The sequence below is a fragment of the Stenotrophomonas sp. AG209 genome, assembly GCF_003550055.1.
Lineage (GTDB): Bacteria > Pseudomonadota > Gammaproteobacteria > Xanthomonadales > Xanthomonadaceae > Stenotrophomonas.
In genome coordinates this window covers 57363-113407 of record NZ_QXDB01000002.1, presented here as the reverse complement: position 1 = coordinate 113407, position 56045 = coordinate 57363, and the positions used below count along the sequence as shown (strand labels likewise).

Here is a 56045-nt window from a genome sequence, read left to right as displayed (position 1 = left end):
AGGAGCTGGGCTTCCAGCCGCAGGCGCAGACCCTGGAAGTGCACGGCCTCTGCGCGCGCTGCGCAGGCTGAAGGCAGGACGGGATTGGGGTCGGATCCCTTTGCCATTGGCAAAGGGATCCGACCCCGTTTCATGACAAGGCTAGTCCATCGGCTTGCTCGCGGTATCCACGCGCACGATCACCGACATGCCGGGCCGCAGCTGCGCGGCCAGCGTCTGGCCTTCATCGATCGATATCCGCACCGGCAGCCGCTGCACCACCTTGGTGAAGTTGCCGCTGGCATTGTCCGGGCGCAGCACGCTGAACTCTGATCCCGTGGCGGGTGCGATTTCCTGCACGCGGCCGCGCAGCACCTGGCCGTGGAACGCGTCCACCGAGAACGTGGCCGGCTGGCCGATCGCCATCCCCCAGGTCTGGCCTTCCTTGTAGTTGGCCACCACCCACAGCGTGTCAGGCACCAGGAACAGCAGCTGCGAACCGGCGGCGACGTACTGGCCCACGCGCACACTGGCTTCGCTGATCTGGCCGTCGCGCGGCGCATGGATCACCGTGTTGGCCAGGTCGATGCGCGCAAGTTCCAGCTGTGCCTGTGCGCTCTCCACCTGGGCTTCCAGGCTCTTGCGCGCTACCCGGGTCGACACCAGTGTTTCCTCGGCGATGCGGATCTGCGCCTGCGACTGCTGCACGCTGGCCTGCGCCGAGGCCTGGGTAGTGCGGAACTTGTCGCGGTCATTGACCGACACCAGCTGCTGCGCGGCCAGCTCCTCGTAACGCTTGGTCTCGTTGCGCGAGCGCTGCAGTTCGGCTTGCCCGGCCGACAGCGTGGCCCGCGCGGAGGCGATCTGCGCGCGGTTCTGCGCCTGCGACTGGTCCGAGTTCGCCAATGCTGCGTGCGCACTGTCCAGCGTCGCCTGCGCCTGGGCGACACGCTGTGCATAGATGCGGTCATCGATGCGCAGCAGCGGCTCGCCCTGTTTCACATGCTGGAAGTCCTTCACCAGCACCTCGGTCACGTAGCCGTTCACCTGCGGCGCCATCACCGTGATCTGGCCACGCACATAGGCGTTGTCGGTCACCATCACGCTGCTGGTGAACGGCCACAGGTGCCAGGCGCGCAGGATCAGCGCGATGCCCAGCAAGGCCACCACCACCATCACCACCACGCTGCGCGCGCTGGGCTTGAGGTACTTCGGCGCGACCGCGGGTTCTGCCGGGGTGGGCGCGGGCGCCGCGTCGGTCGGCGGCGGTGGGGTCACGTTGTCGGTGTCGTCGGGGCGGGGCGGGACGGGAGGCATGGGGGGACTCAACGGGGCGCGGCCGGCGTGGCCGCAGTGGAAAGGGCGGGGTGGCGCTTGCGCCATTGCTTGAGCACGGCGGTGCGCAGCGTCAGCAGCAGCAACCAGCACAGGAAGCCGATCGCCAGCCAGCCGCTCAGCGTGAACACATCATTGAAGCCGCGCACGTTGGCTTCGCGGCGCGCGGTCTGCGCCAGCTGCGCGCTGCCCTGCGCGCTGCGCAGCACCGGGTCGGTGATCTGTGCGCTGTACAGCTGCTGCTGGAGGCGCAGGCGCTGCGCCACCACCGGGTCGGCGGGGTCGAGCTGGCTGGTCAACGCACTGGAGTACAGCTGCTCGCGATGCAGCTGGAACGTGCCCAGCACCGCCGAACCGGCCAGGCCGCCCAGGGTCTGCGTGATCGACAGCGTCACCAGGAAGGTGATCATGTGGTCCACGCCCTGTTTCAACGCGGCCGAGATGCCGAGCATGATCAGCGGGCCCATGAACATGCCGGCACCGACCGAGGCCAGGAACTGGCTGGCGTAGAAATCGTGCGGCCGGTCCAGGCTGGTGCGGTGCTGGTCGAAGAACGCGGCGGCACCCAGCAGCAGGATCGCCATCAACAGCTGCGCGATCAGCCGTTTCGGGCCGAAGGTCAGCGAGGCGCCGGCGATGCCGACGATCACCCCGGCCAGGATCACCACGAACAGCGGCCGCATCTGGTCCGGCCCCATGCCCAGCGTGCGCATCAGGTTGACCACGCCGTAGGACTGTTCGGTGGTGAGGAAGCGGATCAGGAAGGCGCCGACGATGAAATGCAGCACCGGCAGTGTCGACAGCCAGCGGATCTGCAGCAGCGGATTGCGCCGGTAGTGTTCGATGATCAGTGCGACGGTGGTCAGCGCGATGGAGGCGATCAGCGCCCAGCCCAGCCACGGTGTATTGAGCCACCAGCGCGTATAGCCCTGCGCCAGTACGATCACCAGCAGCGCGACCGCCGGCGCAAGCAGGGCGAAGGTGAGGAAGTCCAATGGCTCGAACGCCTTCACCTGGATGCCCGGCGGCAGCTTCAGCACCACCACTGCCGCGAACGCGCACAGTGCCAGCCCGGCTTCGAATGAGTACAGCTGGTGCCATCGGCCGGTATCGACCAGGCCCGGCGACACGATCCAGGCGATCGGCACCGCCAGCTGCGAAAGGCCGACACCGACCACCAGCAGGTTGCCGGTGAACCGCCGTGGCAGCGCCTGCAGCATGTACAGCGTGCCCAGCGTCGAACAGGCCGCGCCGGCGAAGCCGCTGGCAGCACGGGTCAGCATCGTGGTCTCGAAGCTGCCGACGAACAGGTGCAGCACCGCCAGCGCCGCATACAGGCCCAGGCCGATCTCGGCGAACAGGCGGATGCCGTACTGCTGGCGGAACTTGAAAGCCAGCAGGTTGGCGGTGACATTCACCATCGCATAGGCGGCCACCAGCCAGCTGCCCTGGGTCGGAGTGAGTGCCAGCTGGCCCTGCAGGAAGGGCAGGTTGGCGGTGACCAGCGCATTGCCGAGGCCGCCGGTGATCGCCACCAGCAGCGACACCAGGGCATAGGCCACGCGTCGATAGGGCGGATGCCAGGGCATCGATGCCGAACCGGGCATGGTCGGCTTTTCGTGCTCCTCCCAATCCGGAACCGGCTTCAGATACGGCTGGACCATCAGCGGGCCTCGCTGGTTGCTCCCTGGAGACCCCCGCGCAGCAGCTGCAGGGCGCGCCCGGCCAGGTGGGCGCGCTCGTCGCGGGTCTTGCCGCGCAGGGCCGCGCCCAGCATGCCCGAAATCAGCGAAATATCCGTCTTCTCCAGGTCGGCACGGCACAGGCCGGCGGCCTTGGCGCGGGCGATCGGCGCTTCGAGCAGGTCGCGCACGGTTTCGCGCGCGGTGCGCATGGCAGGAACATCGGAGTCGACCGCGCGCCAGTAGTCGGCCAGCGCCGGCGAATCGATGATGCGCTGGGCCATGCCCTCGAACACCTCGAACAGGGCGTCGTCGCGGTCGCCGAGCTGTTCGACCTGGCGCCGGATGCGGTCGACCGTACGCTGCAGCAGCGCCTGGATCAGCGCGGTGCGGTCGGGGAAGTTGCGGTACAGGGTGGCGCGGCCCACCTGGGCGCGTTCGACCACCAGGTCCAGCGGGGCGGTGACGCCGTGTTGGCCGAAGACATGATCGGCGGCGTCGAGGATGAGGGCACGGCGGGCAGCAGCATCGGCACGTTGAGCGGTCATGGAATTATTTTCGGACAAAAGTGTCCGTTTGGCGAGACTTTGAGTGACGGGATTGTCCGGTTGTTGTCGTACGCACATCTTTGTGACGGATGTGTGATGGCGTGGGGCGAAATGAAAACGGGGGCCCGAAGGCCCCCGCTGCGTACATGTGGAAGGAGTGGCAAGGAGATCCACGCCATGCGTGGTCTCAAGGCGGGGGGCAGAGCCCATTCCTGCGGAATGGGATCCGACCCCCGGCGTGGTGCAGTAGATCCACGCCATGCGTGGATGGAGGAGAGTCAGAAGAACGCGCGGATGCCGAATGCGACGCCGCGGCCCGGCAGCGGCGAGTAGTCGCGCAGCAGCGAGGTGTGCGGGCGCACTTCGCGGTTGGTCAGGTTGCTGCCATCCAGGAACACCTCGTAGCTGTTGCTCGCGTTGCGATCCCAGCGGTAGGCCAGGTGCGCATCGACCAGGGTGTAGCCGTTGCTCGGTTCTTCGTTCTGGGCGACGTCCTTCTGGCGGCTGTAACGCACCGCACCGACCGAGGCGCGCCAGCCGTCCTTCGACCAGCGCAGATCGGCGCCGACGCGGGCCGGAGCGATGCGCGGCAGGTAGCCGGTATTGGCCAGTTCCACCGAGTAGTTGTGGTTGTGGTCGCCATGCGGCACGGCGATGTCCAGGTTGCGGCTGCCGCTGCCATCCAGCTTGGCCTTCACGTAGTCACCGAACAGGCGCAGATCCCAGTCACCAGCGCCGCCCTCGAACAGGTGCACCAGCGCTTCGGCCTCGGCACCGCGGAACACCGCGTCCTGCTGGGTCCACGCACGAACCGGCAGGCCCTCGGTGACGCCGGTGTCTGCCAGGTAGATGAAGTCCTTGAACTTGGTCTGGTAGACCGACGCGGAGAAGTCCAGGCGATCACTGTGGGTATGGATGCCAAGCTCGATGCGCTGGCCGCGCTCGGTCTTCAGGTTGGCGTCGCCGATTTCCAGAGAGCGGGTGGCGATGTGCGCGCCGGCGGCATACAGCTCTTCGTTGGTCGGTGCACGCTCGGAGCTGTCCACGCCGATGCGCAGGTCAACGGCATCGTTGAGCTTCCAGATGCCGGCGGCAGACAGGTTGGTAGCGCCGAAGGTGCGGCGGCGGTAGTCACCGGTCGGGTCCAGCTTGACCTGGTCGTGGCGGCCGCCCAGTTCCAGCTTGAACGGGCCGAACTGCTTTTCCTGCAGCACGAACAGGCCGATGTTCTTCGTGCCGGTATCCGGTACGAACGCCTCTTCACCCTTGGCGCCGAAATCACTGTTGCCGAACTGCAGGCCGAAGGCACCGTCCCAGCCGCCGATCTGCTGCTGCACGGCTTCGAGGCGCGCCTCGATGCCACGGTTGGTGAAGCGGGTGGACGGCGTGCCGGCCTCCAGCTCCACGTGCTCGTAGTCGGTGTAGGCCACGCGTGCGTTGATGTTCTTCAGGAACGAGACCGGGTTGTAGATGCCGGCCTTGGTCTCGAAGCGGTTCTGCACCATGTCGATGCGCACATCATGCTCGTCGCCGCCTTCCTCTTCATCGCCATGGTCGTGGCCGTGATCATGGCCATGATCATCACCATCGGCATGCACGTGCGCGCCATTGGGAATGCCGTAGTTGGTGCGGTAGGTGCTGGCCGATACGCCGAAGTAGCCGCCGTCGCCCAGCCAGGTTGCGCCGACGCCACCGGCGCGGGTGCGGATCGAACTGTTGTCGAGGCGGCCGCGGCGCGGCTCTTCGCCTTCCTCGCCCGCGTGGTCATGGTCGTGGTCGTCGTGATGGTCTTCAAGACTGTCGATCACCGCGTAGCCGGGAATGCGGTAGTCATCGCCATTGCGCACCAGGCCATCCACGTGCAGCACGACATTGCCGCTGACGCCGTCGAGGCGGAACATGCCGCTGCGTTCGTTGTTCACCGAATTGCCGCGCAGCTCGGCGCGGCCGCTGAGCGGGCGCTCCGGCAGCTCGCGCGCGATGCGGCCATCGACCACATTGACCGCACCACCGATGGCGCCGCTGCCGAACAGCAGCGTGGCCGGACCCTTCAGCACTTCGATCTGGTCGGCCAGGAACGGCTCGATGCTGGTGGCATGGTCGGCGCTGACCGTGGAGGCATCCATGTTGCCCATGCCGTTGGACAGCACGGCCACGCGCGGGCCTTCCTGGCCGCGGATGATCGGGCGGCCGACACCGGGGCCGAAGAAGGTGCTCTGCACGCCGGGCAGCTTGGCCACGGTATCGCCGAGGGTGCCGGCCTTCTGCTCGTCCAGGCGCTCACCGGCCAGCACGTCCACCGGGCGCGCCAGGGATTCGGCATCCCCCTGCAGCGGCGATGCGGTGACCTGCACCGACGACAGCTCGGTCAGGTGGCGGTCACGATGGGAGGTGTCCTGGCCGGCTGCAAAGGCGACGGACGGCAGCAGGGCGGCGAGGGCCAGGGCCAGGGAATGCGGCTTGAGCCGAGGGGTGTGGGCGGGCATGGGCAGGTCCTTTGTTACAATGTATCAATCACGGGGCGCACGAATCCCGTCGATGGGACAGGGGGAGGGAAACCGTGCGGGTCGGAGAGGGATGTTATATTATTCCATAACGATTCGCCGACCCTGCTGGAAGTCATGTCCCTGTCCTCACGCCTGCGCCACCTGCTCGACCGTTTCGGTGCCACTGGTTCGATGCTGTGCGCGGTGCACTGCGCGGTGATCCCCGTCCTGCTGGCGGCGGCGCCGTCGCTGGGCCTGTCGTTCTGGCTGAGCGATGGCGTGGAACAGGCGCTGGTGGTGTTCGTGACCCTGCTCGGGCTGTTCAGCCTGGTCTGGGGCTATCGCCGCCACGGTGCGCTGCGCGCGCTCGGCTTCCTGATCCCCGGCCTGGTCGCGCTGTGGGCCGGCGTGCTGTACGACCCGCTGCACCACAATGCGGTGCCACATGCGGTGGTGATGACCATCGGCGGCCTGCTGGTGGGCGTTGCCCACCTGGTCAACCTGCGCCTCAACCATGGCCACGTGCACGACGCAAGCTGCGCGCACTAGGCCCGCCGTGATAGGATTTCTGATCGTGCGCGGGGGCGCCCAGCAAGGCGGCCCCGCCGAACCCGTGTCAGTACGGGGTAACCAGATTTCACACTTGAGGAGTTGAAGACATGGGTAAGGGTGACCGCAAGACCGCCAAGGGCAAGCGCTACAACGCCAGCTACGGCAACGCCCGTTCGCACACCGCGAGCAAGGTCGCCGTAGGCGCCGCCGCCCCGGTTGCCAAGAAGACCGTCGCCAAGGCTCCGGCGAAGAAGGCTGTGGCGAAGAAGGCCGTCGCCAAGGCCTGATCCGGCCGACCGACCGGTCCAAGGAAAACGCGGCGCCTGGCGCCGCGTTTTTTTTGTGCCTGTCCGGCGAGCCGAGCGTGGGCTCGGCCCTGCAAACGGATCAGCGCAGCGTTTTCTTCAGCGTCTCCGCATTGCCGTCGTTCGGCGCGGCCGGAATCTGCAGCAGGTGGGCCAGCAGCGGATAGACGTCGACATTGTCGAAGCCGTCGATCACCAGGCCCTGGCGGAACGATGGGCCACTGGCCACGAACACCGCACGCATCGACGGCAGAGCATTGTCGTAACCGTGCGAGCCCCGGTCCTGGTGGACGCGCTTGGCGAGCTTCTGCTGGTGCAGCGCGTCCCAGCCTTCATCCATGTTGCAGATGATGGCCGGAATGCGCGGGTGGGTACCGTAGTGCCAGCGTGCCGGCAGGTTCTCCTTCTTCCAGCACTCGTAGTGCGCGTGGCGGCCGAGCAGGGCACGTTCGGCCTCCGCCTCACGACCGGCCACTGGCGCGAAGCCCACCGACTGGCCCTGGCTGACATTGCGTGCGATGGCCGGATCGACCATCGATTCGGTGGAAATCACCTGGCTTTCAGGCACCGATGCCATGCCGTGGTCGGATACCACGATCACATTGGTGGTGGCGGCCAGGCCGCGTTGCTGCAGGCCGTCGAGCACCTGGCCGACGATCAGATCGGCGCGTACGATCGCGTCGGCGTACTGCTTCGACCCGGGGCCGTAGTTGTGGCCGGCCTTGTCCACGTGCTCCATGTACAGCGTGGTCAGGCGGGGAGCATCGGCATCGGTCTGTGCCAGCCAGTCGAGCACGATGCCGGCGCGCTGCTCCAGCGGTTCCTTGCCGTCGTAGACGCGCCACTGGCTGGGGCGCACACCCCGGATTTCCGATTCACTGCCCGGCCACGACGTGGTGGCGGTGCGCACGCCGGCATTTTCCGCGCCGACCCAGATCGGTTCACCCCCCCACCAGCGGCTGTCGGTCACCGCTTCACGGTTGCCCAGTTCGAAGCGGCCGAGGGCTGCGTCGTCCATGCTGTTGTTGACGATGCCGTGGTGATCCGGACGCAGGCCGGTGACTATCGTGTAGTGGTTGGGGAAGGTCAGGGAAGGATAGGACGGCGTCATCCAGCGGGCGCGCACGCCGCCGTCGATCATCCGCTGCAGGTTCGGGGTCAGCCCGCGGTCCAGCGCATCGGCGCGCAGGCCGTCGATGGAGATCAGCAGCAGCTTCGGCGGTGCAGTTGCAGCGACGGACGTGGGAACGGAGGCGGTAGGGGCGGGCGCAGTGGTGCAGGCAGCCAATGGCAGCAGCAGCGCCAGCGAACAGGTCAGGCGTACGGAAGTCATCTGCTCATGATAAGCCGGTGCAATGACGTGCCAAAGACACGCCGCGCTATCGCGCGCCGTGTCCGCGCATTTTTCCTTATCCCCGCGCCGTCGGCGCGCCCCCTTGAAAAACAAGGGGGCTTTCCACCAGACAGATTCCAGATGTTTCCATCCACGCATGGCGTGGATCCACCGTGTCGACCAAGGTCGACACCTACCAGCGGCCGCGCAGTACGCCGTCCCGGCAGATCGCAGGAATCTGTCGAAGGCGGGGTGGGTCCGGTTGCGGGGGTGTCCGCGGCATGGATGCCGCGGCCAAGCCCCCAAGGGTGAGGGCGCTTTGCTTGCGAAGCACTGCTTCGCAAGCGCCCGAACGCCCAGCCGCCAGCGGCTGGGCCGGACCGCGGAGCGGGGTTTACGGCGTCCCCCGCAACTGGACCCACCGCGCCATCCCACGGAATGCTGCTGTTGCTTCGGCTGTTGCCGTTGCCTCTGCGGGTGCCGGGCGCAGCCCGGCCAGCCCTCTCAGGCGAACAGCGGGGCCTGGCGTTGTTCCAGCCGCAGCAGCGCGGCTTTGGTTTCCAGGCCGCCACCGAAGCCGGTCAGCGCGCCGTTGCTGCCGATCACGCGGTGGCAGGGCAGGATGATCGGCAACGGATTGCGCCCATTGGCCGCGCCCACCGCGCGTGTCGCGCTGGGTTGTCCCAGATGCTGCGCCAACTGCAGGTAGCTCCAGGTCTGGCCGAATGGAATCAGCGCCAGCGCCTGCCACACGCGCAGCTGGAACGGCGTACCACGTGGCGCCAGCACAAGGTCAAAGCTGTTGCGTTCACCGTGCAGGAACTGCAGCAGCTGCTCCCGCGCTTCCGGCAATGCATCCGGTGCGTAGTGCCAGTCATCGCGCCCGCGTGCGGGGTGGCGGTTCTCCGGGAACAGCACGTGCGAAAGGCCACGCTCGTCGCCGGCGATGGTCAACACGCCGATCGGGCTGTCGAAACGATCGAACAACAGGGTCATGTCGGTTCTCCAACGAAAGTGCCGGACAGGTGCCACAGGTGCAGCACGGCGTAAGCGCGCCACGGGCGCCACGGCTGCGAGCGCGCTTCGGTCGCGCGCTCGCTCAGGCGCTGGCCCTGCGCGTGGCCGAGCACCTGCTGCAGTACAAGATCGCCTGCCGGGAAGGCATCGGGCTGGCCGAGGCCACGCAGGGCGATGTACTGCGCGGTCCATGGGCCGATGCCGGGCAGTGCCACGCAGCGGGCAACAAATTCTTCCAGCGCCTGGCCGGGCCCGAAGTCGAGCTGGCCATTGGCGCAGGCGGTCGCCAATGCGCGTACGGTGGCGGCGCGGCTGCGCGGCAGGCCGATCGATTCCAGCGGCGCCTCGGCCAATACCTCGGGTGCCGGGAACTGGCGATCGAAGTCGGACGGCATGCCCGGCAGGTGCGCACCATGGGCATCGACCAGCCGCCGCGCGAAGGTGGTGGCTGCGGCAACCGTGACCTGCTGGCCGAGTACGGCGCGCACGGCGACCTCGAAGCCGTCCCAGCCGCCGGGCACGCGCAGCCCGGGGCGCTCGGCGATGCCGCGCGCCAGCAGCGGTTCCTCGCCGAGCGCGGCATGCACCTGCTGCAGGTCGGCATCCAGATCGAACACGCGACGCACGCGGCGCACGATGTCCGGGATCAGGCGCGGATCCACCGCACCCAGCTGCAGGCGCAGCTCCGGGCGCTTCGGGTCAGCAGTGACGCGCAGCAGGGTGGGGTGCTCCGGCGTGCCCAGCACGCGCTGGTAGCTGTCTTCGCCGATCAGTTCGATGCCGGGCAGGCTGCGCTTGCGCAGGAACGCGAGCATGCGCGGGAAGTCCAGCGGTGGACGGTAGCCCAGGCGCAGCACCAGGCCGCCATCGTCGGCGGCCAGCGGTTGATGCTGGCGGCGCAGTGCGGTGGGCGCCATGCCGCAACCCTGCAGGAACGCGGTATTGAAACGGCGCAGGCTGTTGTAGCCGGCGGCCAGCGCGACGTCGGTCACCGCCAGCGTGGTTTCGGTCAGCAGCTGCTTGGCCAGCAGCAGGCGATGGGTGGCATGGATCTGCCCGGGCGTCGCGCCCAGGTGTTCGACGAACAGGCGCTGCAGCTGGCGCGCGCTGAGGCCGAGCTTCGTTGCAAGATCGGCCACCGGCTGCTCCTGCAGGAAGCCGCCGTGGATCAGGGCCAGGGCGCGCTGCACGGTCTGCCCGGCCAGTGCCTGCTGGGCCTGTGGTGCCAGCTCCGGGCGGCAGCGCAGGCACGGGCGATAGCCGGCGGCGGCGGCGGCAGCGGCGGTCGGGTAGTAGGTGATGTTGCGGGGCTTCGGGGGCGGTGCCGGGCAGACCGGGCGGCAATAGATGCCGGTGCTGCGCACGGCGGTGAAGAACACGCCGTCGAAGCGTGCGTCGCGGGCCAGGCGGGCGCGGTCGCAGGCGGCGGTGTCGAGGGCGAGGGCGGTGTCCATGGCGCCAGTCTAGGCGGGTGCGAGTGGGGATACTCGCCACATTCGGACATGGATGCTGGAGAGGGTACTGGCAGGGCTTGCAGCCCTGCACCCGCAACGTCACCGTCAACGTCTCAATCAAAAGCTGGCAGTCCGTAGGATGGCGGGGCGGTGTGGGCTGGCAGGACACGCCGTAAACCCGCCCATGGGGGCTCGATGGCGCCATCCATGGCGCCAACGGTCCTGCCAGCCCACATCGCCCCACCTCTGACAGTTGGTCGCTGCAGTTGGTGGGTGCCGACCGTTGGTCGGCACGCTTTGCCGTTGGCAGGTGTCGACCTTGGTCGACACGCTTTTTCCCCAAGGGTCAGAAGGGGTTCAGTGCCGCGCGCTGAATGCGCGGCCTGGACGGGTAGACTGTGGCTCTTGCTCAGATGAAGACCGGTTGCCCGATGTCCGCCAAATTCCGCTGGTTGCCCCTGTTGTGCCTGGCCCTGGCGGGCTGCAGTCAGCTGGAGAATCCGGGCAATGTGACTGCTGCCGACAAGGCGGCGAGGGCACCGGCCAGCGATGGCGAGAACATGGTCTCGATCAACGCCGCCGACGCGCCGCCACCGCCGGCACCGCCGCGTAGTCAGGCGGATCGGCCGTGGCCGCAGGCGCAGCTGGAAAATGGTCGTGCCTGGGTCAGCTGCAGCACGGAATATGCCGGTGATGCCGGCGACGGTGCCGAGCTGGAAGGCCTGCAGCGCGAGCAGATCACCCAGGCCCTGGCGCCGTGTGCCGAGCGTGGCCTGATGCGCGTGCGTTACGCCGGCAAGATCAATCCGGGCTTCGCCGAAATGATGTGGCGGCTGGCGGTGGTCGCTGACGAGCAGAAGATCCACAAGCGTATCCTCGATCTGGACTCCAGCGGCGGCCAGGTGGAGTCGGCGATCGTTGCCGGTGACAGCATCGGTGAATCGGGCTGGACCATCTGGGTGCGCGAAGGCTCGATCTGCCACAGCGCCTGCGTGTTCGTGCTGGCCGCTGGTGACAACCGCCTGCTGTCGGGCAAGGTCGGCATCCACCGCATGATGCGCATCAGCTCCAAGGCCACCTCGCGCGCGGAACTCAACCGCGAGCTGCACGAGGTCTACGACAACGTGAAGGATTACCTGCAGCGCAATGGCGTGGCGGTGGGCGTGGCCGATCTGATGATGACCGTGCCCAACCGCAGCCTGCGCCTGCTGACGCCGGATGAGCTGCGCCAGTACGGCCTGGATGGCACCAACGCGGTGCAGGACGATCTGGAACGGATCAAGCAGATGCGCGCCTGCGGCGATGACTTCGTGCAGCGCAAGGATGCGTTCCTGATCGCCTTCGACCAGCAGTGCAAGCGCGAAGGCGCCGACATGGAATCGATCAACAGCTGCGGCCAGGCCCTGAAGCAGCGCTTCGGCTTCCCGGATGCGGTATGCCCGGAAGAGAGCCCGCTGTCGGAAATCGATGTGGCGACGCTGCCACCGGCGCCGTCCGAGCCGCCGCCGGTGGCCGAACAGGCCCAGGCCGCAACCGGCACGCAGGCCGCGCAGGCCGACGCCGCAGTGGTGGAAGGCAGCGCCCACGCGCGCTGACGAACGGCTCACCGCGCTGGCGTAGACTGCGGTTCTTTCCCGAGAACCGGCGGTGTCCATGAAGCGCGTGCTCCTGCTGCTGTCCCTGCTGCCCCTGACCGTGTTGGCGCAGACGCCTGCGCCGGCCACGCCTGCACCGGCTCCGGCACGCCCGGCCCCTGCCTCGCCAGCGGCCGCGAAGCCCGCTACCGCCGGTACCCCCGCGTTGACCGCCGCGCAGCAGGCGCAGGTGCAGAAACAGGACGCGGAAATGGGCGCCGCCGCAGTGAAGGCAGCGCAGCTGGTCGATGCCAACCGCGCCGGCGAATTGTGGGATGGCGCTTCGGCCGTCGCACGCCGCGCGGTACCGAAGGCCGCCTTCGTCAGCCAGCTGACCACCGAACGCACGCGCCTGGGGGCGTTGGCCGGGCGTGGCCAACCGACCATCACCCGGGTCAAGTACGGCGCCGGTGCCGCGGTGCCGGAAGGGCTGTACATCAACGTCAGCTTCCCGACCCGTTTCGCCAACAGCGCGCAGCCGGTGCGCGAGCTGGTCTCGTTCCGTTTCGACGAGGACCAGGTGTGGCGCCTGGCCGGTTACAGCCTGCGTGCGTCGGCACCCTGAGGAGATGAACGATGGCAACTGAACTGACGATGCTGGCCTGGTCGGTGCTGCTGGGCTTCGTCTACATCTTCGCCACCTCCACCGTGGTCACCCGCGAGCGCGGGATGAAGTGGAATGCCTCGGCACGGGATGGCGACGCAAAGCCGGTCAGCCCGCTGGCCGGTCGCCTGCAGCGTGCCCAGGCCAACTTCCTGGAAACCTTCCCGTTCTTCGCTGCGGCTGCGATCGCGGTGGTGCTGGCCGGGCGCGGCAACTACACCACGGCGCTGGCCGCGCAGGCCTACTTCTGGGCGCGCGTGGTCTACCTGCCACTGTATGCCGCGGGCGTGCCCTACGTGCGCAGCCTGGTGTGGGCGGTGTCGCTGCTGTCGATCCTGGCGCTGGTGTTCGCGTTGTTGTGATCTCGGCCTGATCCAGATCAAGGCCGGTCAGGTGCGCGGCGCTATGCTGGCCCGGACTGAATCAACGGCAGGAGGCGCGCATGCGCAGGATGGACGTGGTGGTGGTCGGCGCCGGACCGGCAGGTCTGTGCTTCGCGCGCGCGCTGGCCGGCAGCGGTCTGCAGGTCGGGCTGGTTGAAGTGCAGCCGCGCCAGGCCCTGGCCGAGGCCGCCTTCGACGGCCGCGAGATCGCGTTGACCCATGCCTCACGACAGAGCATGGAACAGCTGGGGTTGTGGCAGCGCCTGCCGCACGCCGAAGTCGCTGAACTGCGCGATGCCAAGGTGATGAACGGCGGCTCGCCATTCGCGCTGACCTTCGCCAGCAGCCAGGTCGATGGCCAGCCGCTGGGCTGGCTGGTGCCCAACCATCTGATCCGTCGCGCCGCGTGGGATGCCGTACAGGGCCAGGACGGCCTGGAACTGTTCGACGGGCGCAAGGTGCAGGGCGTGCAGGCCGATGCGCAGGGCCACGTGGTCAAACTCGATGACGGCAGCCAACTGCACGCGCGGCTGCTGGTGGCCGCCGACAGCCGCTTCTCCGCCACTCGCCGCATGCTTGGCATCGGTGCGCAGATGCGCGATTTCGGCAAGTCGATGCTGGTGTGCCGCATGCAGGTCGAGCGCGACCATCACCACACCGCGTGGGAGTGGTTCGGCTACGGCCGCACCATGGCGCTGCTGCCGCTCAACGAGGGCCAGGCGTCGGCGGTGATCACGCTGCCACCGCGGCAGATCGAAGAGCTGCTGGCGATGGACGAGGTGGCGTTCGGTGAGGCCATCAGTGCCTGCTTCGAACACCGCCTGGGCCGGATGCAGCCGGTGGCCACGCCGCAGGCGTATCCGCTGGTGGGTGTGTACGCGCACCGTTTTGTCGGCGAGCGTTCGGCGCTGATCGGTGATGCCGCAGTGGGCATGCATCCGGTCACCGCGCATGGCTTCAACCTGGGCCTGGCCAGCGCACAGCGGCTGGCGCAGGGCATCGTCGCGCAGCAGCGCCGTGGTGCCGACATTGCCGCCGCTGGCATGCTGGCCAGCTACCAGCGCGGTCATCGGCTGGCATCGCGTCCGTTGTACGAAGCCACCAATGCGATCGCCAGCCTGTACACCGACGACCGTCGCCCGGCGCGCCTGCTGCGTGCGGCGGGCCTGCGCCTGGCGCAGGGCGTGGCACCGTTCAGGCAGCTGATCGCCTCGCACCTGACCCAGCGCGTGGCCTGAACAGCTTCAGATCAGCCGGCAGCCAGCACCCGGATCTGGCTGTCGGCGAATTCGACCACCTGGCCTGCGCGGATCTTGCAGGCCTTGCGCAGTTCGACTTCGCCGTCGACCCGTACCTGGCCCTCGCTGATGACCATCTTGGCCTCGCCGCCACTGGTGACCAGGTCGGCCAGCTTGAGCAGCTGCTTGAGTTCGACGTAGTCACCGTCGAGGTCGAATTCGAGAATCTGCATGGAGCGGGGTTCCTGGGAAGAGGGCGCAGGCCAGCGGCCGGGCCGGAAAGAGGGCGCGTATTGTGCGCCAGCACGGGGCAGGACGGCACGCGCACGCAAAGCTGTATGCGTTGTTCAGGATCAATGCGGTATCATTCCGCTCTGAGCGAGTGAAATCTCCTCCGACCGAGCAGCGCCAGGGCACGCGATAAGAAGGGCGCCCAAAGCGCGGACCATCCCTTTTTTATCGCACTGCCAGGAAGACGGCAGTGCCTTCGGAGTTCCCCATGTCCCAAGATTCCCAAGCGCCGCTGCAGTTTGCGCAGCTCGGCCTGTCCGAGTCCGTGATGCAGGCGGTCACCGCCATCGGCTACGAAACCCCGTCGCCGATCCAGGCCGCCACCATCCCGGCGATGCTGGAAGGCCGCGACGTGCTGGGCCAGGCCCAGACCGGTACCGGCAAGACCGCTGCCTTTGCACTGCCGGTACTGTCCAACATCGACCTGCAGCAGATCAAGCCCCAGGCCCTGATCCTGGCGCCGACCCGCGAACTGGCCATCCAGGTCGCCGAGGCGTTCCAGTCCTATTCGTCGAAGATCCCGGGCTTCCGCGTGCTGCCGGTGTACGGCGGCCAGCCGTACGGCCAGCAGCTGTCGGCGCTGCGTCGTGGCGTGCATATCGTGGTCGGTACCCCCGGCCGCGTGATCGACCACCTGGACCGCAGCACCCTGGACCTGTCCGAGCTGAAGACCCTGGTGCTGGACGAAGCCGATGAAATGCTGCGCATGGGCTTCATCGACGACGTCGAAGCCGTGCTGAAGAAGCTGCCGGAGCAGCGCCAGGTGGCCCTGTTCTCGGCCACCATGCCGCCGCAGATCCGCCGCATCGCGCAGACCTACCTGCAGGACCCGGTGGAAGTGACCATCGCGGCCAAGACCACCACCTCGGCCAACATCCGCCAGCGCTACTGGTGGGTGAGCGGCATGCACAAGCTGGACGCGCTGACCCGCATCCTGGAAGTCGAGCCGTTCGACGCGATGATCATCTTCGCGCGTACCAAGGCCGGCACCGAAGAACTGGCCAGCAAGCTGCAGGCCCGTGGCCTGGCCGCTGCCGCCATCAACGGTGACATGCAGCAGGCCCAGCGTGAGCGCACCATCGCCATGCTGAAGGAAGGCAAGCTGGACATCCTGGTCGCCACCGATGTGGCTGCCCGCGGCCTGGACGTGGAGCGCATCAGCCACGTGCTGAACTACGACATCCCGTACGACACCGAAAGCTACGTGCACCGCATCGGCCGTACCGGCCGTGCCGGCCGCAGCGGCGAGGCGATCCTGTTCGCCACCCCGCGCGAGAAGGGCATGCTGCGCCAGATCGAGCGCGCCACCCGCCAGCCGATCGAAGAGATGCAGCTGCCGAGCGTGGAAGCGGTCAACGACACCCGCATCAACAAGTTCACCTCGCGCATCAGCGAAACCCTCGGCGCCGGCGGCCTGGACTTCTACCGCCAGCTGCTGGAGCGCTTCGAGAACGAGCAGAACGTGCCGGCCATCGAAGTGGCCGCTGCGCTGGCCAAGATGCTGCAGGGTGACACCCCGTTCCTGCTGCAGCCGCCGGTGCGTGCCCCGCGTGAAGAGCGTGCGCCGCGTGAACGCTTCGACCGTGGCGACCGCCCGGAACGTGGCGATCGCTTCGACCGCAACGAGCGTGGTCCGCGCTTCGAGCGTGGCCCGCGCCGTGATGACGCTGAAGGTGGTTTCGAGCAGCGTCCGCGCCGCGAGGTTCCGCCGCGTGGTGCGCCGGAGCAGGGCATGGAGACCTACCGCATTTCGGTCGGCCACCAGCACGGCGTGAAGCCGGCCAACATCGTCGGCGCCATCGCCAACGAAGCCGGCCTGGAAAGCCGCTTCATCGGCCGCATCGACATCCACGATGACTTCTCGCTGCTGGACCTGCCGGCACAGATGCCGCCGGACGTGCTGTCGCACCTGCAGAAGGTCTGGGTGTCGGGCCAGCAGCTGCAGATGCGTGCGCTGGCTCCGGGTGAAGACACCAACCCGGCCCCGCGTCCGTTCAAGCCGCGCTTCGACAAGCGTGGTCCGGGCGGCCCGGGTGGCCCGCGTCGCGGTGGCCCGGGCGGTCCGGGTGGCCACGGTGGCGAGCGCGGCGGTGACCGCGACAGCCGCCCGCCGCGTCGTGACGGCTTCAAGCCGCGCGGCCCGCGCAGCTACTGAGCGGCAACGTAGCCATGACAACGCCAGCCTTCGGGCTGGCGTTGTCCGTTCCGGGGCCGGAAAAGGGGACGGAGGGGATTAAGTCGTATATGGCAGGCCACGCGCTTATGCCGAAAACGACTTAATCCCCTCCGTCCCCTTTTTCGCATGGTCAACACATTGCCGGCCCTAGGCTGAGCCGGTTCCAAGGGAGGTTGTCACCGCAGCACATTCGGGGGGATCCGGGATGGGTAGGAGTGGCACGGACCAACAGAGCCGGCGGGTACCGATGACCCGCGGCCTGGGACTGCGATTTGCGTTGTTGACGGGCATGGCGATTGGATTGGTCGCACTGTCCGCATTGATCCAGGAACTGCAGGCGGCCTCCACCGCCTGGATCGCCGGCCAGGGCTACTGGTCGCGTGGTCAGCAGGATGCGACCGCCGCACTCAGCCGCTATCTGGCGCGGGGGGATGCCCAGGACCTGGACGACGCACGCCAGGCCCTGCAGGTGCCATTGGGCGATCTGCAGGCGCGGTTGGCGCTGGAACAGGCCGAGCCGGACGAAGCCAAGGCCAGGCAGGGCTTCCTGCAGGGCGGCAACGCGCGCGCCGATATCCCGCGCCTGGTGTTCTCGTTCCGCTATGCGCGCGATATCGGTGCCTTCCGCGAAGCAACCGCGCTGTGGCGGAAGACCGACGGCGACCTGATGGCGGTGCAGCGCCTGATCGATGAGTTGCAGCTGCGGCACGACAGTGGCCCGGTGCCGACCGCCGCGCGTGACCGCTACCTGCAGCAACTGGGTGACCTTGATCGGCGGATGCAGGTGCAGAGCCAGGCGTTCTCGCAGGCGCTGCTGCGGATGGCGACGCTGGTGAGGCTGGCCACGTTGATGGTTGCGGGCCTGTCGGTGCTGGCGATCAGCCTGATGGCGGTCGCGCTGGCGCGTCGCGTCGGCAAGGACCTGACCGAACACGAGAGCCGTTTCCGCGCTGCGTTCTACCAGGCCAACGTCGGCATGCTCAAGCTCGATACCGAAGGCAAGGTGGTCGAGGCCAACCAGGCGATGGCCGATATCCTCGATCACCGTCGTGACATGCTGCTGCAGCTGTCACTGGGCGACCTGCTGATGGACGGTGAACTGGTCATCGATGGGGTGGGGCGCATCGATTGGGACCGCCAGCTGCGGCCGAGCGAACTGCGCTTCCGCCGTCGCGATGGCAGCCTGGTCTGGGGCCGCTGGAGCGGCACCGGCGTGCGCAGCACCGGCGGTGGCCTGTCGGTGTTCGCGATCATCGAGGACGTCAGCCAGAACCATGCACTGGCGCGCGAGATCGAACACCACGCCAGCCATGATCCGCTGACCGGCCTGATCAACCGCCGCGAGATCGAGCGGCTGCTGGAGCGCGCGCTGCTGCAGGTGCGCAGCGAGGGCGGCACGCACGCGCTGTGCTACATCAACCTGGACCATTTCAAGCTGGTCAACGACAGCTTCGGCCACGCCGCCGGCGACCAGATGCTGCGCAGCTTCGCCGACTATCTGGTGGCGGCGGTGCGCGATGGCGACTGGGTGGGACGGCTGGGCGCGGACGAGTTCGCGGTGTTCCTTGCCCATGCCGGGCAGGACGAGGCCAAGCGCGTGCTGCAGCGGGTGATCCGCAACCTGGGCCAGGCGACGTTCCCGGTCAGCGAGGGCAGCCCGCAGCTGAGCTGCAGCATCGGCGTGGTCGAGGTCAGCGCCGAGGCACCGGATGTGAACTGGCTGATGAGCGCCGCTGACAGCGCGTGCTATGCGGCCAAGCAGGCCGGCCGCAACCGCGTGCACTGCTTCAACGAGAACCGCATGGCGCTGGAGGAACGGCGCCTGGAAGCCGAACGCCTGCAGGGCGTCAGCCTGGCCATGGCCGAGAACCGCATGGTGCTGTATGCGCAGCGCATCGCCCGCGTCGGCGATCCCGCGTACCTGCACTATGAGGTGCTGGTGCGCATGCGTGGCAGCGATGGCAGCCTGCACCTGCCGGGCCAGTTCATGCCGGCGGTGGAGCGCTATGGCATGGCCGTGGCGCTGGACCGGCACGTGCTCGGCCTGCTGTTCCGGCATCTGCAGGTGTGCCCGGCACACGTCCGGCAGCTGGGCCTGTGCAACGTCAACGTCTCGGCGCAGTCGATCGCCGAGCCGGGCTTCCTCGCCTTCGTCTGCGACCTGCTGGAGCGCAACCGCGCAGTGGCCTCCAAGCTGTGCTTCGAAATCACCGAGACCGCTGCGATCAGCAACCTCAGCCAGGCGCGTGCCTTCATCGATGCGGTGAAGGCGCGTGGCTGCCGGATGGCGTTGGACGATTTCGGCTCCGGGCTGTCCTCGTTCGGCTACCTGCGCCAGCTGCCGGCCGACATCCTGAAGATCGACGGGGCCTTCGTGCGTGACATGGATACCGATCCGGTCAGCCACGCCACCGTGCGCGCGATCACTGAACTGGGGCGCGAGCTGCAGATGGAGGTGGTGGCCGAATGGGTGGAGACCGCCGACGTCGCCGCCGCGCTGACCCGGCTCGGGGTGCAGGGCCTGCAGGGCTACGCGGTCGAGCGGCCGCAACCGCTGGAGCGGATGACCCTGGCCGATCTGCGGCCGGTGCGCCTGGTGGCGGTGAAAGGTCCGCCCGCCGCTGGCTGAATGCCCGTCGGCGACTTTGGTCTACACGTGCGCTGCCGCCGCGGCTGCGATAATGCCGGCAGGGGCGACGCGCAGTGGGCGCGGGCGTAAGCAGGAACAGGGCGTGGCGTGGGCGGCAGGCAGTGGCAGTACGGAACAGGGGTGGTGCTGGTCGTGCTGCTGGTGTGGTTGGCAACGCCGTGGCCGCTTTCGGCGGCCGTAGCCGAAGCCGGGCGTGATTACCTGCTGGTCGGTGCGGCCACCAATGAACCCACCCCGCATCGCGCATGCACGCCGGAGATGCTGGCGGGGCCACGGCAACAGGTACAGGTGTCGGCGCCAGCGGGCGGCTGGTCGGGCCAGCCGCAGGCCCTGGACGTGTTCAATGTGTTTGCCGGCGAAGTGCGCGTGCAGCACGGTGATCGCGAAATCTGCGGCAACATGCACGATGCCCGTACCCGTGATTCCCGGTTCCGCGCAGGCATCGGCCTGGTCGCGGTGCCGCCGGCGGGCAGCCATGAACCGTTCCTGGTGTCATGGCAGACGCCGCTGAAGGCGCGCTGGGTACCGACCCTGCGGCTGGGGGCGCCCAGTCCCGTGCAGCAGAACGATACCGCCCGTCTGCTGGTGCGCGCGGCCTGCATCGCCGTGGCGATCGCGCTGGCGTTGTCGGCCCTGATGGCCTTCCTCACCACCCGCGACCGCAGCTTCCTGGTCTACATCGCCGGTACCGCCGTGCTGGTGCTGTGGCAGGCCATCCTCGGTGGCCTCAGCGGCTACCCGGAGCCGTGGCTGCCGGTGGGCGAGCGCGGTGCCTGGTGGCTGCTGTCGTTGACCGCGGCGTCGCAGGCATTGGTGCTGCCGGCACTGTGGCGTCTGAACGGTGGCGACCGCCTGCTGCCGCGATCGCGCCCGGTGCAGCTGCTGGCGCTGTGGGGATTGCTGGCGCTGGCCGCATGGGTGCCCTGGCTGCAGTGGAACAGCCTGGCCTGGGTGGCGCAGGGCCTGCAGGTCTCCTACCTGCTGGGCTGTGGCCTGGCATTGATGGTCGGGGTATGGGCACGGCTGCGCGGTGACCGCTGGGCGCAGGCGGGGCTGGCAGCGCTGGCACCGATGCTGGTGTTGATCCTGGCCGATGCCTGCCGCGCTACGTGGTTGCTGGAGTACCGCGTGGAGGCACTGCAGCTGTCGGTGACCTGGCTGCTGATGATGGCCGCCTATGCGCTGAACCAGCGGCTGGGTCGCCTGCGACAGCAGCGCGATGAACTGCGCCAGCTGGCCGAGACCGATGGCCTGACCGGCCTGCCCAACCGCCGTGCCGGGCTGCAGCAGCTGGCCCGGCATCTGGAACGGGTCGATCGCGAGCGCGGTCCGCTGGTGATCGGCTTCCTCGACATCGACCTGTTCAAGGACATCAATGACCGCCATGGCCACGCCGTGGGCGACCAGGTGCTGGTGGCGGTGGCACGTGCATTGCGCGCTGCGGTCCGCAGCCAGGACCAGGTGGTGCGGATGGGCGGCGAGGAGTTCCTGCTGCTGATGCCGGGCATGCCGCGCGAGGCGGCGTCGGCACGCCTGGATCGCCTGCGCCAGCACATCACCGAAGCAGGCCGGGTGCTGCAGGTACCCGGCCTGGAAGTGACCGCCAGCATCGGCCTGGCGCAGTGGCGGCCGGGCGAGGACGACCTGGCTGCGCTGTTGCGCCGGGCCGACCACGCCATGTACGTGGCCAAGCGTGCCGGCCGCAACCGGGTATTCGACGGCGAAGAGCTCGATCCCCCCGGCCTGGCATGAAGCGCTGCGGGCGGCGATGCCGGATAATAGGGCGATGACCACCCGACTCAACAAACATATCGCCGACACCGGCTTCTGCTCCCGCCGCGAGGCCGATCGCCTGATCGCCGCCCGCCGGGTCACCGTCAACGGCCATCCGGCCGGCACCGGCGCGGTGGTGGGCGAGGAAGACCAGGTGCTGGTCGACGGCCAGCCGCTGCGCGCGCGCGTGGCCCGCAAGCCCGGCGCCCGCCGCCACGTCTACATCGCGCTGAACAAGCCGGTCGGCGTCACCTGCACGACCGAGACGTCGGTCAAGGGCAACATCGTCGACTTCGTCGGCCATGAACAGCGCATCTTCCCGATCGGGCGCCTGGACAAGGAATCCGAAGGCCTGATCCTGATGACCAGCAACGGCGACATCGTCAACCAGATCCTGCGTGCCGAGAACGGCCACCAGAAGGAGTACCTGGTAGCGGTGAACAAGCCGGTCACCGACGAGTTCCTGCGTGGCATGGCCCGTGGCGTCCGCATCCACGACCAGATGACGCTGCCGTGCAAGACCTCGCGCATCGCCAAGTTCGGTTTCCGCATCACCCTGCAGCAGGGCCTGAACCGGCAGATCCGCCTGATGGCGGCCGAGTTCGGCTATCGGGTGACCCAGCTGCGCCGCGTGCGCATCGACAACATCAAGATCGGTGCGTTGAAGCCGGGCCAGTGGCGCAACCTGACCGAGCAGGAGCTGCAGGGCCTGCTGCCGAAGCAGCTGGACTGGTAAGTGCCGGCCGCTGGCCGGCTGCAATGGGCGTGCGATGGACCCGGGATGCCGGCCAGCGGCCGGCACTGCCCGTTGTGCGGATTGCGCGCCGGCATCGGCTAGACTTCGCGGTGACCTGCCGGAACGTGACGCTGCATGATCAAGCCCGACAAGCCTGCCAATGAAGCCCTTCGGCTTGAGGCGCTGTACCGCTACCGGATCCTCGATTCGGAGCGTGAAAAATCCTTCGACGACCTGGTGGTGATCGCCAAGGCGGTCTGCGGCACCTCGATGGCGGCGGTGACCCTGATCGATGTCGAGCGGCAATGGTTCAAGTCGATCCAGGGCATCGATGCGGCAGAAAACCTGCGCAGCGAATCGATGTGCGGCCACGCGATCCTGCAACCGCAGCAGGTCATGGTGGTCGAGGATGCGCTGCAGGACATCCGCTTCCACGACAACCCGGTGGTGGTGGGCGACCCGCACATCCGCTTCTATGCGGGCGCGCCACTGATCAGTTCAGATGGCCTGCCGCTGGGCACGCTGTGCGTATTCGATGCGCAGCCACAGCACCTGGCCAGCGACAAGGCCGAAGCGCTGGCGGCGCTGTCGCGGCAGGTGATGCTGGTGATGGAACTGCGCCGTTTCGCGCTCGACATCCAGAAGCACATGCTGGAGCGCGATGACTACGAGCGCCTGCTGTCGGAGTACCAGGACGTGCTGCTGGCGCAGAATGCGGACCTGGCCGAGCAGAGCCGCACCGATGCGTTGACCGGCCTGCCGAACCGCCGTGCGATGGCGGCGGCGCTGGAAGAGGCGGTGGCGGTGAACGGAGACCAGCCCGGTGTGGCCTGCGTCGCACTGCTGGACATCGACCATTTCAAGCACATCAACGATTTCCAGGGCCACGCCACCGGCGACCGCGTGCTGGCCGAACTGGGCGTGCTGCTGCGTTCCCATTTCGCCGGTCGCGGCATGGCCGCGCGCTATGGTGGCGAGGAATTCGTGGCGGTGATGCCGGCTACCGACCTGCACACCGCCGAACTGCAGTGCGAGTTCCTGCGCCTGGCGGTGGCTGACCTGCCGCTGGGATTCCCGGTCACGATCAGTGTTGGTGTGGCCCAGCACCAGCCTGGTGAAAGCGTGGATGACACGCTGGCACGTGCCGACAAGGCGCTGTACCGGGCCAAGGGCAATGGCCGCAACCGGGTGGAACGGGCGGGCTGAAGCACCCCCGGGTAGATCCACGCCATGCGTGGATGCTGTTCCCGATTCACATCGCGTCGCAGCACCTGCGATCAGAACCGGGCAGCATGACCTCCCTGTTCCCACGGACACCGACCATGCTGCAGACCCTGGCCATCGCCCACTATCGCTCGCTGCACGGGCTGGTATTGCCGCTGCAGCAGTTGAATGTGGTGACCGGTGACAACGGCAGTGGCAAGTCCAGCCTGTACCGCGCGCTGCGCCTGCTGGCCGAGACCGCGCAGGGTGGCGTCGCGGCGGTGCTGGCCCGCGAAGGCGGGCTGGGTTCGGCGCTGTGGGCGGGCCCGGAAAAAATGGACCGTCGGGTTGCTGTCGGCGAGATCCCCCTGCAGGGCGGCCCACGCCAGGAATCGGTGGGATTGAAGCTGGGCTTCACCACTGACGAATTCGGCTACGCCATCGATCTGGGCTACCCGCCGCCCAGCCGATCGGCCTTCGCATTGGACCCGCAGATCAAGGCCGAAGCGATCTGGGCGGGCCCGTTCCTGCGCAGCGCCAACCTGCTGGTCGACCGCCGTGGGGCGATGGTGCGGCAACGCCATGCGCGCGGCTGGGATCTCGTGGATGACCGGTTGTCGCTGTTCGACAGCCTGTTCACCCAGGTCGGTGATCCGCAGCGCATGCCGGAAACCATTGGCCTGCGCGAGTACATCCGCCGTTGGCGCTTCTACGATCATTTCCGCAGCGATGCCGATGCACCGGCGCGGCAGCCGGCGATGGCCACGCGCACGCCGGTACTGCATCACGACGGCCGGGATCTGGCCGCGGCCTGGGTCACCATCCTCGAGATCGGTGACCCGGTTGCGTTGGCACGCAGCGTCGACGATGCGTTCCCGGGCGCCTCGGTCGGCTTCGAGGAACTGGATGGCCGGTTGGCGCTGCGTTTCCACCAGCCCGGGCTGCTGCGGCCGTTGTCGATGGCCGAACTGTCCGACGGCACGCTGCGCTTCCTGCTGCTTGCTGCCGCGCTGCACACGCCGCGTCCGCCGCCGCTGCTGGTGCTCAACGAGCCGGAGACCAGCCTGCACCCGGACCTGTTGCCGGCGCTGGCACGGCTGATCATCGCGGCCAGTGCGCGCAGCCAGGTCTGGGTGGTGTCACATGCCAGCCGCCTGATCGCAGCACTGGAGCAGGCGCCCGGCTGTCATTCGCTGCACCTGCACAAGGAACAGGGCCGCACGTTGCTGAGCGGGCAGGGCCTGCTGGATGCCCCGGCATGGCACTGGCCGCAGCGTTGATACGGCCATCCACGCCCGGTAGATCCACGCCATGCGTGGATGCACTCAATCGGCGATGTTGCGCGCCTCGGCCGCACCGAGGATCTCCGGGTGCTGCACCGGCTTGCGGCGGTTCAGCAGCGGATGCAGGAATACGGCGCCGACGATGATCGCGACGCCCAGGTAGAACCACGGGGTGACTTCGTGCTGCTCGCGCAGCAGCACCACCGCCAGCACCACCGCATAGACCGGCTCCAGGTTGGTCACCAGTTGCACTGTGTAGGCGCTCAGGTGGCGCAGTGCGACCAGGGCCAGGGCGAACGGCAGCAGCGTGCAGAACCCGGCCAGCACCAGCAGCAGGATGCCGTCGTGCAGATTCGGGACCACCCACAGTGGGCTGGCCAGCGCTGGCAGCAGGTAGGGCATCAGCGGCGCCAGCAGCGTCAGGGTGAGGGTGCCGGCACCCAGCTCCAGCGCGGTGACCGTGAGCGGATCGGCGTGGCTGACCATGCGCTTGTTGAGTGAGCCGAACACCGCCACCAGCAGTGCCGAGATCGCGCCGATCAACACGCCCAGGCGCATGCCATCGGGCACGCCACCGACCACCAGTGCCACGCCCGGCAGCACGGCCAGGCCGAACGCCAGTTCACGCAGCTGGAATGGCCGCTTGGCCACCCAGGGTTCGATGATCGAGGTGAACACCGGCGCCAGCGCGATGCAGGTGGCGGCCACCGAGGCATTGGCCAGCTTCACCGCACCATAGAACGTCAGCCAGTGCAGGGCGACCAGGGCGCCGATGCCGGCATAACCGGCCACCAGCCGCAGCGGCAGCGTACGCAGTCCGCGCCAGACCCGCGGCAGCAGGGCCAGCATCGCCGTTACCAGCAGCATGCGCCACCACACCAGCGGCAGCGCGGGCAGGGTGATCAGCTTGCCGAGGATGGCGGTGACGCCCCACAGCAGGACACAGAAATGGATCTGCCACAGCGCTTTGCGGGTGTCGGGTGTGCTCATCCGCCTATTGTGAGGCAAGGCGATGACCGCAGCGCTATCCGCGTGAGGAATTGCGGGGGGCGTCCACCCGCCGCTGCAGGGCCATCGCCGCCGCCGGGTTGCGCGCCTTGCCTGCGCCGATGCACAGCAGGTAGACCTCGCGCGGGGTTTCCGGGGCCGGGCCGGCCAGGCAGGGCAGGTCATCCACCGGCTCGCCGCGTGACCAGCGCAGGGCACGTTCGGCCCAACGCTGCTGCAGCGGCGCTGGCAGGCCTTCGTTCAAGCGGGCCTGGCTGCGCTTGATCCGCGCGTAGACGAAGCCGGCACTGACATCACCATGCAGGGGCGCCTCGTCGCTGTCCTCGATCACCAGCGCCACGCCGTGTCGGCGCGCGGCAGCGACCAGCGCCGGGCCATGCGCCTGGGCGTTGCGCACCTCCAGCGCGTGTTGCAGCGGCACCCCCTCCAGCTGCTTCGGCAGCTGCGCCATCAGCGCGTCCAATGCATCGGCGTCGGCCGGATGGTGCGGATCGAACTGCCACAGCAACGGGCCGAGCCGGTCACCGAGCGCGAGTGCCGCCTGCAGGAACGGCGTGGCAGCCTCCACGGTGCTGGACAGGTCGTGGCGCTGCACCAGGTAGCGCGGCGCCTTCAACGAGAAGCGGAAACCGCCGGGTGTCTGTGCAGCCCATTGCGCGCACTGGGCCGCAGTGGGCGTGCGGTAGAACGTGCCGTTGATCTCGATGCAGCGCAGGGCGCGGCTGGCATGGGCCAGTTCCTCGCGCTGCGGCAGGCCTGCTGGATAGAACACACCGCCGCGCCATTCGGGAAACACCCAGCCGCCGATGCCGCAGCGGATGGCCGCCTGGCCGGCAGCTGGGGTCATTGGCCGTGGTCCGCGCGCCACGGATCGTAGCTGCCGAACCACCACAGGTAGCCTTCCGGGTCGGCGCAGGCGTAGCCACGGCCGCCGTAGTCCTGGTCGGCGATGTCGATGACGATGCGCGCGCCGGCAGCCTTGGCCCGGGCATAGTGCGCATCGGCATCGCTGACGATCACGCAGGCGCTCTGGGTCTGTCGTCCGCCGACCTCGTCAGGCATCACTGCATGCTGGTTCCATTCGCTTTCCTTGTTGACCGAACCGAGCATGATCATGCCGTGGCCGAAGGTGAGCTGCGCATGGAAGACCGTATCGCCATCGGCGTACACGGCCTGGGCATGGAAGCCGAAGGCGCGCTGCAGCCAGTCGATGGCGGCCTGCGCGTCGCGGTAGCGCAGGCACGGAATGATGGTGGAGCCGCTGCTGGGTTGGCCGTTCTCGCCCATGACACCCCTCCTATGGCACAGGGCAGGGTGCGCCGCGGACCGTTACCATCCCGCGAAACCCCGGTGATGGCCTGCACACGGCCGCTACCCCTGTTCGGAGATGGTGCTGGATGAAAACCTGGATCGGAGGTGCCGTGCTGCTGGCGTGCACGACCATGGCGAGCGCGGCGACCCCGCCGCCGCTGCATGACCTGGATGCGACCGTCGAGCGCGTGCGCGCGCAGTTCGACGTGCCCGGCATCGCCGTGGCCGTGGTCAAGGATGGCCAAGTGGTGCTGGAGCGCGGCTGGGGCGTGCGCGAGCAGGGCAAGCCGGAGCCGGTGCAGGCCGACACGCTGTTCGCGATCGCCTCCAATACCAAGGCGTTCACCGCCACCTCGCTGAACCTGCTGGCCGAGGACGGCAAGCTGAAGATGGACGACAAGGTGATCGACCACCTGCCGTCGTTCCGCATGTCCGATCCGTTCGTGACCGGGCAGATGACCATTCGTGACCTGCTGTCGCATCGCAGCGGCCTGAGCCTGGGCGCCGGTGACCTGCTGTTCTGGCCGACCACCTCCTACAGCAACGCCGAAGTGGTACAGCGGCTGGGCAAAGTGCCGTTGAAAGGCGGCTTCCGCGAGAGCTACGCCTACGACAACATCCTGTACGCGGTCGCCCAGCAGGTGATCGAGCACGTCTCCGGCATGAGCTACCAGCAGTTCCTGCAGACCCGCATCTTCGACAAGGTGGGCATGGCCGGTACGCGCTACAACGCCGACCACCTGAAGCCGGGCGACAAGGCGGCGGTCGGTCACGCCAAGTACGATTTCAAGGACCTGCGCACCGTCGCGCCGTTGACCTGGTCGAACAATGCCGGCGCCGGTGGCATCTATTCCAGTGCGCACGACATGGCACGCTGGATGCAGGTGCAGCTGGCCGAGGGCAAGCTGGCCGACGGCACTGCGCTGTTCAGCGAGAAGAGCCAGCAGCAGATGTGGCGCATGATCACCCCGCAGTCGATCCCGGCGCCGAGCGTGCCGGAGCTGGCGCCGGCGCGGGCCAACTTTGCCGGCTACGGCGAAGGCTGGAGCCTGAGCGACTACCGCGGGCAGAAGCTGGTCTGGCACACCGGTGGCTGGCCGGGCATGGTTTCGCGGCTGACCCTGGTGCCGGGCGAGAAGCTGGGCGTGGTCGTGCTGACCAACCAGGAAGTGGGTGCGGCGTTCAACGCGATCACCCTGAGCGTGCTTGATGCCTATCTGGGCGGCGAGAAGCACGACTGGGTGGACGCCTATGCCAAGGCCGTGGCCAAGGGCCAGGACAAGGCCGACGAGGCCTGGGCCAAGCACCAGGGCGCGCGCGACAAGGGCAGCACGCCGTCGCTGCCGCTGGCCGGCTACACCGGCACGTTCCGCGACCGCTGGTATGGCGACATGCAGATCAGTGCCGAGGGCAGGGGCCTGCGCCTGCGCTTCATGAAGACCGCGCAGCTGAAAGGCCGGCTGGAGCACTGGCAGCACGACACCTTCATCGTGCGCTGGGACGACCGTTCGCTCAACGCCGATGCGTTCGTGAACTTCAGCCTGGACCCGGACGGCAAGGTGAGCGAGGTGCGCATGCAGTCGATCTCCGACCTGACCGATTTCAGCTTCGATTTCCAGGACCTGCTGTTCACCCCGGTGAAATGACGCCGCCGGGCGTGGCCCGGCGCTGACGTTTGACGAATCCGATGGGTAGTGCCGGCCGCTGGCCGGCAACCTCATGATCCCCGGATGCGTCGCAAGGGTGCCGGCCAGCGGCCGGCACTACCGGAGCCGCGGCGATCATCGGCTGGCGTACACATCCGGCGTGGGATACTTCGCCGCTTGCAAGAGGCGAGGGAGTGCGATGTTCCGTTGGTTTGAATCCCTGATCCCGGTGTTCCCGCCCTTGGATGGGCGCATGCCACCGCGCAAGGTGCTGCCGTTCTACCTGCATTACCTGCGCCCGGTGTGGCCGGTGCTGCTGGCGACCCTGATCGCTGGCCTGCTGCTGGCGCTGGTGGAAGTGGCGATGTTCGATTACCTGGGCCGCATCGTCGACATGGTCGCCGAGCAGCCAGGGGCCGATTTCTTCAAGCGCCATGCCAATGAACTGGGCTGGATGCTGTTCATCACGGTCATCGCGCGGCCGATCCTGGTCGGCCTGCACAACCTGCTGGTCAACCAGGCCATCGTGCCCGGCCTGAGCAACCGCTCGCGCTGGCTGATGCACAATTACGTGGTGCGGCAGAGCCTGAGTTTCTTCCAGAACGACTTCGCCGGCAGCGTCGCCAACCGGGTGATGCAGACCGGCACCTCGCTGCGCGAATCGGCGGTGCAGATGGTCGATTCGCTCTGGTACATCGTCGTCTACACCGGCACCGCGCTGTACCTGTTCGCGCAGGCCGACTGGCGGCTGATGGTGCCGCTGATCCTGTGGCTGCTGGCCTATGCGGTGATCATGGTCTACTTCGTGCCGCGCGCGAAGGAACGGGCCTGGATCGCGTCCGAGGCACGTTCCAAGGCGATGGGCCGCATCGTCGATGGCTACACCAACATTCCCACGTTGAAGCTGTTCGCCCATGGCGGACGCGAGCAGGCCTACGTCGCCGAATCGATCCAGGAACTGGCGGTCAAGCACCGCGCGCAGACCCGGGTGACCACCGGCATGGACCTGACCATCGCCATCGTCAACGGCTTCCTGATCGCCGGTACCTGCGGGCTGGCGCTGTGGCTGTGGAACGGCGGGCACATCACCGTCGGCGCGATCACCCTGGCCACCGGCCTGGTGATCCGCATCCACAACATGTCCGGCTGGATCATGTGGACCATCAACGGCATCTTCGAGGACATCGGCACGGTGCAGGATGGCATCACCACCATCGCCCAGCCGCTGACCGTGCAGGACCGCAAGGATGCGGTGCCATTGCAGGTAACCCGTGGTGGCGTGCATTTCCAGGACATCCACTTCCACTATGGCAAGAAGGGCGGCGTGATCGCAGGCCTCGATCTGGTGGTGAAGCCCGGCGAGAAGATCGGCCTGGTGGGTCCTTCCGGTGCCGGCAAGTCGACCCTGGTCAACGTGCTGCTGCGCCTGTACGACCTGGAAAGCGGCCGCATCCTGATAGACGGCCAGGACATTGCGTACGTCACCCAGGAAAGCCTGCGCCAGCAGATCGGCGTGGTCACCCAGGACACCTCGCTGCTGCATCGCTCGATCCGCGACAACCTGCTGTACGGTCGCCCCGACGCGACCGATGCGCAGTTGCGCGCTGCCGTGGCCAAGGCGCGTGCCGAAGCCTTCATCGATACGCTGGTGGACGGGCAGGGGCGTCGTGGCTACGACGCACATGTCGGCGAGCGTGGCGTGAAGCTGTCCGGTGGCCAGCGCCAGCGCATCGCCATTGCCCGCGTGCTGCTGAAGGACGCACCGATCCTGGTGCTGGACGAAGCGACCTCGGCACTGGACTCGGAAGTCGAAGCGGCGATCCAGGACAGCCTCGACCAGCTGATGGGCGGCAAGACGGTGATCGCGATCGCACACCGGTTGTCGACCATCGCGCGCATGGACCGGTTGGTGGTGATGGACCAGGGGCGCATCGTCGAGACCGGCAGCCACGCCGAATTGATTGCGGCCGGTGGCCTGTACGCACGGTTGTGGGCGCGGCAGACCGGTGGTTTCGTGGCCGCCGATCAATGATTGCGCTGCTGTTGGCACTCAGCCTGGCGACCACGGCCGCAACTGCGGCGCCGGTCCCCATGCAAGGCGACCAGCTCGAGCAGGTGGTCCTGCTCAGCCGCCACAACCTGCGCGCGCCGGTGGTGGCATCGGGCGCGTTGGCCAATGCCACGCCAGAGCGCTGGCCAGGCTGGGACGTCGCCTCAGGCGAGCTGACCACCAAGGGCGGCGTGCTGGAGGTCTACATGGGCCGCTACATCGGCCAGTGGCTGCGCCAGGCACAGCTGCTGCCGCCGTCGGATTGCCCGCAGCCGGGTGACTTCCACGCCCATGCCAACAGCCTGCAGCGCACCCAGGCCACCGCGCAGTTCTTTGTTGCCGGTGCCTTCCCGGGCTGTCATGTTGCGGTCGAGCAGCGCATGCCGCTGGGCACGATGGACCCGCTGTTCAATCCGGTGATCCACCGCGATGACGCGGCGTTCCGCACACGTGCGGTGTCGGCGATGCAGCAGGCGCTGGCCGCATCCGATCTGGCTCCGGCGCTGTCCGTCGTGGAGGCGATCACCCGCTATCCGCAGTCGGCGGCATGCAAGGGGCGCAGCGACTGCCATCTAGCGCTGGCCGACACCTGCTTCAGTGCAGCCCCGGGCAAAGAGCCACGCGTCTCCGGATCACTGGCCCTGGCCAGCGGACTGGTCGATGCCTTGTTGATGGAGCATTACCAGGGAAGCAGTATTTCGCGCGAAGGTTGGGGCCGCTTGAACACAGATGCGCAATGGCAGGCGTTGGCGCAGATCCGCAACCGCTACCAGGACATCCTGTTCGGAACGCCCGAGGTGGCGCGGGATGTGGCCGGACCGTTGCTGGCACGCGTGGACGCGTTGCTGGAAGATCCCGCATCGCCGAAAGTGAGCCTGCTGGTCGGTCACGATTCCAACATCGGTTCGGTGCTGGCGGCGTTGGGCATCAGCGACTACAGCCTGCCGGGCCAGTACGAGAAGACGCCGATCGGCGGCCTGCTGCAGTTCGAGCGCTGGCGTGACCGCCACAGCGGCGAGGAACGGATCCGCCTGGCCTACGTCTACCCGACCACCGCGCAGCTGCGCGATGCGCTGCCGCTGACCAACGCGCAGCCGCCGGGCCGCGTCGCGCTTCGGGTGCCGGGGTGCGCGGCGCAGGGCTGCACCGTCGCCGAGTTCCAACGCCTGCTGCATCCAGCAGCGCGCTGAGTTTCGCCGCTAACGCAGCGGCGCGCGCACGATGCCATGCGTGGCCATCAGCGTAAGGTCGCCGCCCAGCCGTGGCGAGTGGAACGGGCCGCGTGCATGCGCGGCGTCGAACAGGCCGCCATCCGGTGATCGCAACCGGTAGAACTCGACCCAGCCGCTGGCCTGCAGGGGCAGCTGTGCAACGCCGGTGTGTTGGTTGAACCATGCAGGGTCCTTGCTGCCTTCGACGACGCGGCGGGCAAGGCGGTCGATGGCGTGATCCCTGCTGGCGTACCAGTCCTGGCCGCGCAGCCGCGCCAGCTCAGCCATCATCACCAGCGGCGCCAATGCGTAATCGTGGTAGTGCAGGGCACGTTGCCCGCGCGCCATCTCCAGCGGCAGGCTGCCATCGTCCTGGATGTCATCGATGCCCTTCTGGAAGGCGGCGTGGCCGGCCTGCCACAAGGCCTCGTCACTCGTGGCCAGGCCGGTAGCCAGCACACCCAGGCCGCCCCAGTAGTAGTGGTTGTTGCGGCGCCGTTTCGGATTGTCCCAGTACGCCAGATTCGCTCGGGCCAGCTTCTGCAACCAGGGGTCGATGCGCGCGCGCTGCCGGGCACCAGCCTGGTCATGCACCTTCAGGTAGGCCATCGCTACCGCATCGAGCATCCACTGCCGCATGTAGAACGACTGGTTGTTGTAGACCCGGATCATCTGCCCGAGCATGGCGCCATCGTCGGCCCACGCACCCAGCCAGGCCAGCGTGCATTGCGCCGCCGCCCGGTCACCGGTGCGCAGGTAGTCATCGCTCATGCGCGCCACATCGGCGGCATAGCGGTCCAGCGGCGCGGTGGCGTCCTTGTTCTGCTGGTGCAGTACCGGGTCGATCACCGAGCCGGCCTTGTCGGTGTAGTAGCCCAGGGCGCGGATGTCGGGCTGTCCCGCCGGTGGCGGCGGGCAGGCAGCGTAGGCAGGAGCGCAGGCCAACAGCGCGGGCAGCAGCGCAAGACGCAAGAGGGGGAGAGACATGGACGCCGGCGGAAGGGGGAACCCGGCGAAAGATGCGCCCGGAGTTGTTCGCCAAGTGTGAGGTCACGCACGCCCGATGTGCAACGGTTCAGGACCGGAGCGGCTCCAGCGTGGCGGGAAGGATGCGTTGCGCTGTAGGCGACGCGTGCCCTTCTGGGCAGCGGGGTTGCGATGTAGTCTGCGGGTGATTCACCTACTCTGGAGATCGACCATGAAAATCACGGACTTTCTGGTAATGGATCACTATGGCGACCAGATCGACGCCGATCCCCATGGCAACAACATTGCATTCTGCTGTTTCGACTGCGGGTATCCCATACTGGCCGTCGCGCTGGAGAACCAACGTGGGTTTGATGAAATGCATCCGGCGGCATGCCGGGGCTGCAAGGTGAAGTACTTTCTTGATATCCGCAGCCATGCCGGGAAGCTGTACATACACCGGATGTGAGGCCGTTGGGTGCTTCAAACGAGAACGGCCCGGGAAGCCCGGGCCGTGAGATGCTGCCAGAGCCGCGGGGCATTCAGCCCCGCGCCCGATCACTCGATCGGCTGGTCCAGCATCAGCTGGCGTGCGAAACGCACCGGCGGGGCGCCGTAGGACAGCACCTGGTCGTGGTACGCCTTCAGGTTGAACTTGTCGCCCAGCTTCTCCTGCACCGCCTTGCGGGTGTCGAAGTGTTCCTGCGCACCGACGAAGTAGGTCGGCAGCTGCGCCGAGGTCAGCTGCGCGCGCACCCACTTGCCGGCGGCTTCGCTTTCCTGCTGGAACGCGTCGTGGGTCATCAGGTGCATCGCCTTCTCGCGATCCCAGTTGTCCACGTGCACGCCCTGGTCGAGGATCGCGTTGGAGATCGTGCGCAGGTAGAACTTCAGCTGCACCAGGTGGAACAGCGGGTCGTTGTTGAGGTAACCCTGCTCCTGCATCATGCGCTCGGTATAGACCGCCCAGCCTTCGGCGAACAGGCCCGAACGCAGCACCGCACGCAGGGTCGAGGGGAACTTGGCCGAGTGCCAGCCTTCCAGGTAGTGGCCCGGGGTGCCTTCGTGGATGCTCAGCAGGTGGATCATGCGCGAGTTGTATTCACGCAGGAACGAGTCGACCTGCTTCTCGTTCCAGTCGTCCGGAATCGGCGACACGGCGTAGAAGGTCTTCAGGTTCTTGTCCAGCGGGCCCGGCGAATCGCAGTAGGCCACGGCCACGCCACGCTGGAATTCCGGCATCAGGATGATGTCCACCGGCGCATCGGGCAGGGTCACCAGGTCGTGCTCGCGCACGAACGCGGTGGACTGCTCCAGCGCGGCCTTGGCGTCGTCGACCACCTTGTCGCGCGCCGGCTTGTCAGCGTAGGCCAGTTCCAGTGCGGCCTCGATCGCCTTCTGCTGCTGCTCGTCGGTCGGCTGGGCCGGCATTTCCGGCGCACCCGGCTTGTCCTTCAGCACGGTCTGCGCGATGCCGTACATGTCTTCGCGCACGCGCTTGAGTTCGGCGCGTGCACGCTCACCGATCTCCTGGCGCGACAGCGAGGAGCTCAGTGCGAACTTCAGCTTCTGGTCGTACTTTTCCGCACCGATGCGGAAGTCGCCCTTGGCATTCGGCACCAGGGTCTTGTCCAGCCAGGTCTGCTGTTCGTCCACGGCCTTCTTCAGGCCGTCGATGGCGGCCTGCAGGCGCTGCTGGTCGGCCTGCGGCAGTTCACCGATGTGTGGGGTGATGAAGGTATCGACGATGCTGAGGATGCCCTTGTTCTGCTTGGCCACCGTCTCGGCATGGATCTTCGGCACGCGGGCCGGATCCAGGTTCTCGCGGGCCTGGGCGAAGATCGCCGGCAGCTTTTCCATGCGCGCGGTGGCCGACTTCAGGCGCTCCGGCAGCGGCGCGAACTCACGGGCCATCAGGCCGTAGATCGCGCTGCCAGCGATGCCGTTGTACAGCTGCGGGTCCCACTTGCCGGACTGCAGCACTTCGGCGTTCCAGATTTCCGACTGCAGCTGGTTGCGCAGGATCGCTGCGTCCACCTGGTTCTCGCGGCCCAGCTTGGCCACCTCGATCTTGTCCAGCTCGCCCAGCAATGCCTTGTAGGCGGCCACGGTCTTCTGCTGGCCGGCGGCACTCAGGTCATCCAGCTCGCTGTCGTAGCGGTGGTCACCGATCTGGGTGGCGCTGACCGGCGAGAGCTGCATCCAGGTGTCCAGGGCGCGCTTGGACAGGTCGGCGAAGGCGGCATCGACCGCCGCGTCACCAGCCTGCTGGCTGGCGGCCGGGGTGGAACCGTTGGTCGGGGCGTCGGCCGGCTGGCAACCGGCCAGGGCGGCGACCAGGGCGAGGGCAAGGAGATGCGGGCGCATCGGCGTTCCTGTACAGGGTCAAACCCAGAGCATAGGCCCCCGGGGCTGCTTTGTCCCCGTGCCATAGGATTACCATGGGCGCAGACAGGGACTCTCCAGCGGAGCGCAGGACATGGAATACCAGGGAAGCTGCCATTGCGGCAGGATCGCATTCACCGTGCAGGCCGGGACGCCGATCAGCGACGTCATCGACTGCAACTGCTCGATGTGCCGCCGCCGCGGCAGCCTGCTGTGGTTCGCGCCGCGTGAGGCGTTCCAGCTGACCACCGATCCGGCGGACGTGGCGACCTATCATTTCAACAAGGCGCACATCGATCACCACCACTGCCGCGAGTGCGGCATCGCGCCGTACAGCGAAGCGGTCGACCCGCGCACCGGTACGCCGATGGTGGCGGTGAACGTGCGCTGCGTGCCGCAGGTGGACCTGGCCGGTCTTTCGGTGACCTCCTACAACGGGGCCGCTCTGTGAGGTCGCTGCGCGCGTGGACGCGCGTGATAGCGATGCCGGTACTGCTGCTGGCACTGGTGGCCTGCGCCAGGAACGGCGAGCGCGCGGCAGAGGCCGGTGCCACTGCGGCCGATGCCGCTGTCGCGTCGCCGGAAGGCGCGTTCCTCGCCTACGAACATGACGTGCAGGTGCAGCTGGAGGCGGCGCAGATCGCACCGCGCATCCAGCAGATCGCACAGGCCTGCCAGAGTGCGAAGTTCGGCGACTGTGCGGTGCTGCAGGTTGACCAGCGCAGCGGCGAGCAGCCCAGCGGCGAGGTCAAGGTGCGCATCGCGCCGAAGGGCGCCGAGCCGTTGATCGCGATGGCCGGTGAAGGTGGAAAGCTGCAGTCGCGCAACACGCGCGCCGAAGATCTCGCGCAAGCCGTGGCCGATACGGCACTGACCAAGGCGCGGCTGGAGAAGGAACATGCGCGGCTGCTGTCCTACCAGGACCGCAAGGACCTGAAGATCGAAGACCTGATGGCGATCACCACGCGCCTGTCGGAGATCGAAGCGGGCGTCGAGCAGGCCAACAAGGATGCCGCCCAGCAGCGCCGGCGCATCGATACCCAGCTGGTGACGATCCACTTCGACACCACCTCGGGCCAGCGCAGCCGCAGCGAGATCGGTGAGGCGCTGAGCGAATCGGGCAGCATCCTCAGCACCAGTATTGCGTTCCTGATCCGCGCCGCGGCCGCGCTGCTGCCGGTGGCGGTGCTAGCCCTGATCGCGGCCTGGGGTGTGCGGGCATGGTGGCGTCGCCGCCGCCGCACGCTGCCGCCCAGCCTCTGAGGTGAAGGTTGATGCCGGCAACCCGCCGGCATCAGCCCTCGTCGGTCTCGTACTCGACGAACACGTCCAGCTCCAGTGCCAGTTCCTGCACGGCATCGCGCACCTTCTGCGCGGTGCTTTCATTGCCGACTTCCACTTCCAGTTCGTGGATGCCCGGGCCAATGTCATCGGACAGCCCGGCCGAACTCGAATCGTCGTCGTCCATGTGCGGCATCAGGTCGTCGGTTTCCTCGACATGTTCGATGCCATCCAGGCCGAGCAGCAGGTCGCTGATCGCGCGGGCGTCGTCTTCGGTTCCGGTGATGCGCAGTCGTAGCATGGCCATGGCGTCGATATGGTGTGGGGTTGCCTGCAGCCTAGCCAGCGTGAAGCAAAGAACGGGTGAGGGCGCAGTCAGCCGTGCGTGGCCGGGCGCCCGAGCAGGCTTTCCGGCAACGCGGGAATCGGCGTGCGTTCGTCCTGCGCCTGCTCCAGCAACCAGTCGATGAACAGGCGCGCGGCGTGGCTCGGCGGTTGCCCTTCGGCATGCACCACGTGATACGCGTAGCGCGCTTTCAGCGCCGGGCCGGGCAGGCGCACCACCTCGTAGCGCTGCAGGTAGGGCTGCGCGATGTGGGTGCGTGCCAGCACCGCGCCCATGCCGTACACCGCGGCACGCATCGCATCGGTACTGTCGGCGAAGGTATGCATCGGCGGCAGCGGCGAGGGCGGGCGCACGCCGGCATGACGGAACCAGTCACGCCAGCCCTGTGGCGAAAGGTCGGTCAGCAGCGGCAGGTCGGCGATGCGCGCCGGATCGACCAGCGTTTCGACCCCGGCCAGCGCCGGTGAGGCCACCGGGAACAGGTAGTCGTCCATCAGGTGCTGCGCACGCAGGCCCGGCCATTGGCCCAGCCCGTAGCGGATGCCGACTTCCGGCCCGTTGTCGTCGTAGCGGTCCAGGCCGCTGCCGGTATGCAGCTCGATGCGGATGTGCGGATGGGCCTGGGTGAAACGCGGCAACCGCGGCAGCAGCCAGCAGTACGACAGCGAACGCAGCGTGGTGATCCGCAATGGCACGCTGTCCGCATCCGGGTGCAGATGGTGGGCAACCGCCGCGACATCGGTGAAGGCAGCGCTGGCGGCGTCGGCCAGCTGCCGGCCCTCGGCGGTCAGGCGCACGCCGCGGGCATGGCGCAGGAACAGCCGGGTATCCAGCACCTCCTCAAGGCGGCGCACGTGATGGCTGACCGCGCTTGCGGTCAGGTGCAGCTCCTGGGCGGCCTGGGCGAAGTTCTGGTGGCGCGCGGCGACCGCGAACACGGCCAGCGCGGGGAGCAGGGAAGGGCGTAGCTGCATGTCGAGCCTCAAACCATATTTGTGGCTGGCAGCGATACTACGCGCTTGTGCGGCAGGCGTCTGCGCCCGATCCTGTCTGCCTTGGCGAGGAACAGACGATGGACGGAGGCAGGGCATGAATGCGGTCCCACAGGCGGCCGAGCGCGACTGGCGCACACCGCTGGAATTGACCCTGCTGGGCGCCATCTGGGGCTGCTCGTTCCTGTTCATGCGGGTAGCGGTGCCGTCGTTCGGCCCGTTCGCGCTGGTCGAGGTGCGGCTGGTGCTGGGCGCGCTGGTGCTGCTGCCGTTCCTGTGGCGCGCCCGCGCACAGTTTCCGCCGCGGCGCTGGCTGTGGCTGGCGCCGATCGGCCTGATCAACTCGGCGCTGCCGTTCGTGCTGTTCGCTTATGCCGCCGAACAGGCACCGGCCGCGATCGGTGCGATCTGCAATGCGATGACGGTGCTGTTCGCCGCGCTGATCGCTTTCCTGTTCTTCGGCGAGAAGATCGGCATGCGCCGTGCGGGCGCGCTGCTGGTCGGCTTTGCCGGTGTAGTGGTATTGGCCACGGCCAAGGTCTCGGGCCTGAGCATCGGCACCGCGGTGCTGGCCGGCGCCGCTGCGTCGCTGCTGTACGGCCTGGGCGTGAACCTGGTGAAGCGGCACATGACCGGCCTGCCGTCGGCGGCAGCTGCGGCGGCAACGCTGTCGTGTGCCTCGCTGTGGATGCTGCCGATGGCGGTGAGCCACTGGCCGCAGGCGGCGATTCCGGCCAAGGCCTGGGGCGCAGCGATTGCCCTGGGCGTGGCCTGTACCGGCCTGGCGTTCCTGATGTTCTACCGCCTGATCGGGCGTATCGGCCCCTCGCGTGCATCCACGGTGACCTACCTGATTCCGCTGTTCGGCGCGGCGTTTGCGTGGTTGTTCCTGGGTGAGCCGGTGACGCTGCAGATGCTGATTGCCGGTGCGTTGATTCTGGGTAGCGTGGCGGTGAGTCAGAAGGGCTGAGGCGTTGGCGTTTTGCGCGTGGCGCGTGCTGAAGGTGCTTCACCTTTCATGGGCGTTACTTTTCTTTGTACGCAAAGAAAAGTAACCAAAAGAAACGTTCCGCCAGCCGCGAGCCGATGCTACGCATCGGTGCCCTGTGCTCCTCGGCCCGTCGAGGGACGGCGCGGGAACTCGCTGCGCTCAGACACCCGCGCCTCTTCGCCCTCGCCGGACCTGCGGTGCTCGGCTCGCTCAAGGCGGACCCAGATCAAAGGCCACAGCTGCACCCAGTAGATCCACGCCATGCGTGGATGCTTTTGCGGTTGATCTTGACCTTCCAGTCCGCTTTGAGCGAGCCGAGCATCGCAGGGGAATCAGGGGCGAAGAGGCGCCGATGTCCTGTAGAGCCGACTGTTAGTCGGCTGACTTCCTCGCACCGTCCCCTGATTCACCGAGAAGCGCAGGGGACCGACGTGCGAAGCACGGCGGCTCGCGACTGGCGGCGCGTTTCTTTTGGTTACTTTTCTTTTAGCGCGAAAAGAAAAGTGACGCCCATGAAAGGTGAAGCGCCTTCAGCACGCGTGACGTGCGGAAACCATCACCGCACCGGCACCGGAATATTGCAGAGATCGATATGCCCCGCCGGGCGCTTGTAGAAATCATCCACGCGATTGCGGCGCGCCTCCACCGTATCGGCGAAGGTCTTCGAATCGGTGAGCAGCACCTGGATCGGCGTGCGCTCGGCCGCCGGCACGTCGCTGGCACGGCGGATCGACACGATCGGCGTACGCAGCTTCGGGTCGGTGTAGAAGCCCATCGGCGCCGGGCCGCGCGGGGTTGCACTGAGCAGTTCCATGCCCTTCAGCACGCGGCCGACCAGGGTGATGTTGCGGTCCAGCTGGCGCGGCGACTGGCCGGTCACCACGTACAGTTCGGCGCCGATGCTGCTGTCTTCCTCGTTGCTGCGGCCGGCACCGAGCATGCCGTAGCAGTGCGCCAGCCAGGCCTTGCCGGCCTGTGGGTCCTGGCCGACCGGGAAGCCGTCGACGAAACCGGTCTGCGCGGCCCAGCCATCACGGTCGGGCAGCACGCTGACCTTCAGGCCGGCGCTGGCGCGTTCGAATTCAGCCGGCAGCTTGCGCGCGGCACTACCGAACGGCTTGGCCTTGGCGGCGTCATCGGCGTCGGCATCACCGAACTGCACCACGAAGTTGTCCTGCGAGCGGTAGATGCTGGTGCCGTCCCAGAAGTGCTCGTGGGCGAAGGTCTGGATGTTGGCGACATGGCGCGGGGCGAACTGCGGCGCCAGCTCGATGATCACCCGCCCGGCCGGCAGGTCCATGTACAGCAGGTTGGCCGGGTCCGGGGTGCGCCAGTCGCTGGCCGCCGACGCGTCGAGGATCTGCTGCGGGCTGCGGTAGGGCGTGGCCGCACTGGCCAGGGCGGGCAGCAGGCAGGACAGGGCGAGGGCGGTCAGGGCAAGGCGACGACGGTGCGGCATGGGAACCCCGGAACATGAACGAGGCTTCGATTCTGCGCGAGCGGCCCGGCCACGCCAACCGGCACGATGACTAACGACACATTCGCTATACCGAACTTCGCACTACTGTGGACTTCAACGTAGTGGAGGGCCGGTCATGTCCGAGGACGATGTCCAGCTGAAGAAGTTCCAGAAAGAGCTCAGCGCCGGGACGGTGTCGCTGGCCCTGCTGGCGGTGCTGGCCCGGGCTGGCGAGCCGCTGTACGGCTACCTCATTGCCAAGGAGCTGGAGCGGGTGGGCGAGGGCGTGCTGAGCGGCAAGCAGAGCGCGCTGTACCCGGTGCTGCGCAACCTGGAGGGCGCCGGCCTGCTGGAAAGCCATGTGGAGCCGTCCAGCAGCGGGCCGCCGCGGCGCTACTACCGCATCAACGAACGTGGCCGCGACGTGCTGGCGCAGTGGCGCCAGGCCTGGCAGGCCACCCGCGATTCAGTCGATTCCGTGTTGGAGGGGGTACCGCAATGAACGATCCGAGCCTGGCAGGCCGTGCCCTGCCGACCACCATTCCGCAGTACCTGGCGCAGCTGCGCGCGGCGCTGGACGGCGCCGATCCGGCGATGGTGCAGGACGCGCTGTACGACGCCGAGGAGTACCTGCGTTCGGAGCTGGCCGCGCAGCCTGGCCGCAGCGAGGCCGAGGTGATCGCCGACGTCGCCGGCAGCTATGGCGCACCGGATGAAGTGGCCGAGATCTACCGCGAGACCGAAGTGACAGTGAACCGCGCGCTGCGTACACCGCGTGCAGATACCGCGCCGGTGCTGCGTGCGGCGGCCGAAGCCAGTGGTGTCGAGCCGGCCGCGCCACCACCGGCGCCGGTGCAGCGCTCGCTGCTGGCCCGCTTCTTCGGCGTGGTGGCTGATCCGCACACCTATGGCGCGCTGTTCTACATGCTGCTGTCGCTGGCTACCGGCATTTTCTTCTTCACCTGGGTGGTGACCGGTCTGTCGCTGTCGCTGGGCCTGCTGGTCCTGATCATCGGCATTCCGCTGACTGTGCTGTTCTTCGGCTCGGTGCGCGGGCTGGCGTTGCTGGAAGGGCGGTTGGTGGAAGCGCTGCTGGGCGAACGCATGCCGCGCCGTCCGCGCTATACCGACCGCAGCCGCACCTGGCTGCAGCGCGTCGGCGACATGTTCACCGATGGCCGCACCTGGCTGACCCTGTTGTACTTCGTGCTGATGCTGCCGCTGGGCGTGGTCTACTTCACCATCGCGGTGACGCTGCTGTCGCTGTCGCTGGGCCTGATCTGGGCACCGGTCGCGGCCATCTTCAGCGGCGACATTCCGGGCGTCTACGTCGACGGCGTGAACGTGCTGCCGATGGCGGCCTCGCCGCTGGTAGCGATCGTGGTTGCCGCCGTGGGCGCGTTGCTGCTGCTGTTGACGATGCACCTGGCACGCGGGATCGGCAAGCTGCATGGGCTGATCGCCAAGAACCTGCTGGTGCGGTTGTAAGCGGTCAGGGGTCGGATCCCTGTTCGCAGAACAGGGCTCTGACCCCGGATCCGATCGTGCTGGGGTCAGAGCCCTTTCCGTTGGAAAGGGGTCCGACCCCGGGTCGGGCGGGGCATTACCCCGCCTTGCGGCGCAAGGGGGTCACGTTGCTCTTCTTCTTCGTGGCCTTCGCCGCCGGTGCTTCGGCATGTGCGGCGAAGAAGTCGCGCACCTTCGGGTACACCACTTCGCGCCAGCGACGGCCGCTGAAGATGCCGTAATGGCCGGCACCTTCGACGATGAAATGCTCGCGGCGGTCAGCGGCGATACCGGTGCACAGCGCCTGCGCGGCTTCGGTCTGGCCGAGGCCGGCGATGTCGTCCAGCTCGCCTTCGATGCTCAGCAGCGCGGTCTCGCGGATCGCCGACGGATCGACCTTCTCGCCGTTGACCACCCACTCGCCACGCGGCAGCAGGAAGTCCTGGAACACCACGCGGATGGTGTCGAGGTAATACTTGGCCGGCATGTCCAGCACCGCGTTGTACTCGTCGTAGAAACGACGGTGCGCGTCGGCGTCTTCCAGGTCGCCCTTGACCAGGTCGGTGTAGAAATCCCAGTGCGAGCTGAAGTGGCGGCTCGGGTTCATCGACAGGAACCCGGCGTGCTGCAGGAAGCCCGGGTACACGCGGCGGCCGGCGCCGGGATAGCTGGCCGGCACGGTGTGGATGACGTTGTTCTCGAACCACGACAGCGGGTTCTGCGTGGCCAGGTTGTTCACTGCGGTCGGGCTGCAGCGGGCGTCGATCGGGCCACCCATCATCACCAGCGTGCGCGGCGTGGGTTCGCCACGGCTGGCCATCAGCGAAACCGCAGCCAGTACCGGCACGGTCGGCTGGCACACGCTCACCACGTGCAGGCGCTCCACGCCAAGGTGGCGGATGAACTCCTGGATATAGGCGATGTAATCGTCCAGGCCGAATTCGCCTTCGCTGGACGGCACCATGCGCGCGTCGACCCAGTCGGTGACGTACACGCGGTGGTCGCGCAGCAGCGTGCGCACGGTATCGCGCAGCAGCGTGGCGTGGTGGCCGGACAGCGGCGCCACCACCAGCACGAACGGCTGGTTGAGCATGGTGTGCAGCTGGTCGGCTTCATTGCTGTGGCGCTTGAAGCGCAGCAGCTTGCAGAACGGCTTGCTCACTTCCTCGTGCACGACGATCGGCACGCGCTCGCCATCGACGTCGATTTCGTTGATGCCCCACTCGGGCTTCTCGTAATCCTTGCCGATGCGGTGGAAGAGTTCATTGACCGCTGCCAGGCGATCGGCACCGGGCATCTGCGACCACCAGTGGCCCTGGTTGGCGAAGAATTTGGCGTTGGCCTGGGCCTGGTGCACCCAGGGGGCGAGCAGGTTGCGGGTCAGTTCGTGCAGTTGATAGAGCATGACGACCGAATATGTATGGTCATATGTTGCCGCGCAGCATATCCCATCCGGGTGTCCCGCAGGTTAAGTCGGCTGAAAATAATGAATCCGGATTCACATCCGTTCCAGCGCGGCCGCATCGCCTGCCAAGGCGGGGCCGAGCCAGCAGTGCGACCCGACCGGCTGCAGGCCTTGCCGGGCCAGCGTCCGTCGGTACCAGCGCGCCGGGCGGGCCTGGAAGCCCTCGTGGTCGCCCTCGAACGCGTCTTCGGCGGCGAAGGTCTCCAGGAAGGCCACGCCGCCGGTCAGCTCCGCCACGCCGGCCAGTCCGGCACGCAGCTCGCGGTCGGGCACGTAGTGCATCACGTCCGAGCAGACCAGCAGGTCGACCGGGGCGCAGGGCCGCAGCCAGGCGAAGTCGCCAAAGCGGGCCAGGTGCAGGTTGCGGGTGCGGCCGTAGCGGCGCACAGCGTACTCGCTGCTGTCGAAGCCGAGGTATTCGACCTTCGGACGCAGCTTCAGCAGCGGCGCGCGCCAGGCGCCTTCGCCGCAGCCGATGTCCAGCACGCTGCGGATCGGCCGCTCCAGATAGTACTCGGCGCTGGCCACGGCCAACGCGACCTTGCGCGCCAGGCGGGCGCTGCCGCCGATGTCGGCGCGGCGGTACCAGCGTTGGAAGTAGGCGGCGTCGTAGGTCTTGTCCATGGGGCGGTGCGCGATCGGGGAAAACGGCGCCTATCGTACGGTGTTGCGGCGCGCCATGCGTCGATGTGTCGCGGCGTGCGTGCCTGCGGCCGCCTTGCCATGGCATGCGAGAATGGCCGCCAACCTACGCCAGCCGCCGGAGCGAGCGCATGCAGAGCTACTACTGGGTCAAGACCTTCCACATCGTGTTCGTGGTGGCGTGGATGGCCACGGTGTTCTACCTGCCGCGCATCCTGGTCAACCTGGCCGAGACCGCAGGCCAGCCGGCGGTGACCGAGCGCCTGCAGCTGATGGGCCTGCGCCTGTACCGCTTCGGCCACTCGATGTTCGGCCTGGCATTCCTGCTCGGGCTGGTGCTGTGGCTGGGCTACAAGGTCATTCCGGACTTCCCGACCATGGTCGCCCCGGGCGGTGCCGGTTGGCTGCACGCCAAGCTGGGGCTGGTCGTGGTGCTGCTGGCGTATTTCATCTGGATCGGGCGGCTGCTGAAGGGCGTGGCCAAGGGCAGGGCGCTGCCGTCGTCGCGCGCGCTGCGCTGGATCAACGAGATCCCGCTGCTGGCGTTCATTCCGATCGTGTGGCTGGTGCTGGCCAAGCCGTTCTGAGATCCCGGGCGTTCGAACATGTCACTTTCTTGCTCGTGCAAGAAAGTAACCAAAGAACACGCCGCCGAACGCGAGCCGGTGCTGCGCACCGGTTCCCTGTGCTTCTCGGTGAATCAGGGGACGGCGCCGAACTCGCTGCGCTCAGACACCGGCGCCTCTTCGCCCCTGATTCCCCTGCGATGCTCGGCTCGCTCATGGCGGGCCCGAACGTCAACGGCCGCAGCTGCACCCGGTGAATTCACGCTATGCGTAGATACTGTGCGAGGTACAGACAAAAAAGCCGGGCATCTGCCCGGCTCTTTTTTTGTCCGACGTCAGGTAGCGATCACGCCGCTTCGTACGTGCCGTAGCTGCGCAGGCGGGTGTAGCGCTGTTCCAGCAGCTGCTCGGTGGACAGCTTGTCCAGCGCGTCCAGCTCGTTCAGCAGCACGGCCTTCAGGCGCTTGGCCATCTGCGTCGGGTTGCGGTGGGCGCCACCGGTCGGCTCGCGCACGACCTTGTCGACCAGGCCCAGGCTCTTCAGGCGCGGGGCGGTCAGGCCCAGCTGCTCGGCGGCATCCTTGGCCTTGCCGGCATCCTTCCATAGGATCGAGGCGCAGCCTTCCGGGGTGATGGTCGAGTACACCGCGTATTCCAGCATCACGGTACGGTCGCCCACGCCCAGCGCCAGCGCGCCGCCGGAGCCGCCTTCACCGATCACGGTGCAGATGATCGGCACCTTCAGTTCGGCCATCTCGATCAGGTTGCGCGCGATCGCTTCGGACTGGCCGCGCGATTCGGCGTCGATGCCCGGCCAGGCGCCGGCGGTGTCGATCAGGGTCAGTACCGGCAGGCCGAAGCGTTCGGCCATCTTCATCAGGCGCAGCGCCTTGCGGTAGCCCTCCGGCTTGGGCATGCCGAAGTTGCGCTTGATCTTTTCCTTGGTGTCACGGCCCTTCTGGTGGCCGATCACCATCACCGCGCGGCCGTTGATGCGCGCCAGGCCACCCATGATGGCCTTGTCGTCGGCGAAGGCACGGTCACCGGCCAGCTCCTGGAACTCATCGCAGATGATGCGGATGTAGTCGGCGGTGTACGGACGCGACGGGTGGCGGGCCAGCTGCAGCACCTGCCACGAGGTCAGGTTGCGGAAGATCTGCGCGGTGCGCATGCGCAGCTTGTCCTGCAGCGCGTGCACTTCGGCCTCGACATTGACCGCCGGCCCGGCACTGGCGTTGCGCAGCTCCTGGATCTTGGCTTCCAGGTCGGCGATGGGTTGCTCGAAGTCGAGGTAGTTCGGATTCATCGGAAGCCGTCGTGTAAAGAAGGGGGGAATTCTAGCCGAATGCGTGCAAACCACCCGTACGCCTTCGTCTGGAAGGCGACGGTAGCGCAGCCGCGCAGGGGGCGCCAGTCAGCTCAGGGCACCACCAGGGCGCTGCGGCCCATCAGCTGGCTGCGCTGGGAGACGAAGTCGTTGTAGGCCTCGTTGGCCTCCCGGCCCAGGTTGCCGCCCAGGCTGGCGGTGGCCGAGGTGAAGGCCATCTGCGCGGCGAAGTCCTGCTTGCGCAGGGCCTTCTGTTCATCGGCGGTGGTGGCCTTCAGCCAGCGCGCATAGACCTCGCGCAGCGGCGCGGCATGCGCCTCGAAGGCCGGCACCAGCGCCGGCAGGCTGGCCGGGGCCGGTTCCAGGCTGAACACCGGGGCCACGTAGCCGGCCGGCTGCTCGCGCTTGAACGCACCCGGCTCGCCCATGCCTTCTTCGACGTAGGCGATGAAGTCAGGGGCGGTGAACACCTTGGCCACGATCTGGCCGCCGCTGGAATCAACATGGGCCACCACTTTTTCCTTCGGGAACGGTTCGCGCACGCCGTAGGTCCAGGTCTTGTCGATGAACAGTGCGTGGCTTTTCTCGAACGGGCCTTCGAAGTCGACGCCGCCCAGCTGGATACCGGAATTGCCGACGCCGAAGTTCTTCACCTTGCTCTCGTCGGTGACATAGATCTCGCGGGCGATCACGTACTCGCTGAGGGTCGGGTTGATCAGCCCGCCACGACCGTCGACGTAGACGATGAAGCGCACATCACCGAGCTTGTCGGTGTGCAGGCGATGCTCGCCGATGGCCAGCGAGACCGGGCGCGAACCCTGCGCGGCCACCGGCAGGTCCTGGCCGTCGATGCTCAACGCCAGCGGCGTGTCGGTCGGGTTGTCGATCTGGAACTCGATCTTCGACGGGGAGCAGGCGGCCAGGGCCAGTGCGGCAGCGAACGGGAACAGCAGGGTCTTCATCGGCAATCGTCCTTGATACTTGGAACGGGGAAACAGGGGGGACAGGAACACCAGGGAGCCAGCCTCAGCTGGCCCAGGGCGGGCTGTAGCGCACCTTCAGCGTGCGCACGGCCGGGTCGGCGCGCAGCGCCTCCATCAGCTTGGAATCGATGCGCACCGCGCTCTGCCCGGACACATCGAGCATGCCGGCGACGCCACCGTGCGGCCCCTTCAGCAGCAGGTCCAGGCGCAGCGGCGTTCGCCCGGGGCGATGGCGGTCGAGCAGGGCGTCGATGCGCTCCCAGACCGGGCGCTGCTGGCGCAGGTCCAGGCGCAGCGACAGCCGCGTGGCGTAGTTGGCGCAGACTTCGTCGAAGTCCCAGCACTGGCGGATGCGCAGCGCGAAGCCGCCGTTGAATTCGTCCTCGCGCAGGCCACCCTTGACCACCAGGATGCGGTCCTTGGTCATCAGGTGGCCGAACTCGGCCATCGCGTCGGAGAACGCGCTGCACTCGACGCGGCCACGGCCGTCCTCGAGCTGGATGAAGATCTGGCTCTCACCCTTGCGGCGCACGCCGACCACCTGGCCGGCCAGCACGGTCTGCACTTCCGGACGCCAGCGCTTTTCGCCGCCGCCACCGCCACCGCTGTTGGCGCTCCAGATCTTCTCCACCGCGCCCAGGTCGTTGCCGACCAGGTCGCGCACGTCGTCGCGCCAGGGATCGAACGGGTGGCCGCTGAGGTAGAAGCCCAGCGTGTCGCGCTCGCCATTGAGGCGCTGCAACAGCGGCCATTCCTCGGCTTCGGGCAGGTCCAGCTGGATCGTGGTCGCGCTCGGGTCGGGGCCGCCGAACAGCGAGTTCTGGCCCGACGCACGTTCGCGCGCCATCTGGTCGGTGGCCTTGATCACCTCCGGCAGCTGCAGCATCAGCGAGGCGCGGTTGTGGCCGAGCTCATCCAGTGCGCCGCAGTTGATCATCGCTTCCAGCGTGCGCCGGTTGAGCTTGGCCGAACCGACGCGGGTGCAGAAGTCGAGCAGGTCCTTGTACTCGCCGCCCTTCAGGCGTTCGTCGACCACCGCTTCGCAGGCACCCTGGCCGACGCCCTTGATCGCGCCCAGGCCGTACTGGATGGTGTCAGGCGTCACCGCCTCGAACATGAAGGCGGACTGGTTCACCTTCGGCGGCAGCACGGTCAGGCCGAGGTTGCGCACCTCGTCGAGGAAGCCGACCACCTTGTCGGTGTTGTCGAGGTCGGAAGACAGCGTGGCGGCCATGAACTCGGCCGGGTAGTGGCGCTTCAGCCAGGCGGTCTGGTAGCTGACCAGCGCATAGGCAGCGGCGTGCGACTTGTTGAAGCCGTAACCGGCGAACTTCTCCATCAGGTCGAAGATCGCATCGGCCTTGGCCTCGTCCACGCCGTCCTTGGCCGCGCCTTCGCGGAAGATCTCGCGGTGCTTGGCCATTTCCGCCGGCACCTTCTTGCCCATCGCGCGGCGCAGCAGGTCGGCGCCGCCCAGCGAGTAGCCGCCGACGATCTGCGCCATCTGCATCACCTGCTCCTGGTACACCATGATGCCGTAGGTGTCCTTCAGGATGGCTTCGGTGCGCGGATCGGGATAGATGATTTCTTCCTGGCCGTGCTTACGCGCGTTGAAGGAGGGAATCAGGTCCATCGGGCCGGGGCGGTACAGCGACACCAGCGCGATCAGGTCTTCGAAACGGTCGGGGCGCGCATCCTTCAGCAGGCGGCGCATACCCGAGGATTCGAACTGGAACACCGCGCCGGTATTGCCGTTGGCGAAGATGTCCTTGTAGGTGGGCGTGTCGTCCAGCGGGATCGCGGCGATGTCCACCGGCGGGATGCCGGCGCGCTCATGGCGCTTGTTGATCGCCTTCACCGCCCAGTCGATGATGGTCAGCGTGCGCAGGCCAAGGAAGTCGAACTTCACCAGGCCCACTTCTTCCACGTCGTTCTTGTCGAACTGGGTGACCGGGTTCTTGCCGAGGCCGTTCTCGTCGTGTTCGGCGTACAGCGGGCAGAACTCGCTCAGCGGCTCGGGACCGATCACCACGCCACCGGCATGCTTGCCGGCGTTGCGGGTCAGGTCTTCCAGCTGCAGCGCCAGATCGATCAGGTCGCGGACATCGTCCTCGGTCTCGTAGCGCTGGATCAGTTCGGCCGACGCCATCTCAGAGCTGGGGCCTTCCTTGCCCTTGCCCAGCGCATCCTTCAGGTGGATGCCGAGGATGTTCGGGATCAGCTTGGAGACACCGTCGACCAGGCCGTACGGGAAACCGAGTACGCGGCCGGAGTCGCGCACCACCGCCTTGGCGGCCATGGTGCCGTAGGTGATGATCTGGCTGACGCGCTCACGCCCGTACTTGCGTGCGACGTAGTCGATCACCTCGTCGCGGCGGTCCATGCAGAAGTCGATGTCGAAGTCGGGCATCGACACGCGTTCCGGGTTGAGGAATCGCTCGAACAGCAGGTTGTACGGCAGCGGGTCCAGATCGGTGATCTTCAGCGCCCACGCCACCAGCGAACCGGCACCCGAACCACGACCGGGGCCGATCGGAATGCCCTGGTTCTTGCCCCACTGGATGAAGTCGGCCACGATCAGGAAGTAGCCCGGGAAGCCCATCTTGATGATGGTGTTGAGCTCGAATTCCAGGCGCTCGAAATACTCTTCGCGGGTCTTGCCCGGCGCCAGCGGATTCTTCTCCAGGCGCTCTTCCAGGCCGTCGCGCGACATCTTCTGGATCCAGGTGTCCAGGGTCTCGTCGTCCGGCACCGGGTAGTTGGGCAGGAAGTAGGTGCCCAGCCGCATCTCGATGTTGCAGCGCTCGGCCAGCGCCAGCGTGTTGTCGATCGCATCGGGGATGTCGGCGAACAGCGCGCACATCTCCTCGGCCGACTTCAGGTACTGCTGGTCGCTGTATTCGCGCGGACGCTTGGGGTCGTCCAGCACGCGGCCGGTGGAAATGCACACGCGCGCTTCGTGCGCGCTGAAGTCCGACGGAGACAGGAAGCGCACATCATTGCTGGCCACCACCGGCAGGCCGCGCTGGCCGGCGGCCATCAGCGCGAACTGGTTGAAGGTTTCCTCGCCCTCGCGGCCGGTGCGGGTCAGCTCCAGGTGCAGGCCATCGCCGAACACGCGCTGCCAGTCGGCCAGCTGCTGCTCGGCCAGTTCATGCTTGCCGTCCAGCGCCAGGCGCCCGGCCAGGCTTTGCCGGCCGGCCAGCGCGAACAGGTTGGCGTTGCCGGCCTTCAGCCAGTCCGGGTGCACGGCCACGCCGCCTTCCGGGCGATGGCCTTCCATCCAGGCGCGGGTCAGCAGGCGCGACAGGCTCAGGTAGCCCTCGCGATCACGGCACAGCAGAGTCATCCGCCACGGGTCCTGGCCTTCCTCGGCGATCAGCACGTCGGCGCCGGCGATCGGCTTGATGCCCACGCCTTCGGCCGCCTTGTAGAACTTGACCAGGGCGAACAGGTTGTTGAGGTCGGTCACCGCCAGCGCAGGCAGGCCGAGTTCGACCGAGCGCGACAGCAGGTTGGCCTGCTTGGCCTTCTTCGGGTCCGCCTGGTCGGGCTTGGCCGGCACGCGGATGGTCGAGTCCGCCAGCGAGAACTCGGTGTGGACGTGGAGATGTACGAAGCGGGAGTTGGACATGCCGGACCAGGTTGGAGCGCGCGGGCCCCGGGTGCTGACGGAAATCGTCGCCGGGGTCGGGATGCGCTGGAGTGCCCGGTCAGGGTAGCGAGGGCAGGGGGAGGCGACAAGCTCTTGACGGCACGCGATATCGCATTCGCGCTCTCGCTGCCCATGGTTCGCAGGCGAACCGCGGGCCCCGTCTCACCACGCTTCCACACCCTCCCGCCAAGGGCGCGTCCCCCTGACTCAGGGGGACGGTTTCCCAGCTGGGTTGTGGCAGCCGTTCAGGCGATCGCGATGGTGGCCGCCTGCGCCGCTTCCAGGCATTCACGCACCGGGGCGAAGCTGCGCCGGTGCTCCACGCAGGGGCCGTGCTCGCGCAGGGCGGCCAGGTGGGCCGGGGTGCCGTAGCCCTTGTGCTGCTCGAAGCCGTACTGCGGGTGGCGGGTATGCACGTCCTGCATGTAACGGTCGCGCGAGACCTTGGCCAGGATCGAGGCGGCCATGATCGCGCGGTCGATGCCATCGCCGCCGACCAGCGCCTGCGCCGGCAGCACCAGGCCCTTGGGCACCACGTTGCCATCGATGCGGGCGAAGCCGGCCACATGGGCGACCGCTGCAACAACGTCACGCATGCCCTGCAGGGTGGCCTGGTAGATGTTCAGGCGGTCGATGGTGTCCACGTCCACCAGCACCACATGCCAGGCCAGGGCGCGCTCGACGATGCGGTCATGCAGCTGCTCGCGGCGGGCAGCGGTCAACTGCTTGGAATCGTCCAGGCCGTTGATGCGTGGCCGTGACGGATCGAATACCACCGCTGCCACCGCCACCGGCCCGGCCAGTGGGCCACGCCCGGCCTCGTCGACACCGGCGACCAGGCGCTCCGGCTCGACCACCGTCGCGCCGTCGAACAGGGCCAGGCTGGCCGCTGCGGCGTGACGGCGGCTCATGCCTGCGCCTGGTCGCGCATCAGCAGCTCGCCGACGGCATCGGCGGCACGCGCCGAAGCGTTGCGGCGCAGGCGCTCGTGCAGGCGCACGTATGTGTCCTGCAGGTCGATCACCCGCTGCGGGTGGTCGAACCACTGCTGGATGGCCGCGGCGAGCCTGTCCGGCGTGCAGTCGTGCTGCATCAGCTCCGGCGCCAGGTCCTGGCCGGCCAGGATGTTGGGCAGGGCGAAGCGGTCGACCTTGATCAGGCCCAGCGCCTTGACCAGCCGGTAGGTCAGTTCATTGACGCGGTAACCGACCACCATCGGCCGCTTCACCAGCATGGCTTCCAGGGTCGCGGTGCCGGAGGCCAGCACCACCACGTCGGCGGCGATCATCGCGTTGCGCGCCTGGCCATCCAGCACGTGCGAATAGGCCACCGGCAACGCCGAGCGCGACAGCTGTTCTTCGATCAGCTGCCGGCAGGCCGGGTTGGCGGCTGGCACCACCACATGCAGGCCCGGAATGCGTTCGGAAACCTGCCAGGCGGCTTCGAAGAAGGGTTCGCCCAGGCGCGAGATCTCGCCCAGGCGGCTGCCCGGCAATACCGCCAGCACCTTGGCCGAGGTCGGAAGGCCGAGCGCGGCGCGTGCTTCCTCGCGGTTGCCCTGCAGCGGAATGTCATCGGCCATCGGGTGGCCGACGAAGCGCGCGTCGATGCCGTGCCTGGCATAGATCGGCGGTTCCATCGGGAACAGGCACAGCACCAGGTCCGCGCTGCTGCCGATCTTCTCGGCGCGCTTCTCGCGCCAGGCCCAGACCGAGGGACTGACGTAATGCACGGTGCGTACGCCGCGCTGCTTCAGCCAGCGCTCGATGCCCAGGTTGAAGTCGGGTGCGTCGATACCGATGAACACGTCCGGCTGCCATTCCAGGGCGCGCTGGCGGAACGCCGAGCGCAGCTTGAGCAGTCGCGGCAGGTGGCGCAGCACTTCGGTCAGGCCCATCACCGCCAGCTCGCTGGCATCGTGCCAGGTCTGGCAGCCAGCGCTGCGCATGGCATCGCCACCAATGCCGGCGAACTCGGCATTCGGGAAGCGCGCCTTCAGTTCACGCACCAGGCCCGCACCGAGCAGGTCGCCGGACGCTTCACCGGCAACCAGCGCGATCCGCAACGGGCGCTCGCTGAGCACCCGCTGCGCGGGAACGCTGCCGGCCATCGAGGCCAGCGGAATCACCGCGGCGCCGGCCGGCGCCTGGCCGGTCGTGCTGCTCATCGCAGCAAGGGCCTCTCGGCGTGCTCGATGAAGTCCAGCATGGCCTTCACGTCATCGCTGTCACGCGCCTGTTCGGTCAGCTGCACCTTGGCCTCGGCCAGCGGCAGGCCAGCCACGTACAGCGTGCGGTAGGCACGCTTGATGGCCGAGATGCGGTCGGCATCGAAGCCGCGGCGCTTCAGGCCTTCGCTGTTGATGCCGCGCGGGCGGCCCAGCGAATCGGTACCGACCATGGTGAACGGCGGTACATCGCCATTGGTCAGCGCGCCCATGCCGAGGAAGGCATGCGCACCGATGCGGCAGAACTGGTGGGCACCGGCGAAGCCGCTGATGATCACGTAGTCGCCCACGGTGACGTGGCCGGCCAGGGTGGTGTTGTTGGAGAACACGCAGAAGTTGCCGACATGGCAGTCGTGCGCCACGTGCGTGTAGGCCAGCATCCAGTTGTCGTTGCCGATGGTGGTGATGCCGCCGCCGCCGCCGGTGCCACGGTTGAGCGTGACGAACTCGCGGAACACGTTGCGGTCGCCGATCACCAGTTCGGTGCGCTCACCGGCGAACTTCTTGTCCTGCGGCTCGCCACCGATCGCGGCATGGCCGACGAAGCGGTTGTCGCGGCCGATCCGGGTCGGGCCGTGGATGCTGCAATGGGGGCCCACCACCGTGCCGGCGCCGATTTCAACGTCGGGGCCGATCAGGGTGAAGGCGCCCACCTGCACATCGTCGGCCAGGCGCGCGGCCGGATCGATGACGGCGGTGGGGTGGATCCGCGGTGCGTTGTCAGTCATTGCTGCCTCCAGTGGATCAGCCCTTGGCGCCGGCGCACATGACCTCGGCCGACGCGACGACTTCGCCGTTGACCTTGGCTTCGCCGTAGTACCAGCCCATGTTGCGGATCAGGCGCTTCATCTGCACATCCAGCATCAGCACGTCGCCGGGCACGACCTGCTTGTTGAAGCGGGCGTTTTCCACCTTGACCATGTAGAACAGCTTGGACTGCGCATCGCGGCCGAGCGTGAGCTGGGTCATGACGCCGCCGGCCTGCGCCAGCGCTTCGATGATCAGCACGCCGGGCATGATCGGGCGGCCCGGGAAGTGGCCCTGGAAGAACGGCTCGTTGATGCTGACGTTCTTCTGCGCCAGGATGCGCTTGGCCTCGACGTCGAGTTCAAGCACCCGGTCCACCAGCAGGAACGGGTAGCGGTGTGGAAGCAGTTCCTGGATCTGGCAGACGTCGATCGGAAGCTGCAGCGAATCGTTCATTCTTTCTCCTTGCCAGCAGCCAGGACGCGGCGAGCCAATGCGTCCAGCTGCTTGAAGCGCGCGGCGTTCTTGCGCCACGTGCGGTTGTCGGTCAATGGGGTGCCGGACGAATACTCGCCCGGCTCGGTGATGGAATTGCGGACCACCGACTTGCCGGTGATCACGACCTTGTCGCAGATCTCGAGGTGGCCGACCACGCCTACGGCACCGCCGAGCAGGCAGTAGCGGCCGATCTTGGCGCTGCCGGCGATGCCGGTGCAGCCTGCGATGGCCGAGTGCGCGCCGATCTGCACGTTGTGCGCGATCTGTACCAGATTATCCAGGCGCACGTCCTCGGCGAGGATGGTGTCTTCCAGTGCGCCACGATCAACGCAGGTGTTGGCGCCGATCTCGCAATCGTCGCCGACGCGGACGCCGCCCAGCTGCGGCACCTTGATCCACTTGCCGGCATCCATCGCCAGGCCGAAACCATCGGCACCCAGCACGGCACCGGGGTGGATACGCACGCGCTTGCCCAGCTTGACCCGGGTGACCAGGGTGACCCGGGCAATCAGTTCACAGCCGGTATCCAGGCTGCAGTCCTCGCCGATCACGCTGCCGGCGCCGACGATGCAGTTCTCGCCGATGACACTGCGTGCGCCGATGGTGACGAACGGGCCGATGTGGGCGCTGGCGGCCACCTGGGCGCCGGGATCGATCACTGCGCTGGGATGGATGCCCGGCGCGCGGGTCGGCGCCATGTCGAACAGCGCGGCGATCTTGGCGAAGGCGGTGTATGGGTCCTTGGCCACGAGCGCGGCGCCCGGGGCGGCCTCGGCGTCGTCGGCGCGCAGGACCACCAGCGAGGCGTGGCTGTCGGCCAGCTGGACGCGGTAACGCGGGTTGGCGAGGAAGGTCAGCTGGCCAGGACCGGCGTGGGCGAGGGTAGCCACGCCATGGATGGCGGTGGCGGGGTCGCCATGGACCTGCAGGCCGAACTGCTCGGCGAGTTGCTGGGCGGTGTAGGTGGGAGTATTCACGGCGGGAGTTTAACGTGTGACGCCATTGCGGTCATGCGGGGAGGTCATGCAGCCAACGGCAGGGCCCCTCGCGGCCGGCAGAGCCAGTCCCATGGGCTGGGTCGGACGGGGCGGGGCTGCGGGGGACGGCGCAAGTACGTCCATGTAGCCTTGGTCGCCGCATCCATGCGGCTCACACCCCCGCAGCCCCGCCCCGTCCGACCTCCGGCGGCGTGGCGCGAGTGCCAGCCACGGAAAAACAGAAAAGATCAAAAGCAGAGCGGGCGCTTCCGGCATCCGGACCAAACGAAAACGCCGGGCAATGCCCGGCGCTTCGCACCCCGTCTGGTGGAGAGCCCCCCTTCTGTTAAGGGGGGGCGCGCCGACGGCGCGGGGGATAGGTGAAATGCGGGGGCAATTCACCGGAGGTGGATCAGTTCTGAGGAACAGAGTTCCTCAGAACTGGCCACCGAACGTGAATTGCAGACGCTCGATCTTGTCATCGTCTTCCTTCTTCAGCGGGAAGGCGTAGCTGATCGAGATCGGGCCGACCGGGGCGCGCCACAGCAGGGCCACACCGGTGGACACGCGCAGCTCGTTGGCCTTGAAGTTCTTGGTGCCGTTGTAGACATTGCCGAAGTCGACGAAGGCCGACACGCGTGCCGACGGGCTGTCGAACAGGCGCGGGAAGTAGGCTTCGACCGAACCGACGGTCTTCAGCGAACCACCCAGCGGCTGCCCTTCGGGGTAGCCGCGGGTGACTTCGCGCGGGCCGAGGGTGTTGTCCTCGAAGCCTCGCACCGAGTTGGTACCACCGGCGTAGAAGTTCTCGAAGAACGGCAGGCCGCTGGCGGTGACCGTGCGGGTAGTGCCGTCGCCGTTGTCGATGACACGGGTGTAGTCCTTGCCGTAGGCATCGCCGTAGCCGATCTCCGCGCGGGTGTTGATCACCAGCGACGGCATGATCGGCCAGTACTTGCTGATCTGGTAGTTCAGCTTGTAGTACTCGATGGTCGAACCCGGCAGCGTGGTTTCCAGGCCGATGCGCTGGTAGGTGCCGCGGGTCGGCATGAAATAGTCGTTGCGCGAGTCGCGCGCCCAGCCCAGCTCGGTGCGCCAGGCATGGAAGGTACGCTTACCGACCGCATTGATGTAGTCGATGATC

49 protein-coding genes and 1 pseudogene (2 of these 50 cut by a window edge) are annotated in these 56045 nt (G+C 67.5%); 23 read left to right on the top strand and 27 right to left on the bottom strand.

What is annotated here, in order from left to right:
• On the top strand, positions 1-71 hold the final stretch of the coding sequence (locus tag DFO63_RS12190; RefSeq protein WP_004150412.1) for a Fur family transcriptional regulator. The gene continues 421 nt to the left of window position 1, outside the view; 71 of the gene's 492 nt are visible here — the last part of the coding sequence; the start codon falls outside the window, past its left edge; it ends in the stop codon at positions 69-71.
• Between the two features lie 70 nt (positions 72-141).
• On the opposite strand, the gene DFO63_RS12185 is transcribed toward DFO63_RS12190, so the two are convergent.
• The 4 genes from DFO63_RS12185 to DFO63_RS12170 all read right to left on the bottom strand — a co-directional run bounded on the left by DFO63_RS12185 (position 142) and on the right by DFO63_RS12170 (position 6030).
• Positions 142-1296, bottom strand: coding sequence for an HlyD family secretion protein (locus tag DFO63_RS12185; RefSeq protein ID WP_119007061.1), 1155 nt, complete (start codon positions 1294-1296; stop codon positions 142-144).
• Positions 1297-1304: 8 nt separating this feature from the next.
• Positions 1305-2978 carry an MFS transporter gene (locus DFO63_RS12180; RefSeq protein ID WP_119007059.1) on the bottom strand — a complete coding sequence of 558 codons (1674 nt, stop codon included), beginning with the start codon at positions 2976-2978 and terminating at the stop codon, positions 1305-1307.
• Positions 2978-3544, bottom strand: coding sequence for a TetR/AcrR family transcriptional regulator (locus tag DFO63_RS12175; protein WP_010483118.1), 567 nt, complete (start codon positions 3542-3544; stop codon positions 2978-2980). The genes DFO63_RS12180 and DFO63_RS12175 overlap by 1 nt, the downstream gene beginning before the upstream one ends.
• Positions 3545-3822: 278 nt before the next feature.
• Positions 3823-6030, bottom strand: a complete 2208-nt coding sequence (locus DFO63_RS12170) for a TonB-dependent receptor (protein WP_049446318.1) — start codon at positions 6028-6030, stop codon at positions 3823-3825.
• Between the two features lie 135 nt (positions 6031-6165).
• Here DFO63_RS12170 and DFO63_RS12165 point away from each other — a divergent pair, with 135 nt between their 5' ends.
• Positions 6166-6579, top strand: a complete 414-nt coding sequence (locus tag DFO63_RS12165) for a MerC domain-containing protein (RefSeq protein WP_008264835.1) — start codon at positions 6166-6168, stop codon at positions 6577-6579.
• Between the two features lie 110 nt (positions 6580-6689).
• On the top strand, positions 6690-6869 hold the full coding sequence (locus tag DFO63_RS12160; protein WP_004150462.1) for a 30S ribosomal protein THX: 180 nt from the start codon (positions 6690-6692) through the stop codon (positions 6867-6869).
• Between the two features lie 100 nt (positions 6870-6969).
• Here the strand turns inward: DFO63_RS12160 and DFO63_RS12155 are convergent, their stop codons facing one another.
• The 3 genes from DFO63_RS12155 to DFO63_RS12145 all read right to left on the bottom strand — a co-directional run bounded on the left by DFO63_RS12155 (position 6970) and on the right by DFO63_RS12145 (position 10691).
• Complete coding sequence (locus DFO63_RS12155) at positions 6970-8220, bottom strand: ectonucleotide pyrophosphatase/phosphodiesterase (RefSeq protein WP_049446315.1); 1251 nt, start codon at positions 8218-8220, stop codon at positions 6970-6972.
• A gap of 504 nt (positions 8221-8724) precedes the next feature.
• Positions 8725-9216, bottom strand: a complete 492-nt coding sequence (locus tag DFO63_RS12150) for a methylated-DNA--[protein]-cysteine S-methyltransferase (RefSeq protein WP_005408696.1) — start codon at positions 9214-9216, stop codon at positions 8725-8727.
• On the bottom strand, positions 9213-10691 hold the full coding sequence (locus DFO63_RS12145; RefSeq protein WP_049446312.1) for a DNA-3-methyladenine glycosylase 2: 1479 nt from the start codon (positions 10689-10691) through the stop codon (positions 9213-9215). The genes DFO63_RS12150 and DFO63_RS12145 overlap by 4 nt, the downstream gene beginning before the upstream one ends.
• A gap of 431 nt (positions 10692-11122) precedes the next feature.
• On the opposite strand from DFO63_RS12145, the gene DFO63_RS12140 reads away from it, so the two are divergent.
• The 4 genes from DFO63_RS12140 (at position 11123) to ubiM (ending at position 14550) form a co-directional block, all read left to right on the top strand.
• Complete coding sequence (locus DFO63_RS12140) at positions 11123-12286, top strand: hypothetical protein (RefSeq protein ID WP_119007260.1); 1164 nt, start codon at positions 11123-11125, stop codon at positions 12284-12286.
• Between the two features lie 58 nt (positions 12287-12344).
• Positions 12345-12890, top strand: a complete 546-nt coding sequence (locus tag DFO63_RS12135; RefSeq protein ID WP_101765173.1) for a DUF4019 domain-containing protein — start codon at positions 12345-12347, stop codon at positions 12888-12890.
• Positions 12891-12901: 11 nt separating this feature from the next.
• Positions 12902-13291: an MAPEG family protein gene (locus tag DFO63_RS12130; RefSeq protein WP_101765174.1), complete on the top strand. Its 390-nt coding sequence runs from the start codon at positions 12902-12904 to the stop codon at positions 13289-13291.
• Positions 13292-13371: 80 nt separating this feature from the next.
• On the top strand, positions 13372-14550 hold the full coding sequence (gene ubiM / locus DFO63_RS12125) for a 5-demethoxyubiquinol-8 5-hydroxylase UbiM (protein WP_049446474.1): 1179 nt from the start codon (positions 13372-13374) through the stop codon (positions 14548-14550).
• Positions 14551-14561: 11 nt separating this feature from the next.
• On the opposite strand, the gene DFO63_RS12120 is transcribed toward ubiM, so the two are convergent.
• Complete coding sequence (locus tag DFO63_RS12120; protein ID WP_014036469.1) at positions 14562-14783, bottom strand: RNA-binding S4 domain-containing protein; 222 nt, start codon at positions 14781-14783, stop codon at positions 14562-14564.
• 266 nt (positions 14784-15049) lie between these two features.
• Here DFO63_RS12120 and DFO63_RS12115 point away from each other — a divergent pair, with 266 nt between their 5' ends.
• The 6 genes from DFO63_RS12115 (at position 15050) to DFO63_RS12090 (ending at position 24659) form a co-directional block, all read left to right on the top strand.
• Positions 15050-16996 (top strand): DEAD/DEAH box helicase, encoded by a 1947-nt coding sequence (locus tag DFO63_RS12115; protein ID WP_049446303.1) that lies wholly within the window; start codon positions 15050-15052, stop codon positions 16994-16996.
• A 226-nt stretch (positions 16997-17222) separates the two neighbouring features.
• Complete coding sequence (locus tag DFO63_RS12110; protein ID WP_101765175.1) at positions 17223-19646, top strand: EAL domain-containing protein; 2424 nt, start codon at positions 17223-17225, stop codon at positions 19644-19646.
• Between the two features lie 108 nt (positions 19647-19754).
• Entirely contained in the window at positions 19755-21419 is a 1665-nt protein-coding gene (locus DFO63_RS12105; RefSeq protein ID WP_101765176.1) for a GGDEF domain-containing protein, read from the top strand.
• Positions 21420-21453: 34 nt separating this feature from the next.
• Complete coding sequence (locus tag DFO63_RS12100) at positions 21454-22176, top strand: pseudouridine synthase (RefSeq protein ID WP_005408708.1); 723 nt, start codon at positions 21454-21456, stop codon at positions 22174-22176.
• A 135-nt stretch (positions 22177-22311) separates the two neighbouring features.
• Entirely contained in the window at positions 22312-23382 is a 1071-nt protein-coding gene (locus DFO63_RS12095; protein ID WP_119007057.1) for a sensor domain-containing diguanylate cyclase, read from the top strand.
• Between the two features lie 116 nt (positions 23383-23498).
• Positions 23499-24659: an AAA family ATPase gene (locus DFO63_RS12090; protein ID WP_119007259.1), complete on the top strand. Its 1161-nt coding sequence runs from the start codon at positions 23499-23501 to the stop codon at positions 24657-24659.
• A gap of 45 nt (positions 24660-24704) precedes the next feature.
• On the opposite strand, the gene DFO63_RS12085 is transcribed toward DFO63_RS12090, so the two are convergent.
• Genes DFO63_RS12085 through DFO63_RS12075 form a run of 3 tightly spaced genes read right to left on the bottom strand, consistent with a single transcriptional unit; the run spans position 24705 to position 26957 of the window.
• Positions 24705-25652, bottom strand: coding sequence for a DMT family transporter (locus DFO63_RS12085; RefSeq protein ID WP_119007055.1), 948 nt, complete (start codon positions 25650-25652; stop codon positions 24705-24707).
• Between the two features lie 34 nt (positions 25653-25686).
• On the bottom strand, positions 25687-26517 hold the full coding sequence (locus DFO63_RS12080) for a DUF72 domain-containing protein (RefSeq protein ID WP_119007053.1): 831 nt from the start codon (positions 26515-26517) through the stop codon (positions 25687-25689).
• Positions 26514-26957, bottom strand: coding sequence for a VOC family protein (locus tag DFO63_RS12075; protein WP_119007051.1), 444 nt, complete (start codon positions 26955-26957; stop codon positions 26514-26516). Before DFO63_RS12075 ends, DFO63_RS12080 begins: the two co-directional genes overlap by 4 nt.
• 110 nt (positions 26958-27067) lie before the next feature.
• Between DFO63_RS12075 and DFO63_RS12070 the strand changes: the two genes are divergently transcribed.
• The 3 genes from DFO63_RS12070 (at position 27068) to agp (ending at position 31867) form a co-directional block, all read left to right on the top strand.
• Positions 27068-28627 (top strand): serine hydrolase, encoded by a 1560-nt coding sequence (locus DFO63_RS12070; protein WP_119007049.1) that lies wholly within the window; start codon positions 27068-27070, stop codon positions 28625-28627.
• 199 nt (positions 28628-28826) lie between these two features.
• Positions 28827-30659 (top strand): multidrug efflux ABC transporter SmrA, encoded by a 1833-nt coding sequence (gene smrA, locus DFO63_RS12065; protein ID WP_119007046.1) that lies wholly within the window; start codon positions 28827-28829, stop codon positions 30657-30659.
• Entirely contained in the window at positions 30656-31867 is a 1212-nt protein-coding gene (gene agp / locus DFO63_RS12060; protein ID WP_119007044.1) for a bifunctional glucose-1-phosphatase/inositol phosphatase, read from the top strand. Before smrA ends, agp begins: the two co-directional genes overlap by 4 nt.
• 9 nt (positions 31868-31876) lie before the next feature.
• Here the strand turns inward: agp and DFO63_RS12055 are convergent, their stop codons facing one another.
• Positions 31877-32875 carry a polysaccharide lyase gene (locus tag DFO63_RS12055; RefSeq protein WP_119007042.1) on the bottom strand — a complete coding sequence of 333 codons (999 nt, stop codon included), beginning with the start codon at positions 32873-32875 and terminating at the stop codon, positions 31877-31879.
• A 211-nt stretch (positions 32876-33086) separates the two neighbouring features.
• On the opposite strand from DFO63_RS12055, the gene DFO63_RS12050 reads away from it, so the two are divergent.
• The gene (locus DFO63_RS12050; RefSeq protein ID WP_049446279.1) at positions 33087-33323 is read left to right on the top strand and encodes a hypothetical protein; all 237 of its coding nucleotides are present in this window, start codon (positions 33087-33089) and stop codon (positions 33321-33323) included.
• Positions 33324-33412: 89 nt separating this feature from the next.
• On the opposite strand, the gene DFO63_RS12045 is transcribed toward DFO63_RS12050, so the two are convergent.
• On the bottom strand, positions 33413-35221 hold the full coding sequence (locus DFO63_RS12045) for a DUF885 domain-containing protein (protein WP_014036483.1): 1809 nt from the start codon (positions 35219-35221) through the stop codon (positions 33413-33415).
• A 112-nt stretch (positions 35222-35333) separates the two neighbouring features.
• Here DFO63_RS12045 and DFO63_RS12040 point away from each other — a divergent pair, with 112 nt between their 5' ends.
• Both DFO63_RS12040 and DFO63_RS12035 read left to right on the top strand, forming a co-directional pair.
• Entirely contained in the window at positions 35334-35690 is a 357-nt protein-coding gene (locus DFO63_RS12040) for a GFA family protein (RefSeq protein ID WP_014036484.1), read from the top strand.
• Positions 35691-35722: 32 nt separating this feature from the next.
• Positions 35723-36502, top strand: coding sequence for a DUF4349 domain-containing protein (locus DFO63_RS12035; RefSeq protein ID WP_182474421.1), 780 nt, complete (start codon positions 35723-35725; stop codon positions 36500-36502).
• Positions 36503-36533: 31 nt separating this feature from the next.
• Here the strand turns inward: DFO63_RS12035 and DFO63_RS12030 are convergent, their stop codons facing one another.
• Positions 36534-36827: a hypothetical protein gene (locus DFO63_RS12030; protein ID WP_005415831.1), complete on the bottom strand. Its 294-nt coding sequence runs from the start codon at positions 36825-36827 to the stop codon at positions 36534-36536.
• A gap of 68 nt (positions 36828-36895) precedes the next feature.
• Complete coding sequence (locus DFO63_RS12025) at positions 36896-37840, bottom strand: LysR substrate-binding domain-containing protein (protein ID WP_101765183.1); 945 nt, start codon at positions 37838-37840, stop codon at positions 36896-36898.
• 115 nt (positions 37841-37955) lie between these two features.
• Here DFO63_RS12025 and DFO63_RS12020 point away from each other — a divergent pair, with 115 nt between their 5' ends.
• Entirely contained in the window at positions 37956-38828 is an 873-nt protein-coding gene (locus tag DFO63_RS12020; RefSeq protein WP_032128339.1) for a DMT family transporter, read from the top strand.
• A 577-nt stretch (positions 38829-39405) separates the two neighbouring features.
• Here DFO63_RS12020 and DFO63_RS12015 read toward each other — a convergent pair.
• A complete protein-coding gene (locus DFO63_RS12015; protein WP_119007040.1) occupies positions 39406-40308 on the bottom strand; it encodes a peptidylprolyl isomerase in 903 nt (300 codons plus the stop codon).
• 136 nt (positions 40309-40444) lie between these two features.
• Between DFO63_RS12015 and DFO63_RS12010 the strand changes: the two genes are divergently transcribed.
• Both DFO63_RS12010 and DFO63_RS12005 read left to right on the top strand, forming a co-directional pair.
• Positions 40445-40810, top strand: coding sequence for a PadR family transcriptional regulator (locus tag DFO63_RS12010; protein ID WP_014036489.1), 366 nt, complete (start codon positions 40445-40447; stop codon positions 40808-40810).
• Positions 40807-41796, top strand: a complete 990-nt coding sequence (locus tag DFO63_RS12005; protein ID WP_119007038.1) for a sensor domain-containing protein — start codon at positions 40807-40809, stop codon at positions 41794-41796. The genes DFO63_RS12010 and DFO63_RS12005 overlap by 4 nt, the downstream gene beginning before the upstream one ends.
• 115 nt (positions 41797-41911) lie before the next feature.
• Here DFO63_RS12005 and phaZ read toward each other — a convergent pair whose 3' ends face one another.
• A complete protein-coding gene (gene phaZ, locus DFO63_RS12000; protein WP_119007036.1) occupies positions 41912-43219 on the bottom strand; it encodes a polyhydroxyalkanoate depolymerase in 1308 nt (435 codons plus the stop codon).
• Between the two features lie 93 nt (positions 43220-43312).
• Complete coding sequence (locus DFO63_RS11995) at positions 43313-43903, bottom strand: class I SAM-dependent methyltransferase (RefSeq protein WP_049446269.1); 591 nt, start codon at positions 43901-43903, stop codon at positions 43313-43315.
• A gap of 149 nt (positions 43904-44052) precedes the next feature.
• Here DFO63_RS11995 and DFO63_RS11990 point away from each other — a divergent pair, with 149 nt between their 5' ends.
• Positions 44053-44508, top strand: a complete 456-nt coding sequence (locus DFO63_RS11990) for a CopD family protein (RefSeq protein WP_014036492.1) — start codon at positions 44053-44055, stop codon at positions 44506-44508.
• A gap of 325 nt (positions 44509-44833) precedes the next feature.
• On the opposite strand, the gene DFO63_RS11985 is transcribed toward DFO63_RS11990, so the two are convergent.
• From DFO63_RS11985 to bamA, 9 genes and pseudogenes are all read right to left on the bottom strand, one after another.
• Positions 44834-45793, bottom strand: coding sequence for an acetyl-CoA carboxylase carboxyltransferase subunit alpha (locus DFO63_RS11985; protein WP_049446267.1), 960 nt, complete (start codon positions 45791-45793; stop codon positions 44834-44836).
• 113 nt (positions 45794-45906) lie between these two features.
• Positions 45907-46776: a hypothetical protein gene (locus DFO63_RS11980; RefSeq protein ID WP_075674934.1), complete on the bottom strand. Its 870-nt coding sequence runs from the start codon at positions 46774-46776 to the stop codon at positions 45907-45909.
• 64 nt (positions 46777-46840) lie between these two features.
• Positions 46841-50431: a DNA polymerase III subunit alpha gene (gene dnaE, locus DFO63_RS11975; protein ID WP_014036495.1), complete on the bottom strand. Its 3591-nt coding sequence runs from the start codon at positions 50429-50431 to the stop codon at positions 46841-46843.
• A 266-nt stretch (positions 50432-50697) separates the two neighbouring features.
• A complete protein-coding gene (locus tag DFO63_RS11970; protein ID WP_119007034.1) occupies positions 50698-51363 on the bottom strand; it encodes a ribonuclease HII in 666 nt (221 codons plus the stop codon).
• Positions 51360-52523: pseudogene (lpxB, locus tag DFO63_RS11965) on the bottom strand (lipid-A-disaccharide synthase); the annotation flags it as partial. The pseudogene lpxB and the gene DFO63_RS11970, both read right to left, overlap by 4 nt.
• Before the next feature lie 92 nt (positions 52524-52615).
• Positions 52616-53407, bottom strand: coding sequence for an acyl-ACP--UDP-N-acetylglucosamine O-acyltransferase (gene lpxA, locus DFO63_RS11960; protein WP_014036498.1), 792 nt, complete (start codon positions 53405-53407; stop codon positions 52616-52618).
• Between the two features lie 16 nt (positions 53408-53423).
• The gene (fabZ, locus tag DFO63_RS11955; protein WP_005415845.1) at positions 53424-53882 is read right to left on the bottom strand and encodes a 3-hydroxyacyl-ACP dehydratase FabZ; all 459 of its coding nucleotides are present in this window, start codon (positions 53880-53882) and stop codon (positions 53424-53426) included.
• Complete coding sequence (gene lpxD, locus DFO63_RS11950; protein WP_119007032.1) at positions 53879-54901, bottom strand: UDP-3-O-(3-hydroxymyristoyl)glucosamine N-acyltransferase; 1023 nt, start codon at positions 54899-54901, stop codon at positions 53879-53881. The genes fabZ and lpxD overlap by 4 nt, the downstream gene beginning before the upstream one ends.
• A 435-nt stretch (positions 54902-55336) precedes the next feature.
• On the bottom strand, positions 55337-56045 hold the end of the coding sequence (gene bamA, locus DFO63_RS11945) for an outer membrane protein assembly factor BamA (protein WP_049446256.1). It continues 1655 nt past the right edge of the window; 709 of the gene's 2364 nt are visible here — the last part of the coding sequence; its start codon lies off the right edge, out of view; its stop codon occupies positions 55337-55339.

Bases quoted from the DNA above. Each gene is read 5' to 3' on its own strand.
- DFO63_RS12140 (WP_119007260.1), top strand. From the start codon at position 11,123: ATGTCCGCCAAATTCCGCTGGTTGCCCCTGTTGTGCCTGGCCCTGGCG.
- DFO63_RS12055 (WP_119007042.1), bottom strand. From the start codon at position 32,875: ATGTCTCTCCCCCTCTTGCGTCTTGCGCTGCTGCCCGCGCTGTTGGCC.
- DFO63_RS12180 (WP_119007059.1), bottom strand. From the start codon at position 2,978: ATGGTCCAGCCGTATCTGAAGCCGGTTCCGGATTGGGAGGAGCACGAA.
- DFO63_RS12050 (WP_049446279.1), top strand. From the start codon at position 33,087: ATGAAAATCACGGACTTTCTGGTAATGGATCACTATGGCGACCAGATC.
- DFO63_RS12035 (WP_182474421.1), top strand. From the start codon at position 35,723: ATGCCGGTACTGCTGCTGGCACTGGTGGCCTGCGCCAGGAACGGCGAG.
- phaZ (WP_119007036.1), bottom strand. From the start codon at position 43,219: ATGCTCTATCAACTGCACGAACTGACCCGCAACCTGCTCGCCCCCTGG.
- DFO63_RS12075 (WP_119007051.1), bottom strand. From the start codon at position 26,957: ATGGGCGAGAACGGCCAACCCAGCAGCGGCTCCACCATCATTCCGTGC.
- DFO63_RS12085 (WP_119007055.1), bottom strand. From the start codon at position 25,652: ATGAGCACACCCGACACCCGCAAAGCGCTGTGGCAGATCCATTTCTGT.
- DFO63_RS12015 (WP_119007040.1), bottom strand. From the start codon at position 40,308: ATGCCGCACCGTCGTCGCCTTGCCCTGACCGCCCTCGCCCTGTCCTGC.
- DFO63_RS12030 (WP_005415831.1), bottom strand. From the start codon at position 36,827: ATGGCCATGCTACGACTGCGCATCACCGGAACCGAAGACGACGCCCGC.
- DFO63_RS11995 (WP_049446269.1), bottom strand. From the start codon at position 43,903: ATGGACAAGACCTACGACGCCGCCTACTTCCAACGCTGGTACCGCCGC.
- lpxA (WP_014036498.1), bottom strand. From the start codon at position 53,407: ATGACTGACAACGCACCGCGGATCCACCCCACCGCCGTCATCGATCCG.
- DFO63_RS12115 (WP_049446303.1), top strand. From the start codon at position 15,050: ATGTCCCAAGATTCCCAAGCGCCGCTGCAGTTTGCGCAGCTCGGCCTG.
- dnaE (WP_014036495.1), bottom strand. From the start codon at position 50,431: ATGTCCAACTCCCGCTTCGTACATCTCCACGTCCACACCGAGTTCTCG.
- ubiM (WP_049446474.1), top strand. From the start codon at position 13,372: ATGCGCAGGATGGACGTGGTGGTGGTCGGCGCCGGACCGGCAGGTCTG.
- DFO63_RS12165 (WP_008264835.1), top strand. From the start codon at position 6,166: ATGTCCCTGTCCTCACGCCTGCGCCACCTGCTCGACCGTTTCGGTGCC.
- DFO63_RS12175 (WP_010483118.1), bottom strand. From the start codon at position 3,544: ATGACCGCTCAACGTGCCGATGCTGCTGCCCGCCGTGCCCTCATCCTC.
- DFO63_RS12005 (WP_119007038.1), top strand. From the start codon at position 40,807: ATGAACGATCCGAGCCTGGCAGGCCGTGCCCTGCCGACCACCATTCCG.
- fabZ (WP_005415845.1), bottom strand. From the start codon at position 53,882: ATGAACGATTCGCTGCAGCTTCCGATCGACGTCTGCCAGATCCAGGAA.
- smrA (WP_119007046.1), top strand. From the start codon at position 28,827: ATGTTCCGTTGGTTTGAATCCCTGATCCCGGTGTTCCCGCCCTTGGAT.
- DFO63_RS12080 (WP_119007053.1), bottom strand. From the start codon at position 26,517: ATGACCCCAGCTGCCGGCCAGGCGGCCATCCGCTGCGGCATCGGCGGC.
- DFO63_RS12185 (WP_119007061.1), bottom strand. From the start codon at position 1,296: ATGCCTCCCGTCCCGCCCCGCCCCGACGACACCGACAACGTGACCCCA.
- DFO63_RS12095 (WP_119007057.1), top strand. From the start codon at position 22,312: ATGATCAAGCCCGACAAGCCTGCCAATGAAGCCCTTCGGCTTGAGGCG.
- DFO63_RS11990 (WP_014036492.1), top strand. From the start codon at position 44,053: ATGCAGAGCTACTACTGGGTCAAGACCTTCCACATCGTGTTCGTGGTG.
- DFO63_RS12045 (WP_014036483.1), bottom strand. From the start codon at position 35,221: ATGCGCCCGCATCTCCTTGCCCTCGCCCTGGTCGCCGCCCTGGCCGGT.
- DFO63_RS11970 (WP_119007034.1), bottom strand. From the start codon at position 51,363: ATGAGCCGCCGTCACGCCGCAGCGGCCAGCCTGGCCCTGTTCGACGGC.
- DFO63_RS11980 (WP_075674934.1), bottom strand. From the start codon at position 46,776: ATGAAGACCCTGCTGTTCCCGTTCGCTGCCGCACTGGCCCTGGCCGCC.
- DFO63_RS12110 (WP_101765175.1), top strand. From the start codon at position 17,223: ATGGGTAGGAGTGGCACGGACCAACAGAGCCGGCGGGTACCGATGACC.
- DFO63_RS12160 (WP_004150462.1), top strand. From the start codon at position 6,690: ATGGGTAAGGGTGACCGCAAGACCGCCAAGGGCAAGCGCTACAACGCC.
- DFO63_RS12120 (WP_014036469.1), bottom strand. From the start codon at position 14,783: ATGCAGATTCTCGAATTCGACCTCGACGGTGACTACGTCGAACTCAAG.
- DFO63_RS12040 (WP_014036484.1), top strand. From the start codon at position 35,334: ATGGAATACCAGGGAAGCTGCCATTGCGGCAGGATCGCATTCACCGTG.
- DFO63_RS12025 (WP_101765183.1), bottom strand. From the start codon at position 37,840: ATGCAGCTACGCCCTTCCCTGCTCCCCGCGCTGGCCGTGTTCGCGGTC.
- DFO63_RS12070 (WP_119007049.1), top strand. From the start codon at position 27,068: ATGAAAACCTGGATCGGAGGTGCCGTGCTGCTGGCGTGCACGACCATG.
- DFO63_RS12170 (WP_049446318.1), bottom strand. From the start codon at position 6,030: ATGCCCGCCCACACCCCTCGGCTCAAGCCGCATTCCCTGGCCCTGGCC.
- DFO63_RS12155 (WP_049446315.1), bottom strand. From the start codon at position 8,220: ATGACTTCCGTACGCCTGACCTGTTCGCTGGCGCTGCTGCTGCCATTG.
- DFO63_RS11985 (WP_049446267.1), bottom strand. From the start codon at position 45,793: ATGAATCCGAACTACCTCGACTTCGAGCAACCCATCGCCGACCTGGAA.
- DFO63_RS12150 (WP_005408696.1), bottom strand. From the start codon at position 9,216: ATGACCCTGTTGTTCGATCGTTTCGACAGCCCGATCGGCGTGTTGACC.
- DFO63_RS12010 (WP_014036489.1), top strand. From the start codon at position 40,445: ATGTCCGAGGACGATGTCCAGCTGAAGAAGTTCCAGAAAGAGCTCAGC.
- DFO63_RS12145 (WP_049446312.1), bottom strand. From the start codon at position 10,691: ATGGACACCGCCCTCGCCCTCGACACCGCCGCCTGCGACCGCGCCCGC.
- agp (WP_119007044.1), top strand. From the start codon at position 30,656: ATGATTGCGCTGCTGTTGGCACTCAGCCTGGCGACCACGGCCGCAACT.
- DFO63_RS12100 (WP_005408708.1), top strand. From the start codon at position 21,454: ATGACCACCCGACTCAACAAACATATCGCCGACACCGGCTTCTGCTCC.
- DFO63_RS12130 (WP_101765174.1), top strand. From the start codon at position 12,902: ATGGCAACTGAACTGACGATGCTGGCCTGGTCGGTGCTGCTGGGCTTC.
- DFO63_RS12135 (WP_101765173.1), top strand. From the start codon at position 12,345: ATGAAGCGCGTGCTCCTGCTGCTGTCCCTGCTGCCCCTGACCGTGTTG.
- DFO63_RS12090 (WP_119007259.1), top strand. From the start codon at position 23,499: ATGCTGCAGACCCTGGCCATCGCCCACTATCGCTCGCTGCACGGGCTG.
- DFO63_RS12020 (WP_032128339.1), top strand. From the start codon at position 37,956: ATGAATGCGGTCCCACAGGCGGCCGAGCGCGACTGGCGCACACCGCTG.